This is a genomic window from Rhodococcus sp. EPR-157 (assembly GCF_001647195.1).
Lineage (GTDB): Bacteria > Actinomycetota > Actinomycetes > Mycobacteriales > Mycobacteriaceae > Rhodococcoides.
Map to the genome: position 1 here is coordinate 1 of NZ_LVCV01000571.1, position 44129 is coordinate 44129.

Here is a 44129-nt window from a genome sequence, read left to right on the forward strand (position 1 = left end):
AACGGCGGCGGCGATCAACGCGGCGGCGATGGTGAGCACCGATGCCGCCCACGCCGCGAGCAGCATGCCCACGACGAGAATCGTCAGCGCGACGAGGGCACCGCGTGCTGCGTCGGGGGTGTCTATTCTGCGTCCGACGGCCTGGATCCCGAAGCCGGCGCCGAGTGCGATGACGGACATCAACGCGGACAACGCAATCGGGTGACCCCCGCTTCGATCGGCCATCAGCGAGGGCAGCACGGCGTACGCGACACTAGCCGCGCCGAACACCCACGGCGCGAGCGGGACGACGATGGTCAGGAAGCGCCGGTGCGTCGCGGCTGGAATCTTCAGGTCGTCGATCAACGGTGCGCGCATCGCGCGGGGCATCGCGCTGCGTGTCTCGGGCACGGTGACCATCCCGACTCCGGCGGCGATGCAGATGCTGACATGCACCACGTAAGCGAGATGGGTCGGCCACGGTGCCCACTGGGCGAGGATGCCCGCGACGCCGGCGCCGAGTGCAAAACCTGCAGTGAGGCTCATCGCCTGACGACGCGCACCTGCGCCCGGGGCACTCTGCGGATCCAACGCGGACAGTTCCTTGATCCAACTACCGCCGACCGCCATGCCGATTCCGAGCGCGACGCCACTGAGGATGCGTCCGCCGAACAGAATGCCCGCGGTGTCGGCGCCGAACGCAATGAGGATCGACCCGGCGGCGGCCACCGCCGTCGCGGGCAACATGATCGGGCGCCTACCGACCCGGTCGGACAAGGGTCCGCAGATCAGCAGAGCCGGAACGATTCCGATGACGTACGCGAACAGGAACATGTCCACGGCAACGGCCGAGAACCCGTGTTCGAGGCGGTACATGACCAGCAGCGGGGTGAACTCGTTTCCGCCCCACGCCACTGCGAACAATCCGGCTGCCACGAGAATCCACTGCCGGGTTTTCGTCTCGGTCGACGCCGTGAGTGTCATCTCGTGCCCCTGTCGTTCAGTCCGTGCGTTCGACGCATGTGCGTGTCGACAGCGGTCGCGAATCCGTCCACGTCGGCCGCCTCGATCGAGTCCGCAAGTTCGCGATGTTCGTCGACGATTTGCGACAGCTGATCCGGGTCTCGCGCCAGCGAATGTGTCGTCATCCGTCGCTGCCGCTCGCGGAGTCCGTCGTAGAACGCATCGAGCAATGGGTTGCCGCCTGCTCGCACGATCAGCCGGTGGAAGTCGGCGTCGGCCGCGCTGAACTCGGCCCTCGTTCCGGTGGCTGCGATCTCGCTTTGCCGTTCGAGGTTTGCCCGCAGCGAGGCGACGAGTTGCTCGCGGACCGGATCGTCGGCTGCGAAGGTTCGAACACTGCCGGTTTCGACGAGCCACCGTGCGGAGACCACATGCTCCGCCTCGCCGGGTGCGATGGACACGACCAGTGCGCCGCGTTTGGGGTAGAGCCGCATCCAGCCTTCGACCTGCAGGCGGAGGAATGCCTCGCGGACGGGTGTTCGGCTCATCTCCAAGCGGCTGGCAATGTCGCCCTCGCTGACCAGCTCACCGCCGGGGAGTTCGCCCGTGACGATCATTTCCTTGACCGTCACGTAGGCCTGCTCGGAAGCTGAATACGACTTAGACACGACATAGATACTAGACGACTCGGCCTTGCTATCCACATCGGGCAGACAATGCAGCTACGTCAGGGCGCCCAGTATTTCGTGGCAAGCTGGTCGACCAGCGGGTCGTCGTCGGCCACCTCGTCGAGCGCAGCGAGGTCGTCCCTGATCGCGACGAAACGGGGGTCGTCGCCCTCGGCCACTTCGGCATCGGTGCCGCCGTCGCCCTCCAGCTGTTCGAGCATCTTCGCCCGAACGCGGACCTTGAGGGTGTCGCTCATTCGTCGTCACCCTTCTTGAACACTCGACGGGCAGTCGGGATCAACACCACCAGCGCGCCTACCAGAACCACTACCGAGAACACTTCGAGCCACACGGTCTGCTCCTCTCCTTCAGGGGGCCAGCCAACTTCCAGCGGACAAGTTCCTGAGCACGGTGAACGCAAGAACGATGGCCACTCCGGACACAACTACCCATCGCGACGGGGCCCGCGATCTGCGGCCCCGAACCCAGAGACCCCATGCGACCACTCCCACACCGAGAAGTAGTACCGCGAGCACATTCGACGACGCAGCCGATACGAGATCTCCTCGAACCAGATCACCGAAAGCTCTGGTCGCTCCGCATCCAGGGCACCAGAGTCCGGTCAGTGCATGAAATGGACACGGGAGATACGTCGAGGTGCGCGGATCGCGGACATAGAGCGCCGCCCCCGCTGCAATCGCCAGCGCTGCGACGGCGAGGGGCGCGGCACGAGCTCTACGCGGCGCGGCGACGACCATCGGCCCACGATATCGTGATCGCTCGAACCGCGCTCGAAAGAAACCGGAAGTATGTTCGACGGCGTTCTCGCGGGTCGAATATCGACTAGCGCCTTCGATTTCAGAGACCTTTTGGTTTGTTGACCGAAAGCAATTTCCCGAATATCGTGCTCGATCATGGCAACACCCACGCTGTCGGTAATCGTGCCCGTATACAACGAGGAAAACTACATCGCAGAATGCCTCGAGGCGCTGCTGACGCAAGCGGACGAAATCTCGGAAATAATTGTAGTGGACAATGGTTCGACCGATTCGACTCTTCGCATTGTCGATAGCTTCGAAAATCGATCGTCCAAAGTGAAAGTACTGCACGAAACGCGACGAGGTGTCGCATATGCCCGGAATACCGGATTCGATGTTGCCGCCTCCGAGATACTCGGACGCGTGGACGCAGATAGCCGTGTCAGCCCAGGCTGGGCGCGCTCGGTCAAAGACTTCCTAGGACGCGAGGACGCCGCATGCGTCGGTGCAGTGAGCGGGCTCAACAATTCTTACGACTCACCGTTTCGTTCACTGAAGGGCTGGTTCGTTCGTAGACAAATCCGGCGCGGAATCTTCGGCGGCGAACGCAGGATAAAGAATCTCCATGGTGCGAATATGGCGATTCGAAAGTCCGTGTGGAATTCGGTGTCCGATTCGGTCAGCGTCGCATCGGATATTCACGAAGATCTCGATCTGGCGCTCACCCTTGTTCACCGAAATGTCGAAATCGCACAATTGACCGAAATGCACGTCGACATTTCACCGAGGCGCGCGCTCACGCCGCCCATCGAATTCTTCAAGTACATAGATTCGGGCACGAAGACACTCGAATTGCACGGAAGGTCGACCAAGCGCACAGCTCGTGCGTTGCGCGTCCACTGGACGTTCCACATCCTGCTCTTCGTACTGCATCGCCCCTACGATCCGAGCATCGGCCGATACTCGCTCCGCTACCTGCGCCGACAGGAGAGGGCACGCGGACTTCCGATCGACGTCACGGTCTAACCCTCGGACGCGTGGTCGTACGTCAGGGGACGACGATCACACTCCCGATCATGTCGGGATGCGGCGTGCAGTGATAGCTGTAGGTCCCCGGCTCGGTAAAGGTGTGCGTAAAGGTGCTGGACACCATCAACGGACTGCGGAACGCGCGATCGTCGGCCACGACATCGTGGGCCATACCGCCGTCCTCGAAGACCCAGGTCACGGTCTCACCGACCGATACCGTGATCTCCGACGGCGAATACGAGCGGTCGGCGACCATCACCTGGTTCGGCAGGGGTGGGGCCGCCGGTTCGGGGGCCACGTCCGACGAACACCCGACCATCGTCGACAAAACGAGAACTGCACCCAGCACAGCGAACGGTGATCTCACCCGTCCTACGTTACGGACCGGCGTGTTCGGCGGCCTGCGCGTCCCCTTCCGCCTTGGCTTGCGCTGCGGTCCTCTGGGTGAACTTCACGGCGCTGACCAGCAACACGATCGGGATCACCCAGTTGCACACCAGGTCGACCGTACGGGCGCCACTTGTTTCGGCCTCACCGATCGGATCGAGGGCGCCGGCGATGAAGTGGGAGGCAGCCATGACAACCAACACGATGCCCCATCCCGCGCTGATCTTGCGGTTGGTCGCGTGGAATCGCGGGGAATCCCAGAAGGCCTTGTCGACGCTCTCCCGCGCATACTGCTCGGTGAACGGGACGGTGAAGGCCGACACGAGCATCACCACGCCGAGGATGAGAGTGGTACCTCCCCGTGCAAAGTTGGCGAGAAACTCGTCGACATCATGGCCTGCGATGAACCCGACCGCCGCGATGGCGGCGAACGTCACCACGCCTGCGATGTCGATGAGTTTCACTCCACTGCCGCGCTGGTAGAACGCGACCGCGATCGCTGCAACTGCCGACAAGGTCGCGGCGAGGGCGACCTGGTTGTCGCCGAGCCGGGCAGTGAGGATCGAAAACAGAAACCACGGCACCAAGCCGATAACCATCTGACCGAACTTCATAGCAGGCCACACTGCCTGTTTTGCGCACTCCAGGCTCGTCACCCGTGATAATTCACCCGTCGAGGGTGGGGCACTCCGCGCGACCGGAAGTGACAAGAGGTGCCGGCTCATGAGCTCGGGTAACATCACCGCCGAATCGTTCGACCGAGAGGCTCCATGTTCATGACGACACACCGTGCCCGTACCAGCGCCGCTGCGTTGGCGACACTGCTGATCGTCCTTGCGACGGCAATTCTCGGCGCAACATCCGCGCAGGCGCGTCCCACACAGTTCGCTCCGGCCGGTCAGATCAGTGCGACCATCGGATTCGACCCGGCAGCCGTCATCGAGTGGCGGTTGGACCAGTCGATCATCAACCAACCGATCTTCGTGCGCACCGACCCGTACTTCCCGGGTCTCACCGACTTCTCCCTCAACAACTGGTGCAACTGCGCCATCAACTGGTTCAATCACACCACCGGCGAGGGCGGCGTCGCGTTCCCCGGACCGCTGCCCGCCGGACCGATCCGAACCGGCTCGGGCGATGTCTCCGCCTGGACCGACATCCCCGGCGGGTTCACGCTCATCCGCGGCGTCGGCAACTGGTGGGTCCCCTAGTAGTGCCTCACAGGAGCTCCTGACCCAGAAATCCGCCCTCGGAGACACCCGCCGGAATCGCGAACACCGCCGAACCGATCGGCGTCGTCCACTCGTTGAGCGCGTCGTGCTCGTCGAGTCGCTGCTGGACCGGCAAGAACTGGGTGCCGATATCACGCTGAAACGTAGCGAAAATCAGTCCTGAGTTGCTTGTCACCTCACCCGACGAGGGCTCGTCGTAGTTGTACGCCCGCCGAAAGAACTGTTCACCGGCATGGGTATGGCGTGCTCGTGCGATGTGCGACGCCGGCGAGATCACCGGAATTCCGAACCGATCCGTGGCGTCGAAATCGGCCTCGTCGTGCTCGAACTGCCCGGTGAGCGGCGCACCGGTATCCAACGTGCGACCGACTGCGAATTCTCTTCCGCCACGATCCAATTCGTCCCAGGTGTCGAGCTCGATTGCGATTCGACGGACGACCATCGAGGTCCCCCCGTCTCGATTCCAGACGAGAGAGTCGAAGTCGACCGCAGGGTCCGGATTGACGGTGCCGTCGACCTGACCCATGAGGTTGCGCATCGTGGTCCCTGACTTCTGTGCACCTCGCGCCGAGCGGAAGCCCCGCTGAACCCATCGTATCGACGCCATCGTTCGGACGTTCTTCGTCAGCACCCGTACCGCATGCGCGACGGTAAGAGGGTCGTCGGCGCAGACCTGCAAGAGCACATCGCCGTCGCTCCACTGGGTTTCGAGTCGATCGATACCGAACGGGGGCAACGCCTCGACCGGAGACGGTATACCTGCAACGGAGAACGCGCCCGGCCCGAGACCTACCGTGATCGTGAGAGCGGAAGGCTCCTGCGCCAGTTCGGGTTCCGTGTCCGCCAGCGCCGGTAGTCCCTGCGTCAGCCTCGCCGCGTCGGTCGTCCAGATCTTCAAAGCGGAGATCAACTGATCTCGTCCGGCACCATCGCGCAGGTCGAGTGCGACGAACGTGCCGTGAGCCTGAGGAGAAGTCGCGATTCCTGCTTGGTGTACTCCGAAGAACGACAACGACTCTCGACCGAATACCGGCTCCCCGGATTCTCGGGTGTATCCGTAGGCCACTCCCGCGGCACCGAGGGCAGCGACGCCTCCTGCGAGGAGGCGTCGCCGACTGATCTCCGTGCCACGCTGTGGTGCCGTGCTACCCACCGTAGTTTTCTTCTGCGCCTGGGAATTCGCGGACCTGCGCGGTGAACGTCGAGGAGGAACCGTCTTCGAAGGTCAGCGTGATGTCGGTGTCGTTACCGGGGGTGAGCGGTGACGTCACGTCCATCAACATGAAATGATCCCCACCCGCTTGGAGAATCTTCGTCTGCTCGGCCGCAACAGTGAAGCCGCCCTCCTTGGGCTTCATCACCATCGAACCGTCTGCAGCACTTACTACCTCGTGCAGTTCCATCATCGAGGACGCTGGAGACGCCGCAGATACCACCCGCACCTGCGACTCGCCCGTATTCTGGATCTCGGCGAAGGCCGAGGTCATTCCGGTGTCGGTGGCTTTGACCCATGCTTCTCTGACGGTCACCGAATCCGCCTCTGTGCTCGGGGTTTCGGTACTGCAACCCGCCACCAAGGCGAGTGACGACAGGGCGATGAGCATTGCTGTGACTATCTTCATGATGATGTCTCCAATGTACGAGTGCGATGCCGAAGCCCGATCAGGGCGTCAGCGAGGAGGAAGGCGACCAGGCTGATCCCGAGCAGCGGGACGAACCACCCGACCACCGTGGTACCGGCTGCGAGTGACGCGATCTGCCATGCGGGCAAGCGGCGCATCGCCCCGCGAGAAGGCAAGTGCCCCTTGGGTCGGCGTTGCCACCACATGAGGTACCCACGCACGATGACGGTGACCAGTGCGACGGCGAGGAGCGCCAGGGCGATCTGGTTGGCCAGACCGAACAAGATCCCCATGTGCAGGGCGATGCCCCACGTCGCGAGTTTCGCTGCCAATGGCCAGTCGGAGAACCAGTTCGTGTCGACGATGGTGTCGGTGTTTGCGTCCACGGCGACGGAACTCGTCGAGAACACCCAGGGCTGCCTGGTCTGCGAGACGACGAAAGCCCTGTCCGCTGCGGCGGGAACAGTCACTTCGACGGCCCCGTCGATCCCGGCCGCGCGGGCGGTGCCGAGGACGGCGTCCAGGCGTCCGATTCCGGCGTCGAGCGCACTTTCCTCGGCCGGCATGTTATGGCCGCTGTGATCACCGGACGCCGGCGCTGCATTGCCGCTGATGGACGAGCTCACCGTCGGCGTCGTCCAACTCAGGGAGGTTCTGAGTTCGCTGATGTTCTCGCCTGCATATTTCGACCAGGTGAGGCCCGTCGCCGACAGAAAGACCAAGCCGACCGCGATCCAGATCCCCACGCCACCATGCCAGTTGCGTGTCCGCGCCCGGCCGGTGACCGACCTGTCGACCGTGAGCAGTCGACCTCCGCGGCGATACCGCCGCACCCACAGGACGACACCGCCCAGTGCGACGATCCACATCCAGGAGGCGGCGAGTTCGCTGTAGATGCGCCCCGGTTCACCGAGGTGCAGGTGTCGGTGGAATCCACTGATCCACGTACGCATGGGAAGTGCGCCACTGCTGCCGTACACGACGGATTCGCCGACCGATTCCGCCGTGACCGGGTCGATGAACACTGCTCGTCGTTCGGATTCGCCGAGCGACGGATCGGTGAACATGACGCGAGTGGTGTCGCCTGGCGCAGCGGCGGGCCGCACAGCATGGACGGTGAGATCGGGCCTGATCTGTGTTGCGGCGTCGACTTGTTCGGCGACCGAGGTGGTGGGTCCGGTCGAATCGGTGTGCAGTAGGTCGGAATAGAGGATGTTCTCGGCCGTCGGCGCGAGTGCGTAGAGGCCTCCGCTGAGGGCAGCGATGAGAATGAACGGTGCGATGAGTATTCCTGCATAGAAGTGAAGCCTCATCACCAGGGACGGTGGAGGCGGAGAAGGGTCGGATGCCGACGGCCCGATTTCGGGCACGACTGTGTCGGTTGTGGACATGGGTGTACTCGATTCGTCTGAGAATTCGAAAGTCGCTCGGTGGCTACGGCTCCGCCCTAGTGGCGCGGTTGAGTGCACCCCAGTGCGCTTAACCGTGCCACTGGGGGCGGAGCCCCCATTACCGAGAGATGAGGAAGGAAAATTCAGACGAGGCAGGGAGGCCCGCGAGTACCTGCCCCCGAGCACACCAGCAGGCGGAGAACGACTTTCGGTCGGTAGTCCGTCTGATTCGCACGCTCGGTGTCGGACACCGGCAGTACGACGCCGAGCACGGGAAGTATCCGTCGCAGTACGGACAGCGCGTGGCTGTAACCGACGATGGCACCGCGGATGAGTATCGCGCACAGCACCGTCGCACACGCGTGCGCCGCCAGCATGGACGGCGTGAGGCCAGCGCCGTGGTGGTGTTCGCTCGCGATGGTGAGAATCGCGTGCCCGAGCACCTGGCCGAGGGCGAGAACGAACATCGTAGGAACACGGTCGCCCAGAATCGTCACGGCGCCGCCCACGGCCGCACTGACGACCACCAGCAGCACGAGCGCCGATTCGCTCGGCATCATGACCCCGCCGCCGACACCGTGCGCGCCGATACTCAACGCGCCGGACGCAGCACCGACGAAGGCGCCACGCATCCGTCCGCGAGCGTCGGGCACGGTAGTCATGCAGACACCCTAGTCGACTACTACGGAAGCTAGTAGCGAGCTGCGGCCTCGAGGCCGCGCAGCCGATCGGACGGTGTCCGACGTGGACAACTCGTGCACATGTCCGCCTCCTCCGTGACGAACAACAGACAGCATGAGCAGCGACGAGTGAACCTTCGGCCGGCGACGTCCACGAAACGGGGAGCCGGCATGGGCGCAGCCATCTGTTCGACCAGCTGTTCGGCGAAGGCACTGCCGAGCAATCTGTCGCCCAGGGCGGCCCCGACGTCCAGACTTCGGTTCGCGATCGAGTCCGTCGCGATGGCCCACAGCGCCCGCGATCGCGCTCCCGATGCAACAGACAGCGCGCCGATGATGCCGGTGAACGCCGAGGTCAACCTCTCGGGCAGCAGCTCCGCGGCGATAGTCCGGTCGGTCACCACACCACCGAGGTAGCCGTTCGAGCGAAGGAAGCATCGCGCGTCCTCGAGCGTCGGATCAGCCGCCTCCCCCGTGACCATGACGGTGGCAACTGCCACGAACGCCAACGTCGAACTTGCCGAATACCACCACAGCGTTCCGTTCACGCGCGCATCGGCACAGTTCCACCGTTTGCCTGTCTCGACGACTCGCGCCCGCATCCAGTCCGTATCGAGCATCGACGACGCCGGGAGGTCGAACGGACCCTGCAGGTACTCCTCCAGACCCGGCACCCTCTTTGCGGCCTCCGCGTAGACCGTCATGCCAGTCCGTCAATATCTATGACGGGACGCGGATGCGCGCGCACCGTCGCGCGGATGCCGAATACGTCTGCAAGCAACCGATCGGTGAGGGTCCGGGCGGTCTCCCCGGCGGCGACGACACGCCCTGCGTCGAGCACGGCGAGCGACGTGCAGTACTCGACGGCCAAACGCAGATCGTGCACGGTGACGACGATGGCGAGGCCGTCCGCGGCCAGATCCCGGACGGCGTTCATCACGACGAGCTGATGCCTCAGGTCCAGGTGGTTCGTCGGTTCGTCGAGCAGCAGGATTCGAGGTTGCTGGGCCAACGCCCGAGCGATAGCGACGCGCTGGCGCTCGCCACCTGACAACGATCCGACGTCGCGGTCGGCGAGAGCCGTCAGGTCGACCCGGCTCAACGAGTCCGTCACGATGGCGTCGTCGGCCGCACTCCCGGAAGAGAACCAACCACGATGCGGTACCCGGCCGAGTGCAACGGATTCTCGAACCGTCAGTCCCACCGACGCTTCCGGTTCCTGAGTCCCGACGCCCACCGTCCGCGCAAGTTCCGATCGGGCCATGGAGTGGGCGTCGGCATCGTCGACCAGCACAGTGCCCGCCGACGGCGTCAGCGCGCGGTAGCAGCACCGTAGCGCCGTGGTCTTGCCCGAACCGTTGGGCCCGACCAGCCCCAGTATCTCTCCTGGTTGCACGTCGAAGTTTATGCCGTGCAGCACTTCTCGACTACCGAGACGTGCCTTCACGTCGAGCACCGAGAGCGTCATCGCCCAACCTTCCCGTATTGCCGGTAGAGCATGAAGACGAAGATCGGTGCGCCGACGAGCGCCGTGACGACTCCGACCGGCACCTCGGTACTGCGCGCGATCGACCGGGCGAGGGTGTCGGCGCCGACCAGCGCGATCGCCCCGAGCAGCGCAGCGACCGGCAGCAATCTCAGTGCCCTGGTTCCGACAATGTACCCCGCCAGATGCGGTACGAGCAGCCCGACGAATCCTATTCCGCCACCAACGGATACAGCAGCTCCCGCCAGCATGGAGACCGCGAGTAGCTGGATCACGCGGAAGCGTCGCACATTCAGCCCGAGCGCTGCGGCGCCGTCGTCACCGGTCTTGAGTAGGTCCAATCTCGGGGCGCCGATCAACAGGGCCGTTCCGATCACCAGCAACGCCAGTGTGGGAAACGTCAATGTCGACCACCGCGCGTCCCCGAATCCACCGGCGAGCCAGTGCAATACACCGCTCAAAGTGTGCTCGTCCGCGAACACCAGAAGCGTGAAGGTGATCAGCGCCGAGAACACACTTCCCAGCGCGACGCCGACCAGAACGATCGCCGTCGACTGCGGGTACCGACCGCCGATGAGCAACGCCAGGAACAGCGGAATCATCGCCCCGATGAATGCCGCGGTCGGAATCGTGAAGACGCCGAGCGTCCCGGCCCCGATTCCGAGCGTCATCACCAGCACGACACCGAAGCCTGCGCCCGAAGAAACTCCGAGCAGGTACGGGTCGGCCAGCGGATTGCGGGTCACTGCCTGCGCGACGCCACCTGCGATGGCCAGCGACGCGCCGACGACCGCGGCGGTCAACGTTCGCGGCAATCGAGATTCGACGACGATCACTGCGCGCGCCTCGGTCCACCACGATTCGAAGGCTCCCGGCATGAGCCGATGCGCGACGATCGCCCACACGTCGCCGACGGGAATTCGCACGGATCCGAACGACACCGCCGCCGCGATCGACACCAGCAACACGGCAATCAGCATCGCCACGATCATTCCGAACCCCACTCGCGAACGCCGTCGCACCTGGGATTGCGCGGGTGCGGTTCGGGTCGGGGCCATCGTCGACATCACGACTGGAACCGGTCCGGATGAAGGCTGCGAGCGATGGTGTCGACGCTCGTCACCAGCCGTGGGCTTTCGAAGAAGTCGTCGAGGGGGACGACGATGAAGTTGTTCTGCTGCACGGCGGGAGTCGTCGCCACGATGGGCTGGTTCTTCAGAAAGTCGATCTTCTCTTGCGCGGACGTCTCGCCGTAGTCGAGAACGACGATGGCCGCAGGTGAGCGTTCGCCGACGATCTCCCACGTGGTATCGAGATACGGCCGTTCACCTTCGGGGAAGATGTTGGCGGCGCCTGCGTGATCGGCGATCAGCTGCCCGACGCCGACGCCGCCGATCGTCATCGGCACGTCTTGACCGGAGTCGTAGAAGAAGGTCGGGGTCGGAGTGACGCCCTCCAGCCTCGTGCCGACCGCGTTCAAGCCGTCGACGACGCCGTCGGTGACCGCGTCCGCTGCGCCCTCGACACCGAGGACATCGCCGAGCTGGGAGAAGTCGACTTCGAGCATCCCGATGTCCGGGAACCCCAAACCGCAGTATTCCGAGAAGAGGAACGTCGGTATTCCCAGCTCGGCGAAGGTCTGCCGCGATCGACCTTCCTTGTCGTCGAACGCGCTGCGCATACCGCCGACCACGAGGTTCGGCTCGAGATCGAGAATCTGCTCCTTGGTGGGGTACTCGTCGGCAAGACCGTCGATCCGCGCGAACTCCTCGGCCGTTTCGGCAGTGGGTGTGGCGTTGCGGTAGCCCATCCCGACGATGCGATCCGCGACGCCCATCTGGATGAGGACCTCGGTGACGTGATCGTTCATCGAGACGATGCGTCGAGGTGGCGCGTCGAACTCGGCTGTGACATCGCAATTGGTGATCGACACGGGTTCGGCGAACTTGGTCACCGGGGGCGATGCGTCGGCTGTGTCGCCGCGGGAACAGCCCGCAAGTACAAGAACGGATCCGATCGCCACAGCGCAGACGACGGAGGGGGTGGAGCGTGACATGAGAACCTCACTTGGAGCTGGAGAGCCACGAAATGAGAGTCGGGTGCGCAGCAAAAAACGGCCACGCGCTGGACTGCCGATTCGTAGACCACGACGAATGGGTGTCGCACACACAGCCGCTGGGTAATCGGGCTCGCCGCCTCCGCTACAGAGTCGGCCCACCGTTGCGGGTCAGCGCCGGATTTCGACCGGCTTCCCCCTGCGACTGGCTAGCTTGGTGCTTCGCTCAGCAGTATGCACTGAAGAACTCAGACCCGTGTGAGCGCCTCCCCCATCGTGCGATTCAGTGTGCCGAGCGATCGGACCGCGCTGCGGACCGGACCGGGCGTCGTGGCCCCGGTGAGCATGACGTCGGTGGCGGAGGTGTCGGTCAGCTTCTCCGGCGGCTCGACGTGCTCGCCCGCGAGGGCCCGTTTGACGTTCTCGATGGTCGCCTTGGTGACGTCGGCGGCCTCCCGAAGCGCCCGCGACGTCTCCTCCGACGGCGTGCGCGACGGTTCGCCGCGAGAGGCTCCGACACCGGCGCGGGCAAGTGCGTGCGACGACCGATTGCTGACCGTCATGATCCGCATCAGCCGCTTGACTCCTCGGCGCGTCCGCGTCGTCGGACCGATCTCCAACGGCTTGCCTGCAGTGACAACGTCTTTGAGCGCGTTGTCGAGCGTGCGCATGTCGGCCACCAAGTCCGTCCGAGTACCCGGTTCGACGACCGATCCGATGCTGGTGTCGATGATGGCGATCATGAGGTCGAGATAGTCGTCGATCTTGTCGAACATCGTCGTTCTGGTGCCGGTGGAGAAGATGAAGTACGCCGACGCGATTCCGACGAGCCCACCCGCCGCCGTTTCGTAGATCCGCAGTTCGAGTACCTCGATGCTGAAGGTGCCGAGCAGCCCGTACAGCATGGCGAGCATGACGGTGATGAAGAACGACAGCAACGCGTAGGCGACCGTGACGAGGTAGAAAGCGAAGAACACGCAGACCACGAGCAGCATTAGCTGTAGCGGCTGATTGTTTCCGACCAACGCAGCCAGTAGAACTCCCGCAACGACTCCCGCGATGGTCCCGACGACGCGATGGCCCGCACGCGAGAGGATTTCACCCCGCGTCGATGCACCGGTGAACACGAGAAAGGCTGTCAGCACCGCCCAATACCACCGGTCGGGCGAGATGATCTCACCGAGAACCGTTGCAGCGCTGGTCGCGACAGCAACCTGAATCGCGGCTTTGGTACTCGGATTCAATCCGGTCGGCTCGTCGTCGACCTTCTCGGGCTTCTCCTCGGGTACGGGCGCGGACTTCAGCGCATTGCTGGTGATGTGATGAATGGCGATGTGTGCCTGCACTGCTCGCATCGCGACTGCGGTGGCGATGCCGGCCTGAGTGGATGAATCCGCCCTGTCGGCCGCGGCAGCAGCAAGGCGTCGGGCAGCCCGCAGTTGGTCTTCGGACGGATTGTTCTGCAGACAGGAACCGAGTGCTGTCGTCGCCTGCCCGAGCGAATCCGGCCACGCGTTCTTCGGGTCGAGCGCCCACAGCGCACTGACGAGTTGTTCGGTGGCGATCTGCGCGTCGAAGATGCGGACGGACAGATCGTCGTTCGTGACACTGAGGAGTTGAGCAGCATCGTTGCGGTCGAGCCAGTCGTCGATCATCAGAGCCGTGCTGCCGAGTTTGTCGAGCCTCTTGCGCAGCAGGTCCAGATTCCGATCACCCCTGTTCGACGCCACCTCGAGCACGTCGATCGACGCGGCCCGCAATGCCCGCACGAGACGCTTAACCTCGAGCCCCGGCCGATCGGGAAGAATCACCGTGCGCACCAGAATCGACAATGCGACACCGCACACGATCGACACGGCGAGCATCGGAATCTGCCCCGGTTCGGCGCGGAGGAACAGAGCGAAGAAATAGCAGATGAACGCGACCATCCCGAGCGCGTTTCCGCGCGGGCCGTAGCGCCGCACCCACACAGCAGCGAAGAGGACGGCGATGAATCCGACGTCGGCCACTTTCCCGAACTGTGACAGGACCGCCGACAGTGACACGGCCGCGATGGCAGGGAAGACCAGGAGCATCGACGTGATCACGCGGCTGCGCTGGTCCTTGTCCTTGACCGCCGCGGAGGCTTGCATCGCGACGACCGTTCCCAACAACGCGATGGTCAGCGGTTGGCCGACGAGATGTGCGCCGGGCAGAAGGACAGCCATTGCGAGTACGACGGTGATCGTGGTGGTGGATGCAGATCGAAGTCGCAACCGACCGGGGTCGGACACCGCGAGGAAGCGGAGCGTCTCCTGGATGAATCGAGCAGCCATCGCTCGAGCTTATGCGGCAGACAGTGATGTTCGAGCTGTCACGCGAGGCGCAACCGCACGATCGCCGGAGCCGTGGAATGCGGAAGCAACCTACTCATGTCGGCGGGAAGCAGGAGGTCGATGGTCGCCGAGTCGTCGAACCGATACGGCTGGGTCTGGACTATCCCCGACAGGTGCTTGCGCAACCTCGACATCTCGGCACGAACGGTGATGGCCCGCCCGTCGTCACCGAACAGATCCGCCGCCATCTGCGCGGCACTGCGACCTTCCCGGTTGACGGCGAGCAGGCACAGGATCTCCGCATGTCGGGGCGTGGGTTCGTGCGTCCATTCACCGACCTCGCTGCGAATCTGCACGCGAGTCTGCTGCGGGTGCCGAAGATCGATACAGACCGTGGTGACGTTGCCGGTTTCCGAGGGGGTTCCGTCCTCACCGGCGCCCGTGGGACGGACCAACCAACCGCCGGGGAGCGGCTCGAAATCGCACACCCCCAGGGCAGGCATCCAGAACCGGCCAGTAGCAAGGTCTTCCGGGAGCAAGACTCGGTTGCGAAGCGCTACCGATTCGACTGCGGCGACCCACCCGTTGGAGTCCACTGCGAGCGCTGGGGACTGCAACCTCGCGAGCATCGGGGCAGCCACAGATCTGAGCCGATCGAGATTCTGCCGATGATGCTCCCGCAGTTGCGATTCCGCCAACCGTGCAATGGCGTCGACCAAGGCCAACGTCGTCGGGTGGACGGTGCTCGCCGGACCACTGACGTCCACTGCCCCGATCACGTGTCCGGTTCGCGGATCCTTGATGGGGGCTCCCGCACAGGTCCATGGATGATGGCTGCGCACATAGTGTTCGGCCGAGAAGATCTGCACCGCTCGCCTCGACACCAGGGCGGTACCGATTGCGTTGGTACCGACCGAATCCTCCGCCCAGCTTGCTCCTTCGACGAAGCCCAGCCCATCCGCGCGGTCCAGTACCGCCGCCGAGCCGCTGCGCCACAGCACCCGTCCGCGCCGATCAGCAACCACCAGAATGTTGTCGCCGTCCTGCACCACCGATTCGAGACCGCGGGCGAGGTCGTCGAGTATGTCGAACAACCCCGATTCCCGACGGCTCAGCTCGAGATCCGACACGTCGATCTGCTGATAGGCAACGCTGCGCTGCTCGGGGTCGATGCCGAGGGTCTGCAACCGTCGCCACGACTCACCGACCACATCACGCGGACGGGCAGGCGCCCTTCCTCCTGCCATCGTCGCGTCGTAGACCGCAGTGAGGATCTGCGCGTAGCGACGCGGGTCTTCACCGGCGGCCAGCGCAGGTTCAGGGCCTGTCGACTGTGTCATCACCGACAATTGTGCTCCAAATCACTTCGAGTGTGCAAAGGCGGGTCAGCGGAAGACCAGCCCACCGTCGATCAGGCCCGCCTGACCAGTCATGTAGTCCGAATCCGGCCCGGACAGGTACGACACGAACGCTGCCACATCCTCCGGCGTCTGCGCCCACCCGAGAGCGATGCCGCCCACGAACTTGTCGTACGTCTCACCCTCGGCTGCACCGGTCAGTTCGGCGAAACGCTTGTCGATGGTCACCCACATATCGGTGCCCACGACACCCGGGCAGTACGCATTGACGGTGATGCCGTGCGCCGCGTACTCCTTGGCGGCGGCCTGCGTCAATGCCCGAACGGCGAACTTCGTCGCACTGTAGACGCCGAGCATCGCGAAGCCGTCGTGTCCAGCGATCGACGAGGCGTTGATGATCTTCCCCTTCTGGCCGAGCGCCTTGAATTTCGCTGCGGCAGCTTGGATTCCCCACAGCACACCGTCGACGTTCACGGCCCAGATCTTCCGTACATCGTCCGGACGGACGTCGTCGATGGGGGCAACCTGCGCGATACCGGCATTGTTGACCATGACGTCGAAGCCGCCGTGGGCCTCGTGCGCATGGTCGACGGCTGCGAAGACCGCATCACGGTCACTGACGTCGGCGACGAATGTCGTTGCTTTGCTGCCGATCCCGCGAACCTCGGCAGCCACGTTCTCGATCTTCTCGGGCGCCAGGTCGACGAGCGCGATGTCATGCCCGTCGGCGGCCAGTCTCAGCGCGATTCCGCGGCCGATCCCCTGGCCGCCGCCGGTGACGAGTACGACGCTCATGCGCGTCCCTCGCTCGGATCGACCAGAACCTTCATCTTCGTGCCCGCGTGGAGCGCCTCGAAACCGTCGTCGATGACCGATTCGAGCGCAATCTTGTCCACCCAGCCGGTCGTGTCGTACGTGCCCTGCGACATCAGATCGATGACGGCGTCGTAGTCCGCCGAGGTGTAGCAGAGCGAACCCTGGATCCGTGATTCGTTCATCACGATCTTCTGAAGCGGTGTCATCAAGGGCTTTTCGTAGATGGCGACGCTGATCAGCGGCTTGCGGGCGCCGATGCACCCCAGCGCGGTTTCGACTGCAGGTTGCACACCCGCAGCGTCGTAGATCGCGTCGGCGCCGCGGCCGTCGGTCTCGTCGGCGATGAACCCGACGACGTCGATCGATGTCGGGTCGAGAGTCTTCGCGCCCAATGCCTCGATCGATGCCCGACGCGTCGGCGACGGTTCCACGACGAACACGTTGTCGAGCCCCTTACCGCGCAGGGCGAACCACAGGCCGATGCCGATCGGGCCGGCACCGAACACCATCGCGGTGTCGTCGGGGGCGGGGTCGCCGAGCGTCGCGGCATGGAACGCGACGGACATCGGTTCGACGAGCGCGCCCAGCTCGAGCGACACGTTGTCCGGCAGCTTGTGAATCATGTTCGTCGGGACGACGGTGTACTCGGCCATGCCGCCGTCGGACATCAGTCCGTGAAAACCGATTTGCTGACAGATGTTGTAGTTGCCTGCCCGACACGGTCCGCAATGGCCGCAGCGGTACAGCGGCTCGATGGCGACGCGGTCGCCTACCTGAATGCCGGTGACGCCCTTGCCGACCTCGGTGATCGTGCCGGAGAACTCGTGGCCCAGCACCAGCGGCAACTGCTGGCCGGTCAACGGGTGCGGCTCGGTGGGGATGAAGATCGGTCCCGCGTAGTACTCGTGCAAGTCGGTGCCACAGATGCCGTTGAAGCCGACCTGAACTTTCACTTCGCCCTCACCTGGTGAGGGTTCGGGGACATCGGCGATCTCCACCTTGTTCGGGCCGTAGTACACAGCTGCGCGCATCGGTTACTCCTTCGGTCGGTTCGATGCACTCATATCTATGTGACCTGACCCACACAGCAACAGGGTTGCAGCGCGTTGCATTCGCCCCACGCCGTGCAACCCTCGGCAACCCTGACGAATCTGCTGTGATCCAGCTCATAGTTACGGCGCCCTTGTCCCCGCCTCCCAGGAGAGCCGATCCATGACCACCACAGCAAGCTCCAGTCCTGTTTCCACACAACCGGTCTCGAAACCTCGAGGCCACTGGTTCACCTTCGGATCGGCAAATCTCGCCGTCGTCGTCGTACTCTCGCTCGCCACCTGGTACCTGCTCGCCGATCCGACGACCAGTCCGTTCTCGTTCTACCCGCTGCCGTTCAACGCGGCCCTGTTCTGGGCGATCCTGTTCATCGTCTTCATCGGATTCGACTGCGAATTCGCCGGATTCGATACACTCGCCCAACCGTTGCGCGGGCTGGCCATCCTGGCGTCGACCGGGTTGTTCGCAGTGGCCGTGACCTGGCTGCTCGGCAGTGGCGTCGGCTCGCTGTTCCCCGACTTCGCCGGAACTCGCGAGGGCGGACTCGGTTACTTCGCCGGCGCGCTCTTCGTCCTGTTCGGCTTCGCGACGTGGGTGATGGTCGTGCTGAACTGGCAGCATTGGCCGTGGACTGCACTGGGGATGAAACAGCCGCTGATCGGGCTGTGCGAGATCGCGTTCGTCGCAGTCCCAACGCTGGCCCTGTACTTCGTGTTCGGGCTGCCGTCTGTCTCGCTGTCCGCGACCGAACCGCTGATGACGGTCGATACTGTGCTCGGTTGGTTCTATTCGATGGTCGTCGCCGTGATCCTCACCGGCCAGACGCTCGACAACTGGCCATGGAAGCTGTTCGGCGGTGGCGGCAGGACCGCACTCGCCGCAACCGTCGGGAATGTGGTTCTCGGAACCGCCATCTACTTCCTGATGGTCCCGCTCGCGAAGCTCCTCCTCGGCTCGACGGCGACGGCCGAACTCGGCAGCGTCGTGAATCAGTTCCCTGCCCAGATCGGCGTGTGCTGGGCGTTCTGGATGATTTTCTGGGCCAACGGTTTCGGCAACAAGTTCGGCCCGGCGGTCCGTGCCGCACTCACCTTCGCGCTCGCGCTCGGCACCTTCTTGTTCTACTACCGGTTCGCCGCCGAACACATCCTGCACGAACCCGAGGTGGCAACAGGCCTGAGCGGCAATGCGCTCGGCTTCGTCGACTGGCTGGTGCTCTGGACGCTGATCTATGTCGTCGGATTCCAGTCGTTGGGCCTGAAGAGACTGTCGCCGGCGTGAGCCACGTCACGTGCAACCCACTGCAACTCTCGACCCGGCAGACAAGAAGGAGTGTGCTGGGTCACAGCACACGTACACGAACGACGAGGGAGTAGGCATGACCCAGACCATGGAACCGGCGACAGCCGCGAAATTCCAGACCCCACAGGAACGCGTCGACGCCTGGTTGGCCGACTTCGAGGCCGCTCTCGCATCCCGTGACCTCGATCGGGTCGCCGCCAAGTTCGCCGTCGACAGCTTCTGGCGTGACCTGGTCACCTTCACCTGGAACATCAAAACGGTGGAGGGGCGTGACGGCATCGTGGACATGCTGAGCGCGCGTCTCGACGACACCGATCCGTCGAACTTTCGCACGACCGAGACTCCCGACGAAGCTGACGGCGTCACCTCGGCGTGGATCGAGTTCGAGACCGCCACCAGCCGCGGAAAGGGCCATCTGCGGTTGAAGGACGATCAGGCGTGGACCCTGCTGACCACGATGCAGGAGCTCAAGGGCCACGAGGAACGTCAAGGCCACACCCGAGTCAAGGGTGCTGTCCACGGTTCCAACGCCGACACCCAGAACTGGGCGGAGAAGAAGGAGATCGAGGAAAAGGAACTCGGCTACACGATCCAGCCGTATGCGCTGATCGTCGGTGGCGGCCAAGGCGGCATCGCCCTCGGAGCGCGCTTCCGGCAGCTCGGTGTGCCCGCCATCGTCGTCGATCGCGCCGACCGGCCCGGCGATCAGTGGCGTGGCCGCTACAAGTCACTGTGCCTGCACGACCCGGTCTGGTACGACCATCTCCCCTACCTGCCGTTCCCGGCGAACTGGCCGGTGTTCGCGCCGAAGGACAAGATCGGCGACTGGCTGGAGATGTACACCAAGGTCATGGAGGTTCCGTACTGGACCCGCACCACGGCCAAGTCCGCGACGTACGACGAGAAGGCGCAGGAGTGGACCGTCGTCCTCGATCGTGACGGCGAGGAAGTCGTACTGCATCCGAAGCAGCTCGTGATGGCTACCGGAATGTCCGGCAAGAAGAACGTGCCGAACTTCCCGGGCATGGACCAATTCGAGGGCGAGCAGCACCACTCGAGCGAGCACCCGGGTCCCGACGCGTATGTCGGTAAGAAGGTCGTCGTCGTCGGTTCCAACAACTCGGCGCACGACATCTGCAAGGCGCTCTACGAGTCGGGTGTGGATGTGACGATGCTGCAGCGGTCCTCGACGCACATCGTCAAGTCGGATTCGCTGTGCGAGATCGCGTTGGGCGACCTGTACTCCGAGCGTGCCGTCGAAGCTGGAATGACCACGAACAAAGCCGATCTGACGTTCGCGTCGCTGCCGTACCGGATCATGCACGAGTTTCAGATCCCGGTGTATCAGCAGATCGCCGAGCAGGACAAGGACTTCTACGACCGGCTCGAGAAGGCAGGCTTCCAGCACGATTTCGGCGACGACGGTTCGGGCCTGTTCATGAAGTACCTGCGCCGGGGATCGGGCTACTACATCGACGTCGGCGCATCGGAACTGGTCGCGGACGGCAAGATCAAGCTCGTCGGCGGTCAAGTGTCGAGGATCAGCAAGAACGGCGTCGTGTTGGACGACGGAACGGAACTGCCCGCCGACGTCATCGTCTACGCCACCGGCTACGGCTCGATGAACGGCTGGGTTGCGGACCTGGTGGATCAGGAGACCGCGGACAAGGTCGGCAAGGTGTGGGGCCTCGGCTCGGACACCACCAAGGATCCCGGCCCGTGGGAGGGCGAGCAGCGCAACATGTGGAAGCCGACGCAGCAAGAGAACCTGTGGTTCCACGGCGGCAACCTGCACCAGTCACGGCACTACTCGCTGTACTTGGCGCTGCAGATCAAGGCGCGATACGAGGGCATCGATACTCCGGTGTACGGACTGCAGGAGGTTCATCACCTGCGGTGACGCCCCCCCTAGTGGCGCGGTTGAGTGCATCGGGGTGCACTCAACCGCGCCACTTGCGTGGAGCGCCTCGAGTACCGCAATGTCCCAACGCCGACCATCACGGATCGATAGAGTCGGACGTATCGCGAAGATCGAGGAGCACACCGTGGTGCGTAGTCAGATCGCAATGTCGTGGCAGCGCTCTGCGTCGAGCGGCCTGGAGCCTGCCCATTCGCTAGAGCACTCGAGCCTGCGCGACGTCGATCGTCGCAGCCGGCTCCTCGCCGCAGCCAATCCGATCCTCGACCGGATGGAAAGCATGTTGGAGGGATCCGGGTACTGCGTTCTTCTGGCCGACCGGGATGCGCGTCTCGTCGACCTGCGATTCGGAACCCGCGAACTTCGCGACATCGTGTTCGGTGTCGGTGCGGTCGTCGGGCGGTCGTTCACCGAAGAAGCGTCGGGAACCAACTCGATTTCCACGACATTCGAACTTCGATCGCCCCTCGCAGTCCGAGGCGATGAGCACTACATGGAGTCGATGAAGGGTTTCAGCTGCTACGGCTACCCGCTCATTCATCCGATCACCAAGCACATCGAGGGTGTCCTCGACATCACTTTCCTTGCCACCGAGGACAATCCGCTTCTCGAACCGCTCCTCGTCCATTCCGCGAACGACATCCAAGGTCGACTGCTCGAAGAGACCCGCAGCGGGGAACAGCGCCTGTTCCACGCGTTCCAGTACGCCTCCGCACAGCGCCGCGGCGGGCCGGTCATCGCTATCGGCGACGAGCTGCTCCTCGAAAACACCACCGCCGCACAGCTCATCGACAGTGTCGACCACGCCGCACTGCGTTCGTTGACCGACGATTCGATCCGTCGCAGCGGTGTGATCGACTCCCTCACACTCAATTCCGGTGTGCACGCCTCCCTGCGATGGGAACGACCGGTCGCCGCGACCGGCGTCGTCATCGAGATCGACATCAAGGACCACCCTGTGCGCCAGTCGGCCCGGGTGCCGACGTCGAAGCCGCTGTGCGTCGTCGGCGAGCCCGGAACAGGAAAGTCGACGACGTTGGCCAGACTCACCGCGGCCCGAAGTCCGCACTGGTTCGACGCGGCCGACATCATCGTCACGACGCCTACCGCGTGGTTGTCCTCGATCGAATCCCAGGTGGTGGCCGGAGCCGACGTGGTGGTGAAAAACATCCATCTTGCCGACGGACCCGTCGCGCATCGGCTTCACGCACTTCTCAAGACCGCACGTGGATGGTTCGCGCTGTCCAGTTCCTCACGGGACACTTCCGACCCGGAACATCGACAGCTGCTGTCGCTGTGTACCGACACCGTCGAACTGGCACCGCTGAGGTCACGCCGTCACGAGATCCCCGATCTCGTCCGCGGCATGATGGCCGAGCTCGATTCGCATGCCCGGTTCACCCCGGCTGCGATGCGCGCGCTGATCGACTACGACTGGCCCGGCAACGTCGGCGAACTACGAGACGAGGTCGCCGACGCGGCGTCCCGCAGATCCGTCGGGGACATCACCGAACACGACCTGGTCAGACCCCATGGACGTGGGATGTCGAGCCGGATGACGGCTCTCGACTCGGCGATGCGCGACGCGATCGTCCACGAACTCGCGCGCTGCAGCGGCAACAAAGCGGCAACCGCCGAAAGCCTCGGCATCAGTCGCACCACCCTGTACAAGCGGATGAAAGAACTGGGCATCCACGGGTAGAGAATGTCCAGTATCTGAACACTCAGCGGTCGTGACCCACGTCACGATCTATGCATGGATACGAACACAGCAATACATGCGGAGTCGTTGTTCATCGGAGGCGAGTGGAGACCGCCGAGCTCTTCCTCGCGGATCGAGGTGCGTTCCGCAAGCACCGAGGAGATCATCGGTTCGGTCCCCGAGGCGCAAGAAGCCGACGTCGATGCCGCCGTCGTGGCCGCACGTCGGGCATTCGACGCGCCCGACGGCTGGAGCCACTGGGAGCCGTCGGACCGCGCCGATGCTCTCGACCGCCTCGCCGACGAACTCGAAGCCCGCGGCGAAGAGATTGCCCGCGCAGTCTCGGCGCAGAACGGGATGCCGATCTCGATTGCGCTGCAGCTGGAAGCCGGGTTCCCCGTCGCGGTGGTGCGCTACTACGCCTCCCTCGCGCGCACGGCGACGTTCGAGGAATCACATCCGCACATGCTCGGCGGCACGACCACCGTCCGACGCGAACCGATAGGTGTCGTCGGAGCGATCGCGCCGTGGAACTTTCCCCAGACCCTCGCTGCGTTCAAGCACGCACCTGCGTTGGCTGCCGGGTGCACCATCGTCATCAAGCCGTCGCCGGAAACGGTGCTGGACTCGATCCCGTTCGTGGAAGCCGTTATCGCGTCGGGTATTCCGCCGGGCGTGATCAATATCGTTCCCGGCGGACGAGAAGTCGGCGCCTACCTGGTCTCACACCCCGGCGTCGACAAGGTCGCTTTCACCGGATCCACCGCAGCAGGGCGCTCGATCGCCGAGACATGCGGGCGACTGCTACGGCCCGTCACCCTGGAACTCGGCGGCAAGTCCGCCGCGATCGTGCTGGACGACGCAGACCTCGATTTGTCCAAGATCGGCGAAGACCTCTTCGGCGCAACCTTTCTCAACAACGGCCAGACTTGTTTTCTCGGTACCCGAGTTCTGGCGCCGCGCAGTCGCTACGACGAAGTTGTCGGGGTGTTCGAGGCGTTCGCCAATTCGCTGGCTGTCGGGGACGCGCTCGATCCGGCAACCCAGATCGGACCGATGGCCAGTGAGCGCCAACGAGATCGGGTCGAAGGGTACATCGCCAAGGGCAGCGGCGACGGAGCGCGACTGGTCGCCGGCGGTGGCCGGCCGAGCGATCTCGACCATGGCTGGTTCGTGTCGCCGACGGTATTCGCCGACGTCGAGAACAACCACGCCATCGCACAGGAGGAAATCTTCGGCCCGGTCCTGTCGGTGATCCCGTACAGCGACGAGGCCGACGCGATCCGGATCGCAAACGATACCGATTTCGGTCTCGGCGGCACTGTGTGGACCTCCGACGACGAGCGGGGCTACGGCGTCGCCAAGCAGATCCGCACCGGAACCATCGGTATCAATCGGTACCTGGTCGACCCGGGTTCACCGTTCGGCGGCGTCAAGGACAGCGGTATCGGACGCGAACTCGGCCCCGACGCTCTACGCAACTTCCAGCACGTCAAGTCCATCTACCGATAGGAGAATCTCCATGAAGACGAAAGCAGCAGTACTGTTCGAGCCGCACAAGCCCTTCGAAATCCTCGAACTCGAGCTCGATGGTCCAGGTCCCGGCGAAGTCCTGATCAAGTACGTGGCCGCCGGGCTGTGCCACTCGGATCTCCACCTGCTCGACGGTGACCTACCTCCGCGCTTCCCGATCGTCGGCGGGCACGAGGGGTCGGGCATCATCGAAGAGGTCGGACCCGGCGTCACCAAGGTCAAGCCTGGCGATCACGTCGTCTGCTCGTTCATCCCCAACTGCGGTACCTGTCGATACTGTTCGACGGGGCGACAGAACCTGTGCGACATGGGCGCAACGATTCTCGAAGGCTGTATGCCCGACGGCTCCTTCCGCCGCCGCGACAGCAAGGGAACCGAATTCGGGGCAATGTGCATGCTCGGCACGTTCGCCGAGCGGGCAACGATCTCACAGCATTCCGTCGTCAAGATCGACGACTGGTTGCCACTCGAAACAGCGGTTCTCGTCGGCTGCGGTGTGCCATCGGGTTGGGGCACATCGGTATACGCAGGCGGTGTTCGTGCCGGTGACTCGGTGATCATCTACGGCATCGGCGGGCTCGGGATCAACGCGGTCCAGGGCGCCGTCCACGCCGGCGCCAAGCACGTCCTCGTCGTCGACCCACTGGAATTCAAGCGCAACCAAGCCCTCAAATTCGGTGCGACGCATGCCTTTGCGGATGCAGCTTCAGCTCAGGAGAAGCTCACCGAACTGACGTGGGGGCAGGGCGCGGACCAAGCACTGATTCTCGTCGGAACTGTGGACGAGGAGGTGGTGCAGGCAGCGACCGCGGCAATCGGCAAGGGCGGAACCGTCGTCATCACCGGACTCGCCGATCCCGCGGCATTGACCGTCCACGTCTCCGGGACGGATCTGACGCTGAACCAGAAGACGATCAAGGGCACGCTGTTCGGATCGGCAAATCCGCAATACGACATCGTGCGGCTGCTGCGCCTCTACGACGCAGGCCAACTCAAGCTCGACGAGCTGATCACCAACACCTACTCGCTCGAGCAGGTGAACGAGGGCTACCAGGATCTGCGCGATGGGAAGAACATGCGCGGGGTGATTCACCTCTGAGTCCGACTCAGGCGCTCCGCACGAGTGGCGCGGTTATGTGCACCCCGATGCACTTAACCGCGCCACTGGCGGCGGAGCCGCCGACCGAGAACCCCTACAGATACTTGCGCAGCTCCATCTTCGCGATCGACATCTTGTGCACCTCATCGGGACCGTCGGCCAGCCTCAGGGTGCGGACGTGGGCGTACATCATCGCCAACGGGAAATCGTCGGTGACACCGCCACCCCCGTGCACCTGAATCGCCCGATCGATCACCTTCAGAGCCATGATCGGCGCAGCAACCTTGATGGCCGCGATCTCGGTTCGTGCTTCCTTGTTTCCGACGGTGTCCATCAGGTGCGCAGCCTTGAGTGTCAGCAGACGCGTCATCTCGATGTCGATGCGCGACTCCGCGATCCAGTCCTGGATGTTCGCACGCGCCGCGACCGGCTTTCCGAACGTCACTCGCGCCGACGCGCGACGGCACATCAACTCCAGCGCCCGCTCGGCGACGCCGATGGTGCGCATCGCATGATGGATTCGCCCAGGTCCGAGCCGCGCCTGGCTGATAGCGAAACCCTCACCCGGCCCCTTCAACACGTCCTTCGTCGGAACTCGCACGTCCTCGAACAGGATCTCTGCGTGCCCCTCACGATCGACGTAGCCGAACACCGGAAGGTTGCGCACGACGGTGACGCCCGGCGCATCGATCGGAACGACCAGCATCGACTGCTGCCTGTGCGTGGCAGCCTCGGGATCGGTCTTGCCCATGACGATGAGAACGCGGCAGTTCTCGTGCATCGCGTTGGACGCGAACCACTTTCGGCCGTTCAGCACGTAGTCGTCACCGTCGAGCACCATACTCATCGCAATATTGGTTGCATCCGAACTTGCGACATCGGGCTCGGTCATGACGAAGGCCGAACGAATCGTGCCGTCCAACAGCGGCTTCAGATACTTTTCCTTGTGCTCGTCGGAGCCGAAGAGGGTGAAAACCTCCATGTTTCCGGTGTCCGGCGCGTTGCAGTTGCACGCCTCGGGCGCGAGCAGGCTTCGCCCCATGATCTCGGCGAGCGGTGCGTACTCCAGATTGGTCAGTCCGGGTCCCCATTCGGGGTGCGGATGGAAGAGGTTCCACAGGCCCCGGGATCGTGCTTCCTTCTTCAGATCCTCGATGATCTGCGGCTGCGCATGCGGATTCCCGAGCTCACGCATCTGCTGCTCGTACACCGACTCCGCCGGGTAGACATACGAGTCCATGAATTCGAGTAGGTCGGCTTCGTACTTCTTGCCGCGGTCGGTGGTTTCGAAGAACGACACTTGGCTTGTCTCCTCAGTCGGTTTCGCCCAGTAGGGCCTTCTGGTAGCGACGCATGCCGCGCAACCACCGGTCGTAGTCCGCACCCTTGTTGCGGTACATGTCCAGCACAGTTGCGTGCGGGAGGATGAGGAACTGCTCGGCGTCCATGGCCGCGAGCACGATCTCGGCCACTTCGGACGGCTCGAGCACGTCTCCTGCCGACAGCACGGCCTTCGTCGCGGCAGCGCCCAACGCGTTCCCGGATTCCTGGCCCTCGTACAGCAGCTTGGTGTTGACACCCATCGGGCACAGGCAACTGACACGGATTCCGCGGTCTCCGTACGTGACATTGAGCCACTCGGCAAACCCGACCGCGGCGTGCTTGGTCGTCGCGTATGTGGCAGAACCGATTTGAGTCAGCAGTCCGGCCGCAGACGCGGTGCTGACGAAGTATCCTTCGCCGCGCTCGAGCCACTGCGGAACCAGAATCTGCGCAGCCCTGATGTGCGCGCGGAGATTGACATCGATGGACAGATCCCAGTCCGCCTCGGTCGCCTCCAGTCCGGGCGCGCCGCTGATACCTGCGTTCGCGAAATACAGGTCCACCGGTCCGAATGTGTCCTCGGCAAGTGCGATCAGTGCGGTGATGTCCTCGGTCTTCGATGCGTCGCCACCGAGGGACACTGCCGTTCCGGCGTCCAGCCGCTCGACAACGTTCGATGCCGACACAGGATCCAGATCGGATACGACGACTTTGGCACCGGAGGCGACGAGCCGTTCGGCAAGCGCTCCCCCGATTCCACCGCCACCTCCGGTGATGACGGCAACCTTGCCTGTAACCTTCATCACCCAGGTATAGCACGCGGGGGAATACCGTCGGATGCCCACGGGTTCGACTCCGACGTGACCGAAACAGCATCGAACACAGCGACAACCCTTACCGCCGGGCTCTTCACTCCTTTCGCGGTGAAGTCCTTGAAACTGCGCAATCGTTTCGCGATGGCACCGATGACGCGCGCATTCTCGCCCGGTGGCGTGCCGCGGGAGAACGTCGCCGAGTACTACCGCAAGCGTGCAGCAGGTGGCACCGGTCTGATCATCACCGAGGGCACGTTGATCCCCGATCCGGCAGCCGGTCCCGATACCCGCGTCCCCCACATTCACGGCAGCGAGAGTCTCGATGGCTGGAAGGGCGTGGTCGACGCCGTTCACTCGGAGGGGTCGTCGATCATCCCGCAACTCTGGCATCTCGGTGTCCAGCGCGGTGAGCAGCCACGCCTCAATCCGGAGGTCACCACCGTCAGCCCGTCGGGACTCGGTCTCGATGGCAATCCCCTTGGGCGTGCGTTCACCAGCGCGGACCTCGATCAGCTCGTCCAGTACTGGGTCGATGCCGCGGTCAATGCGAAGAGTGTGGGATTCGACGGTGTCGAGCTGCACGGTGCGCACGGTTACCTCCTCGACGAGTTCCTTTGGCAGACAACGAATGTCCGCGACGACCGCTTCGGTGGGTCACTGGAAGCACGCACGCGCTTCCCGGCCGAGGTGGTCGCTGCCATCCGCGCCGAGGTGGGTGACGACTTTGCCATCGTCTACCGCTATTCGCAGTGGAAGGCCGGTTTCTACGACGCCAAGATTGCTCGTTCACCGCAGGAACTCGAGAACGTCCTCACTCCGCTCGTCAACGCCGGCGTCGATGTGTTCCATCCGTCGACCCGCCGGCACTGGGAACCGGAATTCCCGGAACTGAGCGGCACGGAAGGTGTTCGCGGACTTGCGGGATGGACCAAGGAGATCACGGGTCTGCCTACGATCACCGTCGGATCCGTCGGGCTGGACAAGGTGTTCGACGGCGCCTGGGGTGACGACGCCGCGTCGGGTACGACCGGTCTGGAACCGCTGCTCGCGCAGTTCGAGCGCGAGGAGTTCGACATCGTCGCCGTCGGACGCGCGCTGCTCGCCGATCCGGAGTGGGTGCACAAGGTGCAGTCGGGGCGTCTCGACGACCGGATCGCGTTCTCCCGCGACCACATCACCACGCTGATCTAGCCGCGCCCGCGCACAGGTGGTCAGGCGTCAGCCGGACGGATCGTGGCTGCGCATCATCGATCAGCCCGAGTTCAACCCGACCACCTGAGCGACTTCGCCGAACCCTCTGACATCATTTCCAGTCGTGATACCCCAGCGGCTACGCCGTACTGTCGACGCGCTCGCGCAGCGCCTCGGCCGAAGCAGCGCCGCTCTGTACGACCAGGTCCAGAAGTTCGACTCGGCCCACCCGTGGTTCCTCAGCAGCGAGGAACGCGGCAACCCCGACACTCGAATAGCGGCATGGACCGAGGGCAACCGCGCCGTCCCCCTCGTTCACGGAAAGCCGTACTTCGCAGCTCTGGCCGCCGCCCTCGACAAGGCGGGCGCCGGAGACCTCGTACTGTTCACCGACTGGCGCGGCGACCCCGAGCAGGTGCTGACCGACGACGGGGTCACCATCGAACAAGCCCTTGCCGATGTCGCAGGCCGCGGCGGCATCGTCAAGGGCATGGTCTGGCGCTCGCACATCGACACACTCGGCTTCACCGGCCCGAAGAACCGAAAACTGGCGCAACGCCTGGAAGATGCCGGCGGTGAGGTCATCCTGGATCAGCGCGTCCTCGCGCTCGGCAGTCACCACCAGAAGTTCGTCGTCGTCCGCTATCGGGATCCCGCGAAGCCGGACGTCGCATTCGTCGGCGGAATCGATCTTGCGCGTGCACGCCGCGACGACGCCGACCATTTCGGCGACCCGGTCAGCAGGCCGTTCCCTCCGGAGTACGGCGAGATCCCGGCTTGGCACGACATGCAGGTACGGCTCGAGGGCCCGACCGTCCGCGACGTCGAGGACGTGTTTCGTGAGCGCTGGGAAGATCCGGCCGCTCTGTCACGGCTACCGTGGCACGCCATCCCCGACATACTCCGCGGAGTCACGCGTGAGCCGTCCGAACTGCCCGTCCAGATCGACGCGCCCGAGCCGGCGGGGACGTGCGCGGTGCAGTTGCTGCGGACCTATCCACGGCGACGGCCGGCGTATCCCTTCGCGACGAAAGGCGAGCGCAGCGCTGCTCGGGCCTACGCGAAGGTGCTTCGCCGCGCACGTCGGCTCATCTACGTCGAGGATCAGTACTTGTGGTCGGTGGACGTCGCGCGTGTGTTCGCGGCAGCCCTGCGACGTTCACCCGATCTACGACTGGTCATCGTCGTACCGAAGTATCTCGACGACGACAGCGCCATCACCATCCCGTCGGCGCTTCTCGGTCACTCGGCTGCGCTCGACGTGATCCGCGACGCGGGCGGTGACCGCGTGCTGGTCCTCGATCTGGAGAACGATCGAGGAATCCCCGTGTACGTCCACTCGAAGGTCTGCATCGTCGACGATGTCTGGGCTGCGATCGGGTCGGACAACTTCAACCGGCGCTCCTGGACGCACGATTCGGAATTGACGGCAGCGATCATCGACGCCGAGCGCGACGAACGGGCACCGACGGATCCCGGCCGCCTCGGTGACGGCGCGCGGGTGTTCGCGCGCGAACTGCGGCTCGAACTGGCGCGCGAACATCTGGGGCGTGCTACCGGTGACGATGCGGACCTGATCGATCCGACGTCCTTCTTCGACACCGTGAGCAGTAGCGCAGAACGTCTCGACGCCTGGCATCGTGCGCCCTCCGGGTCGCCGAGGCCGTCCGGACGACTGCGCCGTCACAACATCGACGTACCCCCGCAGTGGCAGCAACGAGCAGCAGCGGTGGCGTATCGCCTGTTCGTGGACCCGGACGGACGACCGATCGGAATGCGGTTTCGGCGTCGGTTCTGACACACTGAACATCCTTCACGATGTGTTGTCGGCCGAAATTGGGTTTCACGATGGATTCTCCGGGTACGAGCAGTTGTGGCCGCTAGTCGTCTCTCCCCCGATGCCGTCGACGCAGCCCGACGGTCGGCGCTGATCGGGGTAGCGGTATTCGTCGCCTGTCTGCTCGGAATTGCCACCCGACTGCCGGGAACGCTCGCCGTGTTCTGGCCCGCCAACGCGCTTCTTCTCGGAATTCTGCTGCGCAGTCCCCGATCCGCCACCCCGGCGACCTGGATATGTGCAGCACTCGGGTTCTTTCTTGCCGACGCTGTCACCGGCAGTCCCCTCGTCCCCAACGTCGTGCTCAACCTATGCAACCTGGCGGGGGTAGTGGCGGGCTTCGCGTTGTACCGCTTCATCGGGCAGACGCGCCCGTGGCTCGAACGCGTCCAATCCCTCACTCTGCTCGCCGCCCTGATCGTCGCCGCTTCGGCCGCCGCCGCAGTCGCGGGAGGGTTCGCCAACGCGGCCCTTCACGGGCAACCGTGGGAGGAGGGCGCGACCCGCTGGTTCGTCGGTGAGTTCCTGAACTACATGTCCGTCATGCCGGCAGTACTGACCGCCCCGACGCTGACGTACCTTCGCCGGATTCAACGTCGGCGCGAGGCGAGTGCTCTTCTCCGGCGCACTGTCCCAGCAGCGGCGCTGCTTGCGCTCGGGTTGATCCTGGTGTGGTTCGTCGGCGGTGCCGGCGCCATCACTTTTGCCACACCCGCGCTCGTCGTCGCGGCTTTGATGACGGGTGTCTTCGTCACGTCGTTGTTCATCCTGACCACTACGGTGTGGATGCTGATTCTCACCGCGGACGGCCACCTCGGAATGCCAGGCCTCGACCATGCGATGCCGGTGACCCTGTCGGTGATCATCGGGCTCTCGTTCCTGGCGATCGCCCCAGTGGCGGTGGCATGCGTGACGAACGAGCGCCGAATTGCGCTGGCCGCGCTGCGTCGAGCCGTGGCTCACGACGATCTCACCGGGGCCTTGCGGCGGGACGAGTTCTACCGGCGCGTGCAGAACCTGACGCGAGATTGGGGCGCCGGGTCCGCAGCAATCATGATGTTGGACCTCGACCACTTCAAGTCGCTGAACGACACGTACGGCCACAGTGCCGGCGACGCCGCACTCGAACGCTTCGCCGACGACGTTCGATCACAGCTGCGCGGGGGCCACCTGTTCGCCCGGCTCGGCGGCGAGGAATTCGCCGTCTACCTTCGCGATACCTCGGAAGACCACGCCTTCGCACTTGCGGATTCGATCCGAATCGGCCAGTACAACCGCGCCACCGAGCCCCTGACCGGCCACGGAGTCACTGTCAGTATCGGAATCGCAACTGGATCCGACACCGTCGAGAATCTGGTCGTGGCCGCCGACCGAGCGCTCTACGACGCCAAGAGGCAGGGGCGAAATCGCATCGTGCTCGCGCGCGGAGCCGACGAGTTCGACTGCACCAGGTAGCTCAGGACAACGCCTCCACGACGCGATCTGCCAGTGGCTTCGTCGACGCGGGGTTCTGGCCGGTGTAGACGTTGCGATCGACGACGACGTGCGGAGCCCACGCGTCGGTGTTGGAGAACTGCGCTCCCGATTCGCGCAGACGAGTCTCGAGCAGCCACGGCGCCTTGTCCGCAAGGCCCGCCTGCGTCTCTTCCTCGTTCGTGAAGCCCGTCATTTCATAGCCGTCGAATGCCCAGACGCCATCGGACCGGGTCGCGGGCAGCAGCGCCGCCGGAGCGTGACACACCGCCGAGACCAGCTTGCCGCCGTCGAGGAAGTCGGACACCACAGCACCGAACTGATCCGATACGGCCAGGTCCTGCATGGGACCGTGCCCGCCCGGGACGAAGAGTGCGTCGAAGTCCGCAGCCAGCTGCTCCTCGAGCAAGGCGGGACTCTGCAGAATCGACTCGATCGAGTCCAGGTACTTCCTCTGATCGGCCACCTTGGCGTCGTCGCCACCGTTGGCATCCACCGACAGTGAGCCCTCGTCGACCACCGGCGCCTTGCCTCCCGGAGTGGCCACGACGACGTCCCATCCCGCTTCGACGAACGTCCGATGCGACTCGACGAGCTCCTCGGCCCAGAATCCGGTCGGGTGATCGGAACCGTCGTTCAAAGTCCAGTGGTCGGCGGCCGTGACAGCAAAGAGTAATTTCGTCATGATCGATTTATGCCCGGTTCCGACGAAACTGAACCACTCGACTCACAACTCAGCGGTGTCGGCCGCGCCACCACCGTGAAATTGTCTGCCTGCGAATGGGTTTGCGACGGATCGATGGCAACCCCGTCGTCGCCGTAGATCGCCAGGATCTCGAAACCTGCAGCCTGCGTCAGGAGACGTAGATCCTGCAGCGAAGTGAAGTGCATCACCGGCGCGAAGTCATGCGCCGCAAGGGGTCCCACGGCCCACTCACCGTGATCCTCTTCACGACGTCGATTGCGGCGCCAGTTCGTCACTCGCCGGACTGCTCTCGATGGGTCGAGAAGCCTGCGTCCGACAGTCTGAAGCAGTCCGCGCGCCGACACCCTGACCGGCTCGGTAGGGCGTGCGATCTGGAACGGAGACTCTCCGAACGAGGGGCCGTCCTTGTTGAGGGTTGCGAACACCACGACCCCGTCGTCGGCGACGACACGCCTGAACTCGGCGAGGACGAGTCCCCGGTCACCGTGTTCGACGGTGTCCATGCCGTTGTTGCTGAACAGCACGAGACCGTATCTCCCGCTCTCTATTTCGGCCATATCCCGGGCGTCACCGACGTGAGCTGGAAGGCGCGGGAAGCCGCGACGGAAGGCGTCGATCATGTTCGGCGAGTAGTCGAGAGCGGTGTAGTCGTCGGTGAGCAGCAGGAGTAGTGACGTCGTCCGACCGCCGCCGACACCCACGTCGAGCACGGGCGAACCCCGCACGATCCGAGCCGCGGACACCAGGGCCGCTGCCTCGCCCCGATCGAGAAAACCCTCGGTCGGCGCTGCATACGCCTCGTACTCCGCGGCGACCCTCGGATCGTCGAAGACAGACTGGTTGTGATCTGCTCGATCCATTGCTGACCCCCTCAGCGCTCACGAGTTTCGACCACTCTACAGAGCAAACCGAGGGACGGGCGGGTCAGTTACAAGGACGTCAACTTGGAGAACAGGCGGTCGGGAGTGAACGGCAGAGACTCGAACCGTATTCCGGTCGCGTCGAGAAGGGCGTTCGATACCGCCGGGGCCACCGGGTTGATGGCACACTCGCCCTGCGACTTCGCGCCCATCGGTCCGATGGTGTCGTAGGTGTCGGCGAAGAACACTTCCGTCGGTGGAAGATCCGCGAACGCAGGGATCCGATAGTTGCGGAAGTTCGGGTTCACCACCGCACCTCTGCTGTCGTGGACCATGTTCTCGGTCAATGCCCAACCGAACGCCATGCCGACCGCGCCGTCGATCTGGCCGCGACACTGGAGCGGATTGATCGGACGGCCGATGTCTGCGCCGTGCACACTCTGCAGGAGCCGGATCTCGCCGGTCACCCGGTGCACGGCCAGACGAACACCCTGGACGTTGGACGCGATGGTCCTCGGAGTCAGATACGCCTTCCTCGTTGCGTGCAGCTTCCTCCCTGATTCGGCACGAGCCGCGTACAACTCCGCCAGCTTCACCCGTCGATCGCCACACACCACGGCATCGTTGTCGAGAACACACTCGTCGAGGGGGACACCGCTGAATTCGCTCGCGAACTTCAGAATGTCGTCCCGCAGTGCCAGTGCGGTCAGATGGACGGCTTTGCCCGCCACGACGGTACCGGTACTCGCGAAGGTGCCGGTGTCGTAGAGTGTCCTGTCCGTGTCTGCATTGACGATGTCCACCTCGGCCGCACGTGTGCCGAGAATTCCAGCGGCAATCTGCCTGTGTGCGTTCGTTATTCCGTTCCCCATCTCCGAAGACCCGACAGCAAGGTGGTACGTGCCGTCCTCGAGTAGTGTCAACTCGGCACCCGAGCGGTGCTCGGTGGGAGGTCCACACTCGAGCAGAGCCAATGCGACGCCTGTTCCGACGAGCCAATCCTCGCCGTCCGGCTTCTCCACCCCGTTGCCTCGCGCGAGGGATGCCTCGACGTGGTCGAGGCATTGATCGAGCCCGTAGCTTCCGAAGGCCGCGTCGCTCGGGCCGTCCCATACCGACTCGACGAGATCGGTCGGCCCCACCATGTTCTTGCGACGAAGCGCCAGCGGACTCATCCCGAGCAGGTGCGCCAGTTCGTCCATCGCGCATTCGATCGCGAACGTGGTCTGCGAGGCGCCATATCCGCGGAAACCGCCTCCTGGAATGACATTGGTGTAGACCGCGTAGCCCAGAGCCTTCTTGTTCGGGCACCGGTACGCGGCCAGTGGACTGCCCAGCGCGGCGGCGAGTGTTTCGCTGGCGTGGTTGGCGTAGGCCCCGGTGTTGGAGACCACGTACACGTCGAGTGCTGTCAGCGTCCCATCCCGCGTTGCACCGAGCTTCACGCGCGTGGTCATCTGATGCCGAGTGGTCGAGCCGATGAACTCTTCCTCGCGCGTCCATTCCCATTTGACCGGACGGCCGAGCTTCATGGTCGCCCACAGCACCAGGTCCTCGGAGATCATCTCTTGTTTGCCGCCGAAACCGCCCCCGACCCGTTCGGTGAACACGTGCACGTCGCGTGCCCGCAATCCCAGCAGGTAGCAGAGCTTGGCCTGCACGATGAACGGTCCCTGCGTACTCGTCCGAACGTGCCAGCGGCCGTCGTCCCCGCGCCACGCGATGGAGCCGTGGGTCTCGAGGTGGGCGTGCTGGACTCTGGAGGTCGAGTAGGTCCGCTCGTGCACGGCATCGGCCGTGGCGAACCCTGCTTCGACACTACCGACCTCGCCGTGGATGTCGACGAAGATGTTGCCGTTCTCCTCGAATCCTTTGTCGTGCAACAGCGGAGCATCCGGTTCCATCGCTACGAACGGGTCGAAGACGGCCGGGAGTTCGTCGTAGGTGACCATCAGTGCTCGGCAGCCCTCCTCGGCTGCCGCCTCGGTCTCGGCGACGACTGCGGCTATGCGCTGTCCGACGAACCGAATGACGTCGTCGAGGATCAGCGTGTCGTCCGGATCCACCAGATGGTCCTCGTGCAGTGCCGTGCTGTACAGGCGCTGCGGAACATCTTCGTGGGTGAACACATGGACCACACCGGGAACAGCCATCGCTGCGCTTCGGTCGATGCCGGTGATGCGTGCATGCGCGTGCGGAGACCTCAGGACTTTCAGGTGCAAGACATTCGGGACGGTGACATCCATGGTGTATCGCGCGTGTCCGGTCACGATGTCCTCGGTGAACGGGTTGGCGAGGCTTGCCCCGCACGCCTTCCCGGCCACGTCCGGTTCGGCTTCGGTCAGACCGTGAAGGGCGTCGGCGATTGACCTGTATCCGGTGCACCGGCACAGGTTTCCCTTCAACGCCCTCGGCAGATCTTCTTTCTGCTCATCCGACAGCGACGCCGCCGTCATGATCATCCCGGCCGCACAGAATCCACACTGAAACGACTGGGCGTCATGGAACGACTGCTGCATCGGATGCAGACCGTCGCCGTTCGCGAGCCCCTGCACGGTAGTGACCTTCTTCCCCGCCGCTCGGAACGCCGGGACTAGACACGAATGAAACGGCGTGCCGTCCAGCCATACCGTGCACGCACCGCAATCCCCTGCGTCACAACCCTTCTTGACGCCATACACCTCGCGGTCACGCAGGAACGTGCGCAGACACTGGCCCGGTTCGGGTTCGGCCGAGAAGAGCTTTCCGTCGACCTCGAATTCACTCATGACAACTCCGTACGGATCTGCTCGGCGAAGTAATAGGTCAGGTGCTGTTTGTAGGGCGCAGAGCCGTTGACATCGTCGAAGAAGCCGTCGACGGCGGTCGCGGATTCGATCCCTGCGCGAAGATCCTGCGGGCTCGGAATACGCTCGTACGCAACCTGTACCGGCCGCGGCGTCGCAGCCGTCGCCGTCAGTCGGAAGTCGGAACCGTCTGCCGCGCACGTTCCGATGACGAGTGCTGCGGATCGGCCCGCGTGAACGAGCGACTGCTGGCGCCACGCATAGCGCTTGGTGAGAGCACTCGCGGGCAGCGAGACGGACCGCAGCAGCTCGCCTCGTTCGAGGATGTTCGCATGATCACCGGTCACGAACTCCGTTGCCGCGACTTCACGCGGCGCCCCGGACCGCGGCACGAGGGTGTACACACCTTCCAATGCAGCAGTCAGCGAGATCATTGCACCCGCGGGAAGTGACATACAGATGTTCCCGCCGACCGTCGCCGCGTTCCAAATTTTGAACGACGCCAGCAACGATCGACAACAATCACGAAACAGCGGCGCCGCAGTCCACTCGGCGGGAGCCGCGAAGTCGAACAGTTCCGCGATCCGGCACGTCGCGGCGATCTCCAACCCGTCGTCGGACACCGTCAGTGCCTGCCACCCGAGACTGTCCAGATCGATCAACGTATCGCTCGAGACCTGGGGTTCGGAGAACAGCCAGGTTCCTCCTGCCAACCAGGCGTAGCCATCGCGCCACCCGTCGATCTGATCGAGTGACGTAGGCCGTTTGACTTCACCGATCGTGCCGAGATTCATTGCGCCACCTTCGACATCTGTCCTCCTGAGTATTTCAACGGCCACCGAGTGGGAGTGCGACTTCATTGCCCGGTCGCGAATCGAGACGGCCCACCTCGGCCGGAACCAGGATGTCCGCGGACGGTTCGGGACGGATCAGGTTGTACTTGCGCACCTCGCCGCCGACACCGGACACGAGCAGATCAGCTCCCGACGTGGTTGCCGTCGTCGCGATCGTGACGCCCGGAGAGCCGGGTAAGGGCACGAACGACGACGTCTGCGCGAAATCGACAGTGCCGCCGTGATGATTCGGAGATTCGAGGTACATCGCGGGGCCACCGTCGAGTCTCGATCCGGCCGAGAACGTCCGAACGGTACCGTTTCCCCCTGCCATCCCTGCGACGATCGACTGCGCACCGCCTTCCACACCGGCGACCCAGCCCGTGGACAGTGACACCCCGCCAACGTAGGTCTCGTCGAACGCCATGAACTCCGAGGTCTGCGTCGGGCCCTCACCGTGTGCGTGTTCGTCGGATCCGGAACTGGCGGCGGTCGGCTGGAAGAGGTCGTACCGGAAGGTCTTCACCAGCGGTGCATCCCCGGCCCCCGGCGCGGTCACGATGCTCGTGCGGCCGGACGAAGCGTCGACCATGCCGGTGGCGATGGTGACGCCGCGGTCCGAGCCGGGATACGGGGTGAAGGCGTCGAAGACGTCGGGCGCGGTGCCGTTCTCTGCCGGCAGGCTCGACGAGTACACCGTCACCTCGGACTCCGTACCCGGCCCGGTTCCTACGATGATGTTGTCACGCAGGGCATTTCCGTCGATATCGGCAGCAGCGACCACGATGCCACCGTCGGCAGAACCGCCAGCGGGTTCGAATCGGATCAGCTCTTCGGTGAAGGGTGCCGCACCGACGCCGTTGTAGCCCACGACTTCCGGGACGGTTCCCGGCCCGGTTCCGACAACGAGATCGAGCACCATGTCGCCGTCGATGTCACCCATCGATACCGACGGCGTGCCCTCGAAGCCCGGGAACGGTGTCACCGTGGTGATCGGCCGATCGCCCGCCGCGTCGTAGACCTGAACCGTTGCGTCGACCCCGTCCGAACCAGGCTGTGCAACAGCATAACTCGACACTGCCGGGATTACGCTGACCAGCGCCATCAAGCCGTTGTCCTCGTGATTGAGACGGTGACAGTGGATGACGAAGGTTCCGATGTAGTCGGTGAACTTCGTCCGAAGCGTGACCGATGCCGGCTCCAGCGCGTTCTCTTGATCGTCGGTGACGGGAGCTGGAACGTTGACGTTATCCTGCCCCCAAGGCTGCACCCCCGTCACGGTCCCCGCAACCGGATCCACGATCTCGGTCACCTGAAAGTCGTTGACGTGGATGTGCATCGGATGTTCGTCGTTGTTGAGATTGGTGATCTTCCATTCCTCGACGGAGTCGAGCCGGGGCTGGATCAGCGGAATGTTGGGGAAGGTGTTGGCCGCGAACTCGTAGGTGAACGCCTTCGGGTCGCTCGCGCTTGCCTTGTCGTTCGAGAACCCTCCGGATACGACCAGTTCGCGCGTGACGTCGACGGGCATGGCAGCGGTGTCGACGAACGAGGTGTAGGCGTCGAGCTTCTGACCTGGCTCGAACGGGACGGTCACACCCTCGCCCTCCTCGGGCGTGACCTGAAGTAGCTTCTGAGTCGGGAAGGTGAAGAATCCGTCGGCGTAGCTGATGATCGACGGGTCGACGGTGACTGTGCCGAGCGTCGCCGGTGGATTGCCGGTCCCGTTGTTGGTGTACAGGATGCCGTCGTTGACCACAGGCTTCGCGCCCTCGAGCGGAGGCATCTCGAGGATGAGCTCGCCTTCCTCTGGCATCGTGACTGCGATCGAGTAGCGGGAACCCGGCGGGATCACCAGCCGCGTGCCGTCCCCATCGACCGGACGTTGGACCTCGCCGAACGGATTGCCGTCCTGTCCGACGAGTGCGAACTCGGGATGATTTCCGGTCGCGGTTTCGGTGAGTTGCACTGGCATGTAGGCGAAGTCGCTGATATTGGCCAGCACCCAGATCGCGGTCTGGCCGGGTTTTGCGGTCAGCTCGGGTTGGAATCCGCCGTTGACGGTGAACTGGACGTCGCGCTGGTTGTCCGGGAGCGACGGGTCGGCAGGCACATCGACGGTGTCGCTGCTGAAGCTCTGCAGATTGCCCGGAATGAATTGGTTCTGACCGCGGTGATTGTCCGGGGACAGCGGACCGGTGTACCAGTTGGTCATGTACTGAGCGCCGTCGCTCGTCTCGGCGAAGTTCACCGGCGCAAGGCTCGGACGATAGGTGCCGTCGGACAGTTGCTGCTCGGTCGGAGGTTCGAGGGTACTGACGTACTGCGGCCAGTTGGGATCGTTCAGTTGGGTGCCGCTCCCTTTTCTGTCGAAGACGAAGTTGTACTGCAACGCCATGTCCCGGATCGGGAGGTCGTTCTCGGTGACGATCGGCAGATCACCGTCGGGACGACCGATTTCGAGAAGTCCGGCGAGTCCGGCGTACGTCTGCTGGGCCGTCAGTGTGTGGAGATGACTGTGATACCAGTACATTCCGTTCGGCATTTCCTCCGGCACCGCGTAGTCGTAGCGGTTGCCCATACCGGCGGGGATGTCCAGTAGTACGTTGTCGGCGTTGCCGTTCGGGCTCACGTGCAATCCGTGAGTGTGCAGATTGAGCGGGGCTTGGTCGAGCGTAGGCGGAACGAGCGGCACCTCGCCGCCTGCGGGAGTGAACGCCGGGTCGTAGAAGTCCTCGATGGTCAGGCCCTGCAGGTCGTTGTCGTAGTGGATGATCAGTTGCTCGCCCGGGTCGACCCGCAGAGTGGGTGCCGGGTAGATATCCTGCCCGCTCGTCGATCCATCCGAGGCCGTGCCTTGGACGACCTCGTAGCCGTAGAGCAGAAAGTTCTCCACCGGAGCAGACGCGGTGTCGAGCGAAACCTTGCCCTGATGGGCCGACAGTCGGACTTCGAGCACGCCGTTCTCGCTGGAGAGCTTCACCGGTTCGGTGTACTGCGCGACGGCCCCCTGATCCGCGTAGTTCGATCCCGCAGACGTGGGTGCCTCCTGCGCGCACGACGCCACGAGCAGTGCGACGACAACACACACCGCACCTCTGCGAGCAACAGAGAACATCGGCACTCCTCGGGCTGGGAGGACTTCGCCGAGCATAGGTCCAGCTGTCGGACGAACAGTGCCGAGTGAGGGTGAGATTGCGGGTGAGAAGGAGCCACGCTGCATTCGAACGTATGCACTAACAGGCTGTGGAAGGAACTGTGGATAACTCGAGGACCAATACCGGCCCCCTGTGGATGGGCTGTGGATCAACATCCGCTGCCACTACGAACTAGCTGCTCAGGTCCCATGCCGGCGAATTACATGCCTGTGAGTAACTCTGCGCGAAAAGTGTGGACAAAGTGTCACTAAGCTCGTGTGTATGGCGAAATCGATCATCGTGTGCACCTCCATCTCACACGGAAACACCAAGAAGATCGCCGACGCCATAGGCGACGTGCTCGACGCCCCGGTCGTCGCACCCGCCGCTGCCGATCTCGCCGGCTACGACATGGTCGGGTTCGGGTCGGGGATCTACTTCGGGTCGTTCCACTCCGACTTACGGGCCTTCGTCGAGTCGTTGCCGCAGCAGGACGGGCGCACAGCATTTCTGTTCGCGACCAGTGGACTGCCCGAGACCCGGCTCACTCGCTTCTCCGGCCGTCTCGTCGAACTTCTGGAGGACAAGGGATTCGACGTTGTCGGAGGGTTCTCGTGCCGAGGCTTCGACACGTTCCTGCCCTTCAAGCTCGTGGGCGGGATTCGCAAAGGACAGCCCGACGAGGACGACGTCGCCTCCGCCCGGGCGTTCGCCGAGCATCTGCGAGATGCGGTGGGCAACGATCGGGGGTGACGTCGCTGCAGGAACCGCCGTGGCTCAGCAAGTCTCCGCACTGGCTCGGATTGTCGCTCTTTCGCCCCGTTCGGCCAGCGCGGTGATGAATCGTGCGATCTCGGCTGGCTTCTCTTCTGCCATGAAGTGGCCGGCTTGAATGGGTTCGTAGGTCGAATCGGTGGCCCACGCACCCCAGAGCGCGGCAGCATCGAAGCCTAGTTGCGATCCCCAGTCCTGCGAGATCACGCCTACCGGCATCGTGAGCCGAGCCCCGGCATCACGGTCCGCCAAGTCCATGTCGAGGTCGATTCCCGCCGTAGCTCGGTAGTCGGCGACTATGGAATCCACTGCAGCAACAGAGCTCTCGACGTAGTGCTCCCGAACGCCAGGGGTGAATGTCGATCCATCGGGATCCCACGAATCCAGGAACGAACCGAAGAACTCGGGGCCGACGGCCTTGATCATCTTCTCCGGCAGTCCTGCGGGCTGAGCCATGAGGTACAGATGCCATGCCACCTTGGCATCGATACCACGCAGAACGTCCCACGTGTCTGCAGTCGGGAGTACGTCGAGTATCCCGAGATACTGGACGGCTTCGGGATGGTCCAGCCCCGCACGAACACCGACGAGGGCACCCCGGTCATGACCGACCAAGCCGAATCGGTCGAATCCGAGCGCTGCGGTGACCCTCACGACGTCGTTGGCCATGGTCCGCTTCGAGTAGGTCCCCGAATCGGTTTCGGCCGGTTTGGCACTCGCCCCATATCCACGAAGGTCAGGGACAATGACCGTGTGTCGAGCTGCGAGCTCGTGCGCGACGTACCGCCACATGATGTGCGTCTGTGGAAAGCCATGAAGCAATACGAGAGCCGGCCCGGTTCCAGCGACGGCAACGCTCAATTCCACGCCCCCGTCGCCGGTCATGGTCCGATACCGAAACCCATCGATTGTCATTGCCTTCATCGTGTGTCCTTCACTGTTCGATGGGCAGGGTGACCGGAGAAGATGCCTGCCGGAAGATCGTGCTTTTCGAGCGCCGTTGCGCGGAGGGCGGGGATCACTACCGAATCGACGAGTGCATCCAGATAGTGGTCGTCGATTTGCAGCCCGTTGAGCTGCCGGAGGAGAACGACGGCGCCGACGACCTCCTCGAAGGGGAAGGGGTCGACTCCTCGAGGCAGTTCGCCGCGGCGAACGGCTGCTTCGATCACCGAGTCCGGAAGTCGGGCACCGGTCGGGCCGGTGGATCGTTCGATCTCTTCACAGAGCACAGGATCCTCGAGGCCTGCTTGGAGCAACAGCAGCGGCATACGCCCGTCGGCAGCAGCCATGGTCGCCGCCAATCGCCGACAGAGGGCGAGCAGATCACCGCGTAGGCTGCCGGTGTCGATGTCGGCACCCGCCCCGTCGCGTGCGGGGCCAGCCTTCACTGCGGCGATAACCATGTCTCGCTTGGTTTTCCAACGACGGTACAGAGTCGCCTTGGATGCGCCTGCACGGCGTGCAACGCCCTCGAATGTGACACTGTCGTAGCCACCTTCGCCCAACTGAGCGTTCACGACGTCCAATATCTCGGACTCGCGTTCATCGTCGCGAGGACGCCCTCCAGTGACTACGACCATGTCGACCTCGTTTCGGTTTAGATCCGGTACGGTTCGTATCGTAACAGGCTCCAGCGGCGCCCGGCGCCAAGAACTTGGCACTGAGGGTCATCTCGCGCACAACGATTCGAGCGAGCATTCAAGGACCATCAACCCACGTCCCATGGGGGTCCACATATGTCGATCGTCTCCGACACACCTGCCACTGCTGTGTCCACACCGCCACTGGAGCGGTCCGAGCCCGCTGAGTTGACAGTTCTCGGCGCCTGCCCGCAGGACTGTCCGGACTCGTGCGCAATGGTCGTCACCGTCTCCGACGGAGTGGCAACCAGTGTCAGCGGCAGCAAGTCGATGCCGTACACCAACGGCGGTCTGTGCGTGAAAGTCGACAACTACCTCGACAAGGTGTACCACCCGGATCGGCTTCTATACCCTCTGAAACGGTCCGGTCCCAAGGGAAGTGGCCAATTCGAACAGATCTCGTGGGACGAGGCCATCGCCACGATCGCCGACAAATTTACCGCTGTCAGCGCGGAGTTCGGACCCGAGGCGATCATGCCGTGCAACTACCTTGGCACTCAGGGGATCACCCAGGGCTTGAACGTCGGCGATGCGTTCTTCAATCGGCTCGGCGCTACCGTCGCCGAGCGCACATACTGCGATGCGGGCTCCTGTACCGCATACGCGATGACTGTGGGCGACACCGCAGGCGTCGACCCGGAGAGCTTCGTCCATTCGAAGTTCATCCTCATCTGGGCGTCGAACGTCATGAGCACCAATCTGCATCTCTGGCCGTACATCGCCGAGGCCAAGAAGCGCGGCGCCAAAGTCGTCGTGGTCGATCCGGTCAAGACGCGCACGGCAAAGGCAGCCAGTCAGTACATCCCGATTCGGCCGGGCACCGATGGCGCGCTCGCGCTGGCCATGATGAACGTGATCATCGCGGAGGGACTCACCGACGATGCCTACATCGCCGATCACACGATCGGATACGACGAACTCGTCGAACGCGTCGCCGGATACACCCCGGAGTGGGCCTCGGACGAAACCGGAATCCCGGTCGACGACATCTACGCGCTTGCCCGCGAATACGCGCAGTCCCAACCCTCCGTCATCCGCATCGGCGTGGCGATCGAACGGAGTGCCGGTGGCGGACAGTCGGTTCGCGCGATTTCGTGCCTGCCTGCGCTGGTCGGGGCGTGGCGACGCCCGGGAGGCGGGCTGCTCCAGCTCCCGCTCTGGGCGTTTCCAGTCAACTGGCCGGCGTTCCTGCAGACCGAGTTGCAGACACCGGGAACGCGGGTGGTCAACCTGTACCAACTCGGCGAGGCGCTGACGGGCGGACTGGAACTCGATCCACCACTGAAGGCGTTGATGGTCTACAACTCCAACCCGGTCGTGGTGTGTCCCGACCAGGAACGGATGATCGCGGGCCTGTCACGTGAAGACCTGTTCACCGTCGTCAGCGACCACTTCCTCACCGATACG

The 44129-nt window shown here is 64.0% G+C and carries 39 protein-coding genes, 1 pseudogene and 1 riboswitch; of the genes and pseudogenes, 13 read left to right on the forward strand and 27 right to left on the reverse strand.

The genetic code is table 11. The annotated features are described in order from the left end of the window. The 4 genes from A2J03_RS25015 to A2J03_RS25030 all read right to left on the reverse strand — a co-directional run. A partial coding sequence (locus A2J03_RS25015) for an MFS transporter (protein ID WP_068379510.1) occupies nucleotides 1–963 on the reverse strand: 963 nt, incomplete at its 3' end. Then, nucleotides 960–1610 carry a GntR family transcriptional regulator gene (locus A2J03_RS25020; protein WP_068379513.1) on the reverse strand — a complete coding sequence of 217 codons (651 nt, stop codon included), beginning with the start codon at nucleotides 1608–1610 and terminating at the stop codon, nucleotides 960–962. The genes A2J03_RS25015 and A2J03_RS25020, both read right to left, overlap by 4 nt. A gap of 59 nt (nucleotides 1611–1669) precedes the next feature. Beyond that, on the reverse strand, nucleotides 1670–1867 hold the full coding sequence (locus A2J03_RS25025) for a hypothetical protein (RefSeq protein WP_068379516.1): 198 nt from the start codon (nucleotides 1865–1867) through the stop codon (nucleotides 1670–1672). A 111-nt stretch (nucleotides 1868–1978) separates the two neighbouring features. After that, on the reverse strand, nucleotides 1979–2368 hold the full coding sequence (locus tag A2J03_RS25030) for a DUF2752 domain-containing protein (protein ID WP_068379519.1): 390 nt from the start codon (nucleotides 2366–2368) through the stop codon (nucleotides 1979–1981). Nucleotides 2369–2524: 156 nt separating this feature from the next. Here A2J03_RS25030 and A2J03_RS25035 point away from each other — a divergent pair, with 156 nt between their 5' ends. Next, a complete protein-coding gene (locus A2J03_RS25035; RefSeq protein ID WP_068379523.1) occupies nucleotides 2525–3394 on the forward strand; it encodes a glycosyltransferase family 2 protein in 870 nt (289 codons plus the stop codon). Nucleotides 3395–3416: 22 nt separating this feature from the next. Here A2J03_RS25035 and A2J03_RS25040 read toward each other — a convergent pair whose 3' ends face one another. Next, a complete protein-coding gene (locus tag A2J03_RS25040; RefSeq protein ID WP_231912708.1) occupies nucleotides 3417–3764 on the reverse strand; it encodes a plastocyanin/azurin family copper-binding protein in 348 nt (115 codons plus the stop codon). 10 nt (nucleotides 3765–3774) lie between these two features. Then, nucleotides 3775–4398: a hypothetical protein gene (locus A2J03_RS25045; RefSeq protein ID WP_068379526.1), complete on the reverse strand. Its 624-nt coding sequence runs from the start codon at nucleotides 4396–4398 to the stop codon at nucleotides 3775–3777. A 162-nt stretch (nucleotides 4399–4560) separates the two neighbouring features. Here A2J03_RS25045 and A2J03_RS25050 point away from each other — a divergent pair, with 162 nt between their 5' ends. Then, entirely contained in the window at nucleotides 4561–4995 is a 435-nt protein-coding gene (locus tag A2J03_RS25050) for a hypothetical protein (RefSeq protein WP_068379606.1), read from the forward strand. A gap of 7 nt (nucleotides 4996–5002) precedes the next feature. Here the strand turns inward: A2J03_RS25050 and A2J03_RS25055 are convergent, their stop codons facing one another. From A2J03_RS25055 to A2J03_RS25110, 12 genes are all read right to left on the reverse strand, one after another. Continuing rightward, nucleotides 5003–6169, reverse strand: a complete 1167-nt coding sequence (locus tag A2J03_RS25055) for a Dyp-type peroxidase (RefSeq protein ID WP_068379529.1) — start codon at nucleotides 6167–6169, stop codon at nucleotides 5003–5005. Next, nucleotides 6162–6638 carry a copper chaperone PCu(A)C gene (locus tag A2J03_RS25060; protein WP_068379532.1) on the reverse strand — a complete coding sequence of 159 codons (477 nt, stop codon included), beginning with the start codon at nucleotides 6636–6638 and terminating at the stop codon, nucleotides 6162–6164. Before A2J03_RS25060 ends, A2J03_RS25055 begins: the two co-directional genes overlap by 8 nt. Further along, a complete protein-coding gene (locus tag A2J03_RS25065) occupies nucleotides 6635–8029 on the reverse strand; it encodes a PepSY-associated TM helix domain-containing protein (RefSeq protein WP_231912709.1) in 1395 nt (464 codons plus the stop codon). The genes A2J03_RS25060 and A2J03_RS25065 overlap by 4 nt, the downstream gene beginning before the upstream one ends. A 143-nt stretch (nucleotides 8030–8172) precedes the next feature. After that, nucleotides 8173–8691 carry a hypothetical protein gene (locus A2J03_RS25070; protein WP_442971407.1) on the reverse strand — a complete coding sequence of 173 codons (519 nt, stop codon included), beginning with the start codon at nucleotides 8689–8691 and terminating at the stop codon, nucleotides 8173–8175. Nucleotides 8692–8720: 29 nt separating this feature from the next. Further along, nucleotides 8721–9413: a (2Fe-2S)-binding protein gene (locus A2J03_RS25075; protein ID WP_068379535.1), complete on the reverse strand. Its 693-nt coding sequence runs from the start codon at nucleotides 9411–9413 to the stop codon at nucleotides 8721–8723. After that, nucleotides 9410–10177: an ABC transporter ATP-binding protein gene (locus A2J03_RS25080; protein WP_068379538.1), complete on the reverse strand. Its 768-nt coding sequence runs from the start codon at nucleotides 10175–10177 to the stop codon at nucleotides 9410–9412. Before A2J03_RS25080 ends, A2J03_RS25075 begins: the two co-directional genes overlap by 4 nt. Next, nucleotides 10174–11262, reverse strand: a complete 1089-nt coding sequence (locus A2J03_RS25085) for a FecCD family ABC transporter permease (protein WP_068379541.1) — start codon at nucleotides 11260–11262, stop codon at nucleotides 10174–10176. The genes A2J03_RS25080 and A2J03_RS25085 overlap by 4 nt, the downstream gene beginning before the upstream one ends. Continuing rightward, on the reverse strand, nucleotides 11262–12251 hold the full coding sequence (locus A2J03_RS25090; RefSeq protein WP_068379544.1) for an ABC transporter substrate-binding protein: 990 nt from the start codon (nucleotides 12249–12251) through the stop codon (nucleotides 11262–11264). The genes A2J03_RS25085 and A2J03_RS25090 overlap by 1 nt, the downstream gene beginning before the upstream one ends. A gap of 101 nt (nucleotides 12252–12352) precedes the next feature. Then, nucleotides 12353–12497, reverse strand: a riboswitch (cobalamin riboswitch). Nucleotides 12498–12499: 2 nt separating this feature from the next. Beyond that, nucleotides 12500–14566 carry an FUSC family protein gene (locus A2J03_RS25095; RefSeq protein ID WP_068379548.1) on the reverse strand — a complete coding sequence of 689 codons (2067 nt, stop codon included), beginning with the start codon at nucleotides 14564–14566 and terminating at the stop codon, nucleotides 12500–12502. 38 nt (nucleotides 14567–14604) lie between these two features. Continuing rightward, nucleotides 14605–15906, reverse strand: a complete 1302-nt coding sequence (locus tag A2J03_RS25100) for a GAF domain-containing protein (RefSeq protein ID WP_068379551.1) — start codon at nucleotides 15904–15906, stop codon at nucleotides 14605–14607. Nucleotides 15907–15951: 45 nt separating this feature from the next. Then, a complete protein-coding gene (locus A2J03_RS25105; protein ID WP_068379554.1) occupies nucleotides 15952–16719 on the reverse strand; it encodes an acetoin reductase in 768 nt (255 codons plus the stop codon). Beyond that, nucleotides 16716–17771, reverse strand: coding sequence for a 2,3-butanediol dehydrogenase (locus tag A2J03_RS25110; protein WP_068379557.1), 1056 nt, complete (start codon nucleotides 17769–17771; stop codon nucleotides 16716–16718). The genes A2J03_RS25105 and A2J03_RS25110 overlap by 4 nt, the downstream gene beginning before the upstream one ends. A 181-nt stretch (nucleotides 17772–17952) precedes the next feature. Here A2J03_RS25110 and A2J03_RS25115 point away from each other — a divergent pair, with 181 nt between their 5' ends. The 5 genes from A2J03_RS25115 (at nucleotide 17953) to A2J03_RS25135 (ending at nucleotide 25344) form a co-directional block, all read left to right on the forward strand. Then, entirely contained in the window at nucleotides 17953–19071 is a 1119-nt protein-coding gene (locus tag A2J03_RS25115; protein WP_068379560.1) for a hypothetical protein, read from the forward strand. Between the two features lie 97 nt (nucleotides 19072–19168). After that, complete coding sequence (locus A2J03_RS25120) at nucleotides 19169–20992, forward strand: NAD(P)/FAD-dependent oxidoreductase (protein WP_068379615.1); 1824 nt, start codon at nucleotides 19169–19171, stop codon at nucleotides 20990–20992. 145 nt (nucleotides 20993–21137) lie between these two features. Then, nucleotides 21138–22712, forward strand: coding sequence for a sigma-54-dependent Fis family transcriptional regulator (locus A2J03_RS25125; RefSeq protein ID WP_068379618.1), 1575 nt, complete (start codon nucleotides 21138–21140; stop codon nucleotides 22710–22712). Nucleotides 22713–22766: 54 nt separating this feature from the next. Next, nucleotides 22767–24224 (forward strand): aldehyde dehydrogenase, encoded by a 1458-nt coding sequence (locus A2J03_RS25130; RefSeq protein WP_068379562.1) that lies wholly within the window; start codon nucleotides 22767–22769, stop codon nucleotides 24222–24224. Nucleotides 24225–24234: 10 nt separating this feature from the next. Then, the gene (locus A2J03_RS25135) at nucleotides 24235–25344 is read left to right on the forward strand and encodes an NDMA-dependent alcohol dehydrogenase (protein WP_068379564.1); all 1110 of its coding nucleotides are present in this window, start codon (nucleotides 24235–24237) and stop codon (nucleotides 25342–25344) included. Between the two features lie 94 nt (nucleotides 25345–25438). Here the strand turns inward: A2J03_RS25135 and A2J03_RS25140 are convergent, their stop codons facing one another. Both A2J03_RS25140 and A2J03_RS25145 read right to left on the reverse strand, forming a co-directional pair. Further along, nucleotides 25439–26584, reverse strand: a complete 1146-nt coding sequence (locus A2J03_RS25140; RefSeq protein ID WP_442971408.1) for an acyl-CoA dehydrogenase family protein — start codon at nucleotides 26582–26584, stop codon at nucleotides 25439–25441. Between the two features lie 73 nt (nucleotides 26585–26657). Next, a complete protein-coding gene (locus A2J03_RS25145) occupies nucleotides 26658–27470 on the reverse strand; it encodes an SDR family oxidoreductase (protein ID WP_068379570.1) in 813 nt (270 codons plus the stop codon). Nucleotides 27471–27527: 57 nt separating this feature from the next. Between A2J03_RS25145 and A2J03_RS25150 the strand changes: the two genes are divergently transcribed. The 4 genes and pseudogenes from A2J03_RS25150 (at nucleotide 27528) to A2J03_RS25160 (ending at nucleotide 31965) form a co-directional block, all read left to right on the forward strand. Further along, nucleotides 27528–28673, forward strand: a complete 1146-nt coding sequence (locus A2J03_RS25150) for an NADH:flavin oxidoreductase (protein ID WP_068379573.1) — start codon at nucleotides 27528–27530, stop codon at nucleotides 28671–28673. Nucleotides 28674–28677: 4 nt separating this feature from the next. After that, nucleotides 28678–28761, forward strand: a pseudogene (locus tag A2J03_RS32125) (DUF4440 domain-containing protein); the annotation flags it as partial. A 36-nt stretch (nucleotides 28762–28797) separates the two neighbouring features. Then, the gene (locus A2J03_RS25155) at nucleotides 28798–30471 is read left to right on the forward strand and encodes a phospholipase D family protein (protein WP_068379576.1); all 1674 of its coding nucleotides are present in this window, start codon (nucleotides 28798–28800) and stop codon (nucleotides 30469–30471) included. 75 nt (nucleotides 30472–30546) lie between these two features. Then, entirely contained in the window at nucleotides 30547–31965 is a 1419-nt protein-coding gene (locus tag A2J03_RS25160; protein WP_068379579.1) for a GGDEF domain-containing protein, read from the forward strand. A gap of 1 nt (nucleotide 31966) precedes the next feature. On the opposite strand, the gene A2J03_RS25165 is transcribed toward A2J03_RS25160, so the two are convergent. The 5 genes from A2J03_RS25165 to A2J03_RS25185 all read right to left on the reverse strand — a co-directional run bounded on the left by A2J03_RS25165 (nucleotide 31967) and on the right by A2J03_RS25185 (nucleotide 40286). After that, nucleotides 31967–32668, reverse strand: a complete 702-nt coding sequence (locus A2J03_RS25165) for a type 1 glutamine amidotransferase domain-containing protein (protein ID WP_068379582.1) — start codon at nucleotides 32666–32668, stop codon at nucleotides 31967–31969. Next, nucleotides 32665–33549, reverse strand: a complete 885-nt coding sequence (locus A2J03_RS25170; RefSeq protein ID WP_082898084.1) for a class I SAM-dependent methyltransferase — start codon at nucleotides 33547–33549, stop codon at nucleotides 32665–32667. Before A2J03_RS25170 ends, A2J03_RS25165 begins: the two co-directional genes overlap by 4 nt. Nucleotides 33550–33617: 68 nt before the next feature. Next, nucleotides 33618–36317, reverse strand: a complete 2700-nt coding sequence (locus A2J03_RS25175; RefSeq protein WP_068379585.1) for a molybdopterin-dependent oxidoreductase — start codon at nucleotides 36315–36317, stop codon at nucleotides 33618–33620. After that, nucleotides 36314–37129, reverse strand: coding sequence for an FAD binding domain-containing protein (locus A2J03_RS25180; protein ID WP_068379588.1), 816 nt, complete (start codon nucleotides 37127–37129; stop codon nucleotides 36314–36316). The genes A2J03_RS25175 and A2J03_RS25180 overlap by 4 nt, the downstream gene beginning before the upstream one ends. A 34-nt stretch (nucleotides 37130–37163) precedes the next feature. After that, nucleotides 37164–40286, reverse strand: coding sequence for a multicopper oxidase family protein (locus tag A2J03_RS25185; RefSeq protein ID WP_082898086.1), 3123 nt, complete (start codon nucleotides 40284–40286; stop codon nucleotides 37164–37166). A gap of 301 nt (nucleotides 40287–40587) precedes the next feature. Here A2J03_RS25185 and A2J03_RS25190 point away from each other — a divergent pair, with 301 nt between their 5' ends. Continuing rightward, complete coding sequence (locus A2J03_RS25190) at nucleotides 40588–41058, forward strand: flavodoxin family protein (protein WP_068379594.1); 471 nt, start codon at nucleotides 40588–40590, stop codon at nucleotides 41056–41058. A 24-nt stretch (nucleotides 41059–41082) separates the two neighbouring features. On the opposite strand, the gene A2J03_RS25195 is transcribed toward A2J03_RS25190, so the two are convergent. Both A2J03_RS25195 and A2J03_RS25200 read right to left on the reverse strand, forming a co-directional pair. Beyond that, nucleotides 41083–41994 (reverse strand): alpha/beta fold hydrolase, encoded by a 912-nt coding sequence (locus A2J03_RS25195; protein WP_442971409.1) that lies wholly within the window; start codon nucleotides 41992–41994, stop codon nucleotides 41083–41085. A 5-nt stretch (nucleotides 41995–41999) separates the two neighbouring features. Beyond that, on the reverse strand, nucleotides 42000–42662 hold the full coding sequence (locus A2J03_RS25200) for a TetR/AcrR family transcriptional regulator (protein ID WP_068379600.1): 663 nt from the start codon (nucleotides 42660–42662) through the stop codon (nucleotides 42000–42002). Between the two features lie 156 nt (nucleotides 42663–42818). On the opposite strand from A2J03_RS25200, the gene A2J03_RS25205 reads away from it, so the two are divergent. Beyond that, nucleotides 42819–44129 (forward strand): molybdopterin-dependent oxidoreductase (locus A2J03_RS25205; RefSeq protein ID WP_156520576.1); only part of this gene is annotated, 1311 nt, incomplete at its 3' end.

Bases quoted from the DNA above. Each gene is read 5' to 3' on its own strand.
- A2J03_RS25025 (WP_068379516.1), bottom strand. From the start codon at position 1,867: ATGAGCGACACCCTCAAGGTCCGCGTTCGGGCGAAGATGCTCGAACAG.
- A2J03_RS25030 (WP_068379519.1), bottom strand. From the start codon at position 2,368: ATGGTCGTCGCCGCGCCGCGTAGAGCTCGTGCCGCGCCCCTCGCCGTC.
- A2J03_RS25035 (WP_068379523.1), top strand. From the start codon at position 2,525: ATGGCAACACCCACGCTGTCGGTAATCGTGCCCGTATACAACGAGGAA.
- A2J03_RS25045 (WP_068379526.1), bottom strand. From the start codon at position 4,398: ATGAAGTTCGGTCAGATGGTTATCGGCTTGGTGCCGTGGTTTCTGTTT.
- A2J03_RS25050 (WP_068379606.1), top strand. From the start codon at position 4,561: ATGACGACACACCGTGCCCGTACCAGCGCCGCTGCGTTGGCGACACTG.
- A2J03_RS25060 (WP_068379532.1), bottom strand. From the start codon at position 6,638: ATGAAGATAGTCACAGCAATGCTCATCGCCCTGTCGTCACTCGCCTTG.
- A2J03_RS25065 (WP_231912709.1), bottom strand. From the start codon at position 8,029: ATGTCCACAACCGACACAGTCGTGCCCGAAATCGGGCCGTCGGCATCC.
- A2J03_RS25070 (WP_442971407.1), bottom strand. From the start codon at position 8,691: ATGACTACCGTGCCCGACGCTCGCGGACGGATGCGTGGCGCCTTCGTC.
- A2J03_RS25075 (WP_068379535.1), bottom strand. From the start codon at position 9,413: ATGACGGTCTACGCGGAGGCCGCAAAGAGGGTGCCGGGTCTGGAGGAG.
- A2J03_RS25080 (WP_068379538.1), bottom strand. From the start codon at position 10,177: ATGACGCTCTCGGTGCTCGACGTGAAGGCACGTCTCGGTAGTCGAGAA.
- A2J03_RS25085 (WP_068379541.1), bottom strand. From the start codon at position 11,262: ATGTCGACGATGGCCCCGACCCGAACCGCACCCGCGCAATCCCAGGTG.
- A2J03_RS25090 (WP_068379544.1), bottom strand. From the start codon at position 12,251: ATGTCACGCTCCACCCCCTCCGTCGTCTGCGCTGTGGCGATCGGATCC.
- A2J03_RS25095 (WP_068379548.1), bottom strand. From the start codon at position 14,566: ATGGCTGCTCGATTCATCCAGGAGACGCTCCGCTTCCTCGCGGTGTCC.
- A2J03_RS25100 (WP_068379551.1), bottom strand. From the start codon at position 15,906: ATGACACAGTCGACAGGCCCTGAACCTGCGCTGGCCGCCGGTGAAGAC.
- A2J03_RS25105 (WP_068379554.1), bottom strand. From the start codon at position 16,719: ATGAGCGTCGTACTCGTCACCGGCGGCGGCCAGGGGATCGGCCGCGGA.
- A2J03_RS25110 (WP_068379557.1), bottom strand. From the start codon at position 17,771: ATGCGCGCAGCTGTGTACTACGGCCCGAACAAGGTGGAGATCGCCGAT.
- A2J03_RS25115 (WP_068379560.1), top strand. From the start codon at position 17,953: ATGACCACCACAGCAAGCTCCAGTCCTGTTTCCACACAACCGGTCTCG.
- A2J03_RS25120 (WP_068379615.1), top strand. From the start codon at position 19,169: ATGACCCAGACCATGGAACCGGCGACAGCCGCGAAATTCCAGACCCCA.
- A2J03_RS25130 (WP_068379562.1), top strand. From the start codon at position 22,767: ATGGATACGAACACAGCAATACATGCGGAGTCGTTGTTCATCGGAGGC.
- A2J03_RS25135 (WP_068379564.1), top strand. From the start codon at position 24,235: ATGAAGACGAAAGCAGCAGTACTGTTCGAGCCGCACAAGCCCTTCGAA.
- A2J03_RS25140 (WP_442971408.1), bottom strand. From the start codon at position 26,584: ATGGACTCGTATGTCTACCCGGCGGAGTCGGTGTACGAGCAGCAGATG.
- A2J03_RS25145 (WP_068379570.1), bottom strand. From the start codon at position 27,470: ATGAAGGTTACAGGCAAGGTTGCCGTCATCACCGGAGGTGGCGGTGGA.
- A2J03_RS25165 (WP_068379582.1), bottom strand. From the start codon at position 32,668: ATGACGAAATTACTCTTTGCTGTCACGGCCGCCGACCACTGGACTTTG.
- A2J03_RS25170 (WP_082898084.1), bottom strand. From the start codon at position 33,549: ATGGATCGAGCAGATCACAACCAGTCTGTCTTCGACGATCCGAGGGTC.
- A2J03_RS25175 (WP_068379585.1), bottom strand. From the start codon at position 36,317: ATGAGTGAATTCGAGGTCGACGGAAAGCTCTTCTCGGCCGAACCCGAA.
- A2J03_RS25180 (WP_068379588.1), bottom strand. From the start codon at position 37,129: ATGAATCTCGGCACGATCGGTGAAGTCAAACGGCCTACGTCACTCGAT.
- A2J03_RS25185 (WP_082898086.1), bottom strand. From the start codon at position 40,286: ATGTTCTCTGTTGCTCGCAGAGGTGCGGTGTGTGTTGTCGTCGCACTG.
- A2J03_RS25190 (WP_068379594.1), top strand. From the start codon at position 40,588: ATGGCGAAATCGATCATCGTGTGCACCTCCATCTCACACGGAAACACC.
- A2J03_RS25195 (WP_442971409.1), bottom strand. From the start codon at position 41,994: ATGACAATCGATGGGTTTCGGTATCGGACCATGACCGGCGACGGGGGC.
- A2J03_RS25200 (WP_068379600.1), bottom strand. From the start codon at position 42,662: ATGGTCGTAGTCACTGGAGGGCGTCCTCGCGACGATGAACGCGAGTCC.